Annotated in this window: 34 protein-coding genes and 4 pseudogenes (1 of these 38 running past the window's edge); 11 read left to right on the top strand and 27 right to left on the bottom strand. The window is 70.7% G+C overall.

From position 1 onward, the window contains the following. From ABZZ79_RS31995 to ABZZ79_RS31940, 12 genes and pseudogenes are all read right to left on the bottom strand, one after another. Positions 1 to 361 carry the beginning of a hypothetical protein gene (locus ABZZ79_RS31995; protein WP_356694761.1) on the bottom strand. Its footprint begins 773 nt before the window's first position, so only the first 361 of its 1134 coding nucleotides appear in the window; it begins with the start codon at positions 359 to 361; the stop codon falls past the left edge of the window. A 25-nt stretch (positions 362 to 386) separates the two neighbouring features. Next, positions 387 to 689 (bottom strand): annotated as a pseudogene (locus tag ABZZ79_RS31990) (Hsp20 family protein); the annotation flags it as partial. Between the two features lie 47 nt (positions 690 to 736). After that, positions 737 to 2518, bottom strand: a complete 1782-nt coding sequence (locus ABZZ79_RS31985; RefSeq protein WP_356694759.1) for an FAD-dependent oxidoreductase — start codon at positions 2516 to 2518, stop codon at positions 737 to 739. Then, the gene (locus ABZZ79_RS31980; RefSeq protein ID WP_356694757.1) at positions 2518 to 2778 is read right to left on the bottom strand and encodes a UBP-type zinc finger domain-containing protein; all 261 of its coding nucleotides are present in this window, start codon (positions 2776 to 2778) and stop codon (positions 2518 to 2520) included. Before ABZZ79_RS31980 ends, ABZZ79_RS31985 begins: the two co-directional genes overlap by 1 nt. Positions 2779 to 2784: 6 nt before the next feature. Next, complete coding sequence (trxA, locus tag ABZZ79_RS31975; RefSeq protein ID WP_356694755.1) at positions 2785 to 3243, bottom strand: thioredoxin; 459 nt, start codon at positions 3241 to 3243, stop codon at positions 2785 to 2787. Next, the gene (clpB, locus tag ABZZ79_RS31970; protein WP_356694753.1) at positions 3240 to 5879 is read right to left on the bottom strand and encodes an ATP-dependent chaperone ClpB; all 2640 of its coding nucleotides are present in this window, start codon (positions 5877 to 5879) and stop codon (positions 3240 to 3242) included. Before clpB ends, trxA begins: the two co-directional genes overlap by 4 nt. Continuing rightward, positions 5870 to 6238, bottom strand: a complete 369-nt coding sequence (locus tag ABZZ79_RS31965; protein ID WP_356694751.1) for a chaperone modulator CbpM — start codon at positions 6236 to 6238, stop codon at positions 5870 to 5872. Before ABZZ79_RS31965 ends, clpB begins: the two co-directional genes overlap by 10 nt. Then, a complete protein-coding gene (locus tag ABZZ79_RS31960) occupies positions 6238 to 7173 on the bottom strand; it encodes a J domain-containing protein (RefSeq protein WP_356694749.1) in 936 nt (311 codons plus the stop codon). Before ABZZ79_RS31960 ends, ABZZ79_RS31965 begins: the two co-directional genes overlap by 1 nt. A gap of 6 nt (positions 7174 to 7179) precedes the next feature. After that, positions 7180 to 7764: a nucleotide exchange factor GrpE gene (grpE, locus tag ABZZ79_RS31955; RefSeq protein WP_356694747.1), complete on the bottom strand. Its 585-nt coding sequence runs from the start codon at positions 7762 to 7764 to the stop codon at positions 7180 to 7182. A 10-nt stretch (positions 7765 to 7774) separates the two neighbouring features. Beyond that, positions 7775 to 9691 (bottom strand): molecular chaperone DnaK, encoded by a 1917-nt coding sequence (gene dnaK / locus ABZZ79_RS31950; protein WP_356694745.1) that lies wholly within the window; start codon positions 9689 to 9691, stop codon positions 7775 to 7777. A gap of 67 nt (positions 9692 to 9758) precedes the next feature. Further along, positions 9759 to 10007, bottom strand: a complete 249-nt coding sequence (locus tag ABZZ79_RS31945; protein ID WP_356694821.1) for a hypothetical protein — start codon at positions 10005 to 10007, stop codon at positions 9759 to 9761. A gap of 168 nt (positions 10008 to 10175) precedes the next feature. Further along, a pseudogene (locus tag ABZZ79_RS31940) lies at positions 10176 to 10387 on the bottom strand (general stress protein); the annotation flags it as partial. Between the two features lie 304 nt (positions 10388 to 10691). Between ABZZ79_RS31940 and ABZZ79_RS31935 the strand changes: the two are divergent. From ABZZ79_RS31935 to ABZZ79_RS31925, 3 genes are all read left to right on the top strand, one after another. Further along, on the top strand, positions 10692 to 12401 hold the full coding sequence (locus tag ABZZ79_RS31935) for a helix-turn-helix domain-containing protein (RefSeq protein WP_356694819.1): 1710 nt from the start codon (positions 10692 to 10694) through the stop codon (positions 12399 to 12401). Positions 12402 to 13178: 777 nt separating this feature from the next. Then, on the top strand, positions 13179 to 13907 hold the full coding sequence (locus ABZZ79_RS31930) for a transposase family protein (protein WP_356694817.1): 729 nt from the start codon (positions 13179 to 13181) through the stop codon (positions 13905 to 13907). Positions 13908 to 13956: 49 nt separating this feature from the next. Then, positions 13957 to 14736 (top strand): PIG-L family deacetylase, encoded by a 780-nt coding sequence (locus ABZZ79_RS31925; RefSeq protein WP_356694743.1) that lies wholly within the window; start codon positions 13957 to 13959, stop codon positions 14734 to 14736. A 392-nt stretch (positions 14737 to 15128) separates the two neighbouring features. Here the strand turns inward: ABZZ79_RS31925 and ABZZ79_RS31920 are convergent, their stop codons facing one another. The 5 genes and pseudogenes from ABZZ79_RS31920 to ABZZ79_RS31900 all read right to left on the bottom strand — a co-directional run. Beyond that, entirely contained in the window at positions 15129 to 16784 is a 1656-nt protein-coding gene (locus ABZZ79_RS31920) for a hypothetical protein (protein ID WP_356694741.1), read from the bottom strand. 23 nt (positions 16785 to 16807) lie between these two features. Then, positions 16808 to 21463, bottom strand: coding sequence for a hypothetical protein (locus ABZZ79_RS31915; protein ID WP_356694739.1), 4656 nt, complete (start codon positions 21461 to 21463; stop codon positions 16808 to 16810). Beyond that, entirely contained in the window at positions 21460 to 24279 is a 2820-nt protein-coding gene (locus ABZZ79_RS31910; RefSeq protein WP_356694737.1) for a hypothetical protein, read from the bottom strand. The genes ABZZ79_RS31915 and ABZZ79_RS31910 overlap by 4 nt, the downstream gene beginning before the upstream one ends. Beyond that, positions 24279 to 26216 carry a DUF6603 domain-containing protein gene (locus ABZZ79_RS31905; protein ID WP_356694735.1) on the bottom strand — a complete coding sequence of 646 codons (1938 nt, stop codon included), beginning with the start codon at positions 26214 to 26216 and terminating at the stop codon, positions 24279 to 24281. Before ABZZ79_RS31905 ends, ABZZ79_RS31910 begins: the two co-directional genes overlap by 1 nt. Before the next feature lie 591 nt (positions 26217 to 26807). Then, positions 26808 to 26900 (bottom strand): annotated as a pseudogene (locus tag ABZZ79_RS31900) (IS5/IS1182 family transposase); the annotation flags it as partial. 802 nt (positions 26901 to 27702) lie between these two features. On the opposite strand from ABZZ79_RS31900, the gene ABZZ79_RS31895 reads away from it, so the two are divergent. Then, positions 27703 to 29256: a M28 family peptidase gene (locus ABZZ79_RS31895; protein ID WP_356694733.1), complete on the top strand. Its 1554-nt coding sequence runs from the start codon at positions 27703 to 27705 to the stop codon at positions 29254 to 29256. 353 nt (positions 29257 to 29609) lie between these two features. Here ABZZ79_RS31895 and ABZZ79_RS31890 read toward each other — a convergent pair whose 3' ends face one another. The 5 genes from ABZZ79_RS31890 to ABZZ79_RS31870 all read right to left on the bottom strand — a co-directional run bounded on the left by ABZZ79_RS31890 (position 29610) and on the right by ABZZ79_RS31870 (position 34754). Then, positions 29610 to 29831, bottom strand: coding sequence for a helix-turn-helix transcriptional regulator (locus ABZZ79_RS31890; RefSeq protein WP_356694731.1), 222 nt, complete (start codon positions 29829 to 29831; stop codon positions 29610 to 29612). Further along, positions 29831 to 30316, bottom strand: a complete 486-nt coding sequence (locus ABZZ79_RS31885; RefSeq protein ID WP_356694729.1) for a DUF2975 domain-containing protein — start codon at positions 30314 to 30316, stop codon at positions 29831 to 29833. Before ABZZ79_RS31885 ends, ABZZ79_RS31890 begins: the two co-directional genes overlap by 1 nt. 853 nt (positions 30317 to 31169) lie before the next feature. Next, positions 31170 to 32372, bottom strand: a complete 1203-nt coding sequence (locus tag ABZZ79_RS31880) for a low temperature requirement protein A (RefSeq protein WP_356694727.1) — start codon at positions 32370 to 32372, stop codon at positions 31170 to 31172. Between the two features lie 337 nt (positions 32373 to 32709). Further along, a complete protein-coding gene (locus ABZZ79_RS31875) occupies positions 32710 to 34509 on the bottom strand; it encodes a hypothetical protein (protein WP_356694725.1) in 1800 nt (599 codons plus the stop codon). A gap of 35 nt (positions 34510 to 34544) precedes the next feature. Then, positions 34545 to 34754 (bottom strand): hypothetical protein, encoded by a 210-nt coding sequence (locus tag ABZZ79_RS31870; protein ID WP_356694723.1) that lies wholly within the window; start codon positions 34752 to 34754, stop codon positions 34545 to 34547. Positions 34755 to 35749: 995 nt separating this feature from the next. Here ABZZ79_RS31870 and ABZZ79_RS31865 point away from each other — a divergent pair. Both ABZZ79_RS31865 and ABZZ79_RS31860 read left to right on the top strand, forming a co-directional pair. Next, on the top strand, positions 35750 to 38668 hold the full coding sequence (locus ABZZ79_RS31865) for a hypothetical protein (RefSeq protein ID WP_356694721.1): 2919 nt from the start codon (positions 35750 to 35752) through the stop codon (positions 38666 to 38668). 18 nt (positions 38669 to 38686) lie between these two features. Continuing rightward, positions 38687 to 43078 carry a peptidoglycan-binding domain-containing protein gene (locus tag ABZZ79_RS31860; protein WP_356694719.1) on the top strand — a complete coding sequence of 1464 codons (4392 nt, stop codon included), beginning with the start codon at positions 38687 to 38689 and terminating at the stop codon, positions 43076 to 43078. A 499-nt stretch (positions 43079 to 43577) separates the two neighbouring features. Here ABZZ79_RS31860 and ABZZ79_RS31855 read toward each other — a convergent pair whose 3' ends face one another. Further along, on the bottom strand, positions 43578 to 44465 hold the full coding sequence (locus tag ABZZ79_RS31855; protein WP_356694717.1) for a prohibitin family protein: 888 nt from the start codon (positions 44463 to 44465) through the stop codon (positions 43578 to 43580). Positions 44466 to 44632: 167 nt separating this feature from the next. After that, positions 44633 to 48598 carry a CHAT domain-containing protein gene (locus tag ABZZ79_RS31850; RefSeq protein WP_356694715.1) on the bottom strand — a complete coding sequence of 1322 codons (3966 nt, stop codon included), beginning with the start codon at positions 48596 to 48598 and terminating at the stop codon, positions 44633 to 44635. A 314-nt stretch (positions 48599 to 48912) separates the two neighbouring features. On the opposite strand from ABZZ79_RS31850, the gene ABZZ79_RS31845 reads away from it, so the two are divergent. Continuing rightward, complete coding sequence (locus ABZZ79_RS31845) at positions 48913 to 49401, top strand: GNAT family N-acetyltransferase (protein WP_356694713.1); 489 nt, start codon at positions 48913 to 48915, stop codon at positions 49399 to 49401. A 160-nt stretch (positions 49402 to 49561) separates the two neighbouring features. Here the strand turns inward: ABZZ79_RS31845 and ABZZ79_RS31840 are convergent, their stop codons facing one another. Further along, positions 49562 to 49801 carry a hypothetical protein gene (locus ABZZ79_RS31840; protein WP_356694711.1) on the bottom strand — a complete coding sequence of 80 codons (240 nt, stop codon included), beginning with the start codon at positions 49799 to 49801 and terminating at the stop codon, positions 49562 to 49564. A gap of 374 nt (positions 49802 to 50175) precedes the next feature. Between ABZZ79_RS31840 and ABZZ79_RS31835 the strand changes: the two genes are divergently transcribed. The 3 genes from ABZZ79_RS31835 to ABZZ79_RS31825 all read left to right on the top strand — a co-directional run bounded on the left by ABZZ79_RS31835 (position 50176) and on the right by ABZZ79_RS31825 (position 54320). Beyond that, positions 50176 to 50538, top strand: coding sequence for a TMEM175 family protein (locus tag ABZZ79_RS31835; protein ID WP_356694709.1), 363 nt, complete (start codon positions 50176 to 50178; stop codon positions 50536 to 50538). After that, the gene (locus ABZZ79_RS31830) at positions 50535 to 51827 is read left to right on the top strand and encodes a cation:proton antiporter (RefSeq protein ID WP_356694707.1); all 1293 of its coding nucleotides are present in this window, start codon (positions 50535 to 50537) and stop codon (positions 51825 to 51827) included. The genes ABZZ79_RS31835 and ABZZ79_RS31830 overlap by 4 nt, the downstream gene beginning before the upstream one ends. Before the next feature lie 330 nt (positions 51828 to 52157). Then, a complete protein-coding gene (locus ABZZ79_RS31825; protein ID WP_356694705.1) occupies positions 52158 to 54320 on the top strand; it encodes a SpoIIE family protein phosphatase in 2163 nt (720 codons plus the stop codon). Between the two features lie 91 nt (positions 54321 to 54411). Here ABZZ79_RS31825 and ABZZ79_RS31820 read toward each other — a convergent pair whose 3' ends face one another. Beyond that, on the bottom strand, positions 54412 to 55596 hold the full coding sequence (locus ABZZ79_RS31820) for a type III polyketide synthase (RefSeq protein ID WP_356694703.1): 1185 nt from the start codon (positions 55594 to 55596) through the stop codon (positions 54412 to 54414). Between the two features lie 234 nt (positions 55597 to 55830). On the opposite strand from ABZZ79_RS31820, the pseudogene ABZZ79_RS31815 reads away from it, so the two are divergent. Continuing rightward, positions 55831 to 56023: pseudogene (locus ABZZ79_RS31815) on the top strand (hypothetical protein); the annotation flags it as partial. A gap of 850 nt (positions 56024 to 56873) precedes the next feature. Here ABZZ79_RS31815 and ABZZ79_RS31810 read toward each other — a convergent pair. Next, positions 56874 to 57671, bottom strand: a 798-nt coding sequence (locus ABZZ79_RS31810; RefSeq protein WP_356694701.1) for a family 20 glycosylhydrolase, incomplete at its 5' end; no start/stop codon positions are given.

Here is a 57671-nt window from a genome sequence, read left to right as displayed (position 1 = left end):
TCGTCTGCAGCCGCAAGCCCCCCAGCGAAGGAAGTGACAGCAGCGCCAAGCCGTGCTCGTGACTCAGATTCACAACGAGCTTGCGCCCGCGCGAGTGCAGCGGAAGGTCGGTGAGGGCCACGACGATGTCCCAATTCTCCGCACTTCCGCGATCCATGATCCGGCGCATCAAGGCGGCGGGGTCCTCGGTCCCTGAAGTGAAGGGCTCACTGATCACCTCGACGTCGAACCGTCGCCCCTGGCCGGACCTGTCGGCGAGCCGAGCAGGAAGTGTCTGGGCCATCCGCTGCGCGATCTCTGTCGGCACGTCCGGATCCGCCAGGAGAGCTATGACCGTCGCGCCCTGAGACGACACCCGCATGACTGGACCCTTCTCGTCAGCCGCGCAGGACGCCTTTGCGTTCCTTTTCCTTGATCTCTCCGGTGACCACCAGCTCCTGGCCGTTCGCTTCGACGCTGATGTCCTTGCTCTTGACGCCGGGGAGTTCGATCTCGACGTGGAAGGCGGCCTCCGTGACATCCGCCAGAGGTGTCCACGCGACTGCGGGCGCAGTGCCTCCCACCGTGGATTCGATCAGTCCGCTCATCTCGCTGAGCAGTTGGTCGAACTCCGTCAGCGGATTGCGTGCCCAGCCAACGGGGCTGCCCTGCATTGCGCCACCGCGGTGACGCCGGACGGGCGTGGTCATTCCCATCGCCTCCTTCTCCTTCTCGTGATCTCGTCGCCCGCTGGGTGTCATGCGAGCCAAGCGGACTCCTTCGGACGGGTGCGCGAGGAGCTGTCGGTGCCGCCGGGCGCGGCCGTGTGGTCCAGGTAGCGGTGCACGAAGTGGATGCTCATCGCGCCTTCGCCGACCGCGGACGCCACGCGCTTCACCGAGCCGCTGCGGACGTCGCCGGCGGCGAAGACGCCAGGCAGGCTGGTCTCCAATGTCAGGCAGTCGCGGCCCTGGCTCTGCCACAGTTCGGGAACGGAGCAGGCCTGCGCCTCCGCGCCGGTGAGCACGAAGCCGCGCGCATCGAGGGCGAGCGCGCCGGACAGCCACTCGGTGTGGGGGTCGGCGCCGGTGAAGACGAACAGGGCCCGCACCGCGAGGTGGCGGTGCTCGCCCGTACGGTGGTCGACCACGGTGACCGCCTCCAGCGCCTTGTCGCCGAGTGCCTCGGTCATCTCGGTGTGCAGCAGCACGCGCACCCTCGGGTGGCGCTCGACCTGATCGATCAGGTAGCGGGACATGTGCGCCGCGAGGCTCGGCCCACGGACGAGCAGATACACCTGCGGTGCGTACCCGGCCAGGAAGAGCACGGCCTGGCCCGCGGAGTTGCCGCCGCCGACCACCGCCACCGGGTCGGTACGGCACTGCTGGGCCTCGTAGACGGTCGCCGAATAGTGGACGCTCGCGCCCTCCAACAGCTCGATGCCGGGTACATGGAGGCGGCGGTAGTGAGCGCCGGTGGCCAGGACAACGGTACGGGCGGTGATCTCGCTGCCGTCGGCGAACCCGACGGCGTAGTGGCCGTCCCGCCGTTCGAGCCGGGCCGCCTCCGCCGGGACGCTGATCCGGGCGCCGAACTTGCCCGCCTGGAGCACAGCGCGCTCGGTGAGTTCGGCGCCGGATATGCCGGAGGGGAAGCCGAAGCAGTTGTCTATACGGGACGACGTCCCGGCCTGGCCGCCGGTGGCCATCGCCTCGACCACGGTCGTGCCGAGGCCCTCCGAGGCGGCGTTCACCGCGGCGGCGAGACCGGCCGGACCGGAGCCGACGATAAGGAGATCGCCGCGGCCGTTGCCCGATGGCAGGGGCGGCAAGCCGATCAACCGGGCCAGTTCGGCGTTGCTCGGATTGCGCAGCAGGGTCGTGTCCCGCCAGATCACCAGCGGCGTCTGCTCCGGGCCGACCGCGAAGCGGCGCAGCAGCGCCTCGGCCTCCTCGTCCGTCTCCAGATCGATCCAGCGGTGCGGCAGCCGGTTGCGGGCGGCGAACTCGCGCAGCCGCCGGGTGTCGGGTGAATAGCGCGAGCCGATGAGGCGGAAACCGGCGCCCTGCCCGACGAGCAGGGCACGGCGGCCCAGGCAGGCGCGCAGCACCACATCGCCAAAGGCAGAGTCCCGGGTCACCAGGTCACGCAGCTGATCCATGGACAGGGCGAGGAACTCGCCGGGGTCCCTGACCAGGGCGGTGTAGAAGGCCACCTGTCCGTTCAGGAGGCCGAGTTCGCCGATGAAGCGGCCGGGGCCGTGCACACGCAGCAGGCGTTCGTCGGGCGTGCCATAGCCCTCGACGATGGCGACCGAGCCACTGAGGACGACGTAAAAGGTCTCGCACCGCTCCCCCTCCCGGATCAGCACCTCACCGGCGTCAACCGCGCGCCGCCGGCCATGCTGCGCCAGGCGGGCCATCTGGTCGTCCGACAGACGGGGATAGGCGCCGTAGATGTCGGGAGTCTCGAAGGGGACGCTCTCCTCCGTCTCGTCCGGCACCGGCGCTGCGCTTGACCGCGTCTCGTCGCCGGGCATCACACGAACGCCTCGTGGACGAAGCACCACCGCCAGTCCTCGCCGGGCTCCAGCGAGGCCACGATCGGATGGCCGTCGGCGGCGGCGTGACGGCGGGCGTGCCGGTTCGGCGAGGAATCGCAGCAGCCGACGTGGCCGCAGGTCAGGCAGAGCCTGAGGTGGACCCAGGGGGAACGCGTGGCCAGGCATTCCTCGCACCCTGCGGCGCGCGGGGTGACGGGGCGTACGAGGGCGAGGTGGGGGTCGGTTCGTACGGTCATGGCTGATCAGCCTTTCCCGGCCGGTTCGTGGCCCGCGATCGAGTGCTCCACCCACTGCCGCAGGGCGGGGGCGGGTGCGGCACCCGTCTGTCGGGCGATGGTCTGTCCTTTGTCGAGGACCAGCAGCGTCGGTATCGCCTGGACCTCGAACCGCTGCGCCAGGCGCGGGTTCTTGTCGATGTCGACCTTGACCAGCTTGATCTTTCCCGCGAGATCGGCGGCGACCTTCTCCAGCGCGGGGCTCACCATGCGGCAGGGGCCGCACCAGGTGGCCCACAGGTCGACGACGACGGGCACGGTGGCTTGCTCGACGACCTCGGTGAAGTCGTCGTCGCCCGCGTCGGCCATCCACGGCAGTGGCTGCTTGCAGTTGCCGCACCTGGGGCGGCCCTCAGCGGCCACGGGTACCCGGTTGGTGCGCCCGCAGTGCGGGCAGGTGACGTTGGTGGCTTGCACGGTACTCATGCCGCCGTCGCTCCCTTCACGTCCTCGGGCTGGTCGTAGGTGACCACCAGCTCTCCGTGCTGGGCGTCGACGCGGACCGTGGCGCCGTCCTGGACGTCGCCGCGCAGCAGGGCGCGCCCGACGAAGGTTTCGACCTCGTGGGAGATGTAACGCCGCAGCGGCCGGGCCCCGTACACCGGGTCGTAGCCCTGGTGGGCGATCACCTCCCGGGCGGCGTCGGTGAGTTCGACGGTGATGCGGCGTTCGGTGAGGCGGCGGCGCAGTTCGTCGAACTGCAGCTCTACGATCCGCTCGATCTGGGACTCGCCGAGCGGCTTGAACAGCACGATGTCGTCGACGCGGTTGAGGAACTCCGGGCGGAAGTGCCCGCGCAGCTCGCCCATCACCAGGGCGCGGGCGTCCGGCTTGATCTCACCCTCGGCGGTGGCGCCGTCGAGGAGGTGCTCGGAGCCGATGTTGGACGTCATGATGATCACGGTGTTGCGGAAGTCGACCGTGCGGCCCTGAGCATCGGTGATGCGGCCGTCGTCGAGCATCTGCAGCAGGGTGTTGAACACATCGGTGTGCGCCTTCTCGATCTCGTCGAACAGGACGACCGAGTACGGCTTGCGGCGTACGGCCTCGGTGAGCTGGCCGCCCTCCTCGTAGCCGACGTATCCGGGCGGGGCCCCCATGAGCCGACTGACGGTGTGCCGCTCCTGGTACTCGCTCATGTCGAGGCGGACCATGTTCTCCTCGGAGTCGAACAGGGCGCGGGCGAGGGTCTTGGCGAGCTCGGTCTTCCCGACGCCGGTGGGGCCGAGGAAGATGAACGAGCCGATGGGGCGGCGAGGGTCGCGGATGCCGGAGCGGGCGCGGATGATGGCGTCGGCGACGAGTTTGACGGCTTCGTCCTGGCCGATGACGCGCTCGCGCAGGATCTCGTCGAGGCGCAGCAGTTTCTCGCGTTCGCCCTCCTGGAGGCGGGCGACGGGGATGCCGGTCCAGGCGGCGACGATCTCGGCGATCTCCTCCTCGGTGACGACCTCGCGCAGCAGCCGGTTCTGCCCTTGTTTGGCGGCCAGTTGGTCCTCCTCTGCGGCCAGTCGGCGCTCCAGGTCCTGGAGGCGGCCGTAGCGCAGTTCGGCGGCGCGGTTGAGGTCGTAGGCGCGTTCGGCCTCCTCCGCCTCGTGGCGGACCTGCTCCAGTTCCTTGCGCAGTTCCTGCACGCGGCGGATCGCCTGCCGTTCGGCCTCCCACTGGGCGTGTTTGGCGTCGGCCTCGCCGCGAAGGTCGGCCAGTTCCTTGCGCAGTTCCTCCAGGCGGGCCTTGCTGGCTGGGTCGGTCTCCTTGGACAGGGCGGCTTCCTCGATCTCCAGGCGGGTGACGCGGCGGGTGATCTCGTCGAGTTCGGCGGGCATGGAGTCGATCTCCGTACGCAGCCGGGCGCAGGCCTCGTCGACGAGGTCGATGGCTTTGTCGGGCAGGAACCGGTCAGTGATGTAGCGGTGGGAGAGCGTCGCCGCCGCGACCAGCGCTGTGTCCTGGATCTTGACACCGTGGAAGACCTCCAGGCGTTCACGCAGTCCGCGCAGGATAGAGATGGTGTCCTCCAGGCTTGGTTCGTCGACCAGTACCTGCTGGAAGCGGCGTTCGAGGGCGGCGTCCTTCTCGATGTGCTTGCGGTACTCGTCCAGGGTGGTCGCGCCGATCATGTGCAGTTCACCGCGTGCCAGCATGGGCTTGAGCATGTTGCCCGCGTCCATGGCGCCCTCGGCGGCGCCCGCGCCGACGACCGTGTGCAACTCGTCGACGAAGAGCAGGATCCACCCCTCGGCGGCTTTGACCTCGCTCAGTACGGCCTTGAGGCGTTCCTCGAACTCGCCGCGGTACTTGGCGCCTGCCACGAGCGAGCCCATGTCGAGGGCGAACACCGTCTTGTCGCGCAGTCCTTCGGGCACGTCACCGCGCACGATGCGCTGGGCCAGACCCTCCACGATGGCGGTCTTGCCGACGCCGGGGTCGCCGATCAGGACAGGGTTGTTCTTGCTCTTGCGGCTGAGGATCTGGGTGACACGGCGGATCTCGGCATCCCGGCCGATGACGGGGTCGAGCCGCCCGGACCTGGCCTCGGCGACCAGGTCACGGCCGTACTTCTCCAGGGCCTCGTAGGCCACCTCGGGGTTGGCGGAGGTCACGCGCTGGTTGCCGCGGACCCGGGTGAGCGCACCGAGGAAGGACTCCCGGGTCACGCCGTGCTCCTTCAGCAGGCGCCCGGCGGCGGTCGCCGAGCCCTCCTCGGCCAGGGCCAGCAGCAGGTGTTCCACGGACACGTACTCGTCCTTGAGGCGTTTGGCCTCCCGCTCCGCCGCGTCCAGCAGTCGGGCCAGGCGCTGGGTGACGAAGACCTGGCCCGGCGCCGCGCCCGGGCCGGTCACCTTGGGCCGGCGGGAGAGCTCCTCGCGAACGGCCGCGCGCAACTCCTCGGGCTCGGTGCCCGCCTGCTGCAGCAGCCGCGGGATCAGGCCCTCCTCTTGGTCGACAAGGGCAAGCAGCAGATGCTCGCCGTCGACCTCGGTGTGGCCCAGGCGGCCGGCGGCGCCCTGGGCCTCTTGCAGGGCTTCCTGAGACTTCTGGGTCAGGCGGTTCATGTCCATGGTGGTAGATCACTCCTCACGCCTGCACGCCGCAGCGCGGCTTCGAGCAAGCTGATGCGGTCGAGCAGGTCGAGCACCAGACCGACCGATGCGTAGTTCAGGCACAGCCCGGTGCGCAACCGCTGGACACGGGCCAGGGCGGCCGGGGCCGTGGGGTCGAACACCAGCCGTCCGGAGGCGTCACGGTCGGCGTCCACCAGTCCGAGGGCGACGAACCGACGGATCAGGTCGGGATGGAGGCCAGAGCGGCGGGCCACGGTCTCCAGAGAGAGCCTGGGCACGGGCACGATCGCGTACTGCACGGCCACCTCGTGCGTGCGTGCGTGGGACGGGCGGGCCTCGGCCGGTCGGTCGCTCATCAGGTCCTCCTGGGGTCGAACGAGGAGACAGCGGCAAGTTCCTCCAGCAGCTCGCGTTCCCGGTCGCTCAACCGGGGCGGCACCATGATCCGCAGCTCCGCGTACAGGTCTCCGTTCGCGCCGCGAGGGCCCGGCATGCCCTCGCCGCGCAGCCGCAGGCGCCGTCCGCTGGAGGACCCGGCGGGCACGGTCACCTTCGCCGTGGCACCGCTCGGCGTGGGCACCGGCACGGTCGCGCCCAGCGCCGCCTCCCACGGGGTGACCGGAAGCCGCACGTGGACGTCCCGGCCGTCCAGGCGGAACTCGGGGTGGGGCTGGATCCGCACCCTCAGGTACAGGTCCCCGGCGGGAGCGTCGCCGCCGCTCCCTCGCCCGCCTTCCCCGGCCAGCCGGATGCGCTGCCCGTCGGTGGTGCCGGGCGGCACGTCGACCTGGTAGCTCCGCTGCCCGGCCGGCCCGGCGAGGGTGACCGTACGGCGGCCGCCCCGATAGGCCTCCTCGACGGTGAGCGGTAGTTCGGCCTCCTGGTCGGCGCCGGGCACGCGCATCCGCCCGGCGCCGCCGAACAGCGAGCCGAAGAGATCCTCGACGTCGACCCCCTCGCCCCCGAAGCCTGTCGTGGAGTACCGCACCCGGGGACCGCCGCCGGCGGGCCCCCAGAAGCCGCTGCCGGCTCCGGCACCGGCGGCGACCCGCTCCTCCCAGTCCTCCGGGACCTTCCGGAAGTCCTCGCCGAAGCGGTCGTACCGGGCTCGCTGCTCCGGATCGGCCAGGACGCTGAAGGCCTCATTGATCTCCTTGAACCGCTCCTCCGCCTGGGGGTCCTTGTTGACGTCGGGGTGGTACCTGCGGGCCATGGTGCGGTAGGCCTGCTGGATCTCGTCCCGGTCGGCGGTGCGCGGAACACCGAGCACCTCGTAGAAGTCGCGTGCCATGGACGGTCACTCCCGCTTGGCGACGGTCACGGCGGCAGGCCGCAGCTGCCGCTCGGCCTCCCCGTAACCGGGTCGCAGCACCTGGACCACGGTGTTCGGATCGGCGTCGGGATCCTGGACCACGCCGACCACCTCGTGCCGGGCCGGGTCGAACGGCACGCCGGTCTCCGCGTGGCGCGGGTATCCCAGCCGCTCCAGGACGTTCACGGCCTGGTCACGCACAGCCCGGACACCTTCGACGATCGCACCGGGGTCGGCAGCCGCGTGGCTCAGGGCCAGTTCCAGGTTGTCGACGACGGGCAGGAAGGCCGCAGCCGTACGGGCGCGTTCGGCCGCGGCCTGTCCCTTCAGCTCCCTGGCATGGCGTTTGCGCAGGTTGTCGAGGTCGGCCAGGGCGCGGCGCCAGCGGTCCTCGGCCTCGCGCAGCGCGGCCGCGTACTCGTCGTCGGGTGCGGCGGTGCCGGTTGCGGCGTCGGGCCCCGGCTCGGCCTCTTCGGCCGGCGGTCCGGGCTGCGTAAGATCCCCGCGCGGCAGCTGTACGGCGCCTTCCGGCGGCGGGTCGGGCTCTTGGCCCCGGGGTGGGATGGGCATGGCGGGCACCTCAGCCCTTGTCGAACTCGGCGTCGATCACATCGTCGTCGCCCCCGGCGCCGCCTGGCGCGGCTCCGCCGGTACCGGATCCGTCCGGTGAGCCTGTGCCCGCCGGGCCACCCTCTGTGGCTCCCGTCTGGTGGGCCGCGAGCCCGGCGAAGACCTGCTGGAGTTCGGACGTCAGCGGCCGGGCCTTGTCCGCCCCGACCTCGTTCCTGACCGCCTCGCGGGCCTCTGTCACCAGCATCTCGGCGCGGGCCTTCTCGTGTGCGGGCGCGGCGTCGCCGAGTTCGCCGAGGCGCTTTTCGACCTGGTAGGCGATGGCGTCCAGTTCGTTGCGGGCGTCGACCGCCTCGCGCAGGGCCTGGTCCTCGCCGCGGTTGCGCTCGGCCTCCTGGACCATCCGCTCTACCTCGGTGCGGTCGAGGTTGGAGCTCTCGCTGATGGTGATGCCCTGCTCCTTGCCGGTGTCCTTGTCCCGCGCGGTGACGTTGAGGATGCCGTTGGCGTCGATGTCGAAGATGACCTCGATCTGCGGCTCGCCGCGCGGCGCGGGGCGGATGTCGGTGAGCTGGAAGCGACCCAGGACCCGGTTGTCGGCGGCCCTCTCACGCTCGCCCTGCAGGACGACGACGTCGACGGCGGGCTGGTTGTCCTCGGCGGTGGAGAAGGTCTCGGAGCGGCGCACCGGGATCGTGGTGTTCCGCTCGATGATCTTCGTCATCACGCCGCCGCGTGTCTCCACGCCCAGCGACAGCGGGGTGACATCGAGCAGCAGGACGTCCTTGACCTCGCCCTTGAGGACCCCGGCCTGGATCGCGGCGCCCATCGCCACGACCTCGTCGGGGTTGACGCTCATGTTGGGGTCCTTGCCGCCGGTCAGCCTCCGCACCAGGGCCTGGACGGCGGGGATGCGGGTGGAGCCGCCGACGAGGATGACCTCGTCGATGTCGCTGTCACTGACCTTGGCGTCGTCCATGGCCTGCCGCACCGGGCCCAGGCAGCGCTCCACAAGGTCGCCGGTGATCTGCTCGAACGTGGACCGCATGATCGTCGTGGTCAGATGCTTGGGCCCGGAGGCGTCGGCCGTGATGAACGGCAGGCTGACCTGTGTCTGGGTCACCGAGCTGAGCTCGGTCTTGGCCTTCTCGGCGGCCTCGAACAGGCGTTGCAGGGCCTGCGGATCCTTGCGCAGGTCGATGCCGTTCTCCTTCTGGAAGCCGTCGGCGAGCTGGTCGACCAGCCGTCGGTCGAAGTCGTCCCCGCCCAGATGGCTGTCACCCGCCGTGGACCGGACCTCCACCACGCCGTCGCCGACGTCGAGGATGCTGACGTCGAAGGTGCCACCGCCCAGGTCGAAGACGAGCACCGTCTCATGCTGCTTCTTGTCCATGCCGTAGGCGAGGGCGGCCGCGGTCGGCTCGTTGATGATCCGCAGCACTTCCAGGCCGGCGATCCGTCCGGCGTCCTTGGTAGCGGTGCGCTGGGCGTCGTTGAAGTAGGCGGGCACCGTGATGACCGCCTCCGTGACCCGCTCTCCCAGCTGCTTGGAGGCGTCGTCGGCGAGCTTGCGCAGCACCTGCGCGCTGATCTCCTCAGGAGCGTAGAGCTTGTCGCGCACCTTGAAGCGGGCGGCGCCGCCGTCTCCCTCGACCACGTCGTACGCGACGGCCTTGGCCTCTTCGGAGATCTCGTCGAAGTGCCGGCCGATGAACCGCTTGGCCGAGTAGATGGTGCCTTTGGGGTTGAGGATCGTCTGGCGGCGGGCCAGCTGGCCCACCAGGCGCTCGCCGGTGTCGGTGAAGGCCACCACGGACGGCGTCGTGCGGTTGCCCTCGCTGTTGGGAACGACCGCCGACTCGCCGCCCTCCCAGACGGCGATCACCGAGTTCGTGGTGCCCAGGTCGATGCCTACTGCCTTGGCCATGAGGAACTCCTTCCGCGACGGGCGGCCCCGTTCGCCCTCGGAGTCGCGCCCGGTCTTCCGCACTCGATCAGGTGACGGCGGGACCGCTCCGCGGGCGGCTGCTCTTCCAAGCCCCGCTGCCTGTGCCGGTACCGGTCCCGCTGGGCAACTCGGCCAGCTGCACCGCCTCGTCGGCGACCGCCTCGTCGGCGACGACGTCGTACCGGCTGGGCTGCATGAAGCTCACCGACGCGAAGTCCCGGCGGCCACGCTGGGCCGCGTGCACCAGCAGGCCGAGCAGAGCACCGACGAGTGCTCCGAAAACCAGCCCGTACAAGGCTAGTGCCCCGGCAGGCAGCGTTTGCCCGTCAAGGAGCGGCGTCCGGCGCGTGCTCTCGGTGTGCCGGGTGCAGGCCCTCGTACTGGATGTACTTGGGTCTGTGCCCGGTGCGGCGAGAGGGCGTGCCGGGCGTCGCGACGGGGCGAACGTTGCCTGTCGGGGCACTAGGAGCAGCCCCGACACGACCGGATCCAGCCAGTTCAGCAGCCCGAAGATCCACCCGATCAGCGCACCGGGCAGGGCACCGCTCGCCGCGCCCTGCAGGGCGGCCCCGCTATGCCCCATGCGGCCGGTCACCTGCTCGACCAGACGCACGTCCTGCCCGATGATGGCCACCCTCTCGACGGGGCGATGGTCCTGCGGACCTGCTCGTTCATCAGCCAGTCCTTCCTGCCACGGCCACCGGTGCGCCCGGCGATCCCTGACAAGCTCAGAGTGGCAAGAGAGCAGCGCGCTCCGCCTGCACCCGGCAGGTCAGAAATCGACGCAGTCGGTCGGCCCACGAGAACAAGGCTCGAATCCGGACAAGACGGATGACCTTGCCTAGGCTGGGTGCGCAGGGCTCGCCCAGGCGTGGATCCCACGACTCGCTCGATCGCCTCCGATGACCGGAGGGGAACGGAGTGATCTATGGCCTCCCATCCGTCACGGAGGCTGTCCCCTCACGTGTCCGACCAGAAAGTGACCCGCCATCCAAGCAACGCCGCGGGCACCGAACGGCATGACCCCGGTCCGCTCGCGGCGCTGGACTCACACGGGCTGCTGGTGCTGTCCCACACCCTGTTCACCTGCGTGGAGCAGAGTGAGATCGTGCGGTTGGCCATGGGGCACGTCAGTGTCCTTGGTCCCTACCACGCCGAGGCCGGATACCTCGCGACGGGCGACGGTCTGTCCCGCGTCCCCGGCCACGACGCGGGAGCGCCAACGGTCGACGACGCACGGATGAAGGAGTTGGGCGAGGCTGACGGCTCCGTATCCCTTCCAGAGCGGTCCTGGACCTGGGCGTTCGGTCTGCGCGGGGCCGGCGGTCTGCTCGGCTACATCCTGGTCTCCTCCCACTCCGGGCCCGACGAGCAGGGGCACTTCCTCCTCTCGACCCTCGTGGGGCTCACATCGGCGGCCCTGTCACTGGCGGCCACGCGCGCCGCGCAGGACGACAACGCCGGCGAACTGAGCCGACTGCGCACCGAACGGGACACCGCACTGCGGCAGCTGGACACCATGCGCTCCGAGCTGCACCTGCAGAAGACCGTGCACGAGACCCTCGCCGGTGTCGCTGCCCGGGGCGGCGGCGAGGACGCCATCACCCAAGCGCTGTACGAGCTCACCGGGCTGCCGTCGCTCATCGAGGACCGGTTCGGCAACCTGAGGTCCTGGGCCGGTCCCGACCGACCCGACCCCTATCCGGTGCGGTCCCCGACCTGCCAGGACGAGATGCTGCGGCAGGTCGCGCGCGAGGCGGGCCCGGTCAGAGTCAAGGACCGGCTGATCGCCCTGGTCTGCCCGCGCGGCGACGTCCTCGGCGTACTCGCCATCGAGGACCCTGAGGCGACGGCCAACGAGCACACCATGTTCGCCTTGGATCACGCCCAGCGGTCGCTCGCCCAGGAGCTCATGCATGTGCGCGAACTCACCGAGGTCGAACTGCGGCTGCGCCGCCAACTGATCGACGATCTGTTGGAGGGCACTGACGAGACGAGCGCCTACGCCCGGGCCGAAGCCGTCGGCCACGACCTGCAACGTACCCACTACGTGGTCGTGGTGCACTGGCCGGGCAACGCCGCAGACGACTCCTTCACCCGTGCCGTCGAGCAAGCGACGGCCACCACGGCGACCCGTCCGCTGATCACCCGTCGCGGCGACCGGATGGTCCTGCTGACCGAAGCGAGACCCGACGACGATGCCGTGTACGCGGCGCTGGCCCATGAGCTGGGGACGCCCGACGGAGCGATCGGGGTGAGCACCCGCTGCGACTCCCCGGACGGCATTCCCCGCTGCTATCAGGAGGCACTACGGGCCCTTGAGGTGCGGCAGAACTCCCGCCAGCGCAGCGGGACGACCTTCTTCGACGACCTCGGGCTGTACCGGATCCTGGGGCCCGGAAACGATCTCCGGGAGCTCGAAGGCTTCGTGCGAGAGTGGCTCGGCCAGCTGATCGACTACGACGCGAGGCACGACACGGAGTTGGTGGAGACGCTTTCGCGCTACTTCGACTGCGGAGGCAACTACGACGATGCGGCCGCCGCGCTGACCGTCCACCGCAGCACCCTGCGCTACCGGCTGCAGCGCATCCGTGAGATCAGCGACCGCGACCTGGCGGATGTGGACACCCGGCTCAATCTGCAGGTGGCAACACGCGTCTGGAAGATCATCCTGGGCGGGCGGCGCTGACCGCGGGCACCCGGAGGGCCAGCGCAGCGGGTCAGCCCGGCACCCGAACAGGTCGCCTGTGAGTCAAAGTCGATATTGCGGCCTGATCGCCCCCCGTCGGTTACCAGACCGTACGCACCATGAAGGTGGCCGAGGCACTCAGGCAGGGGCTGCCGCCCAGTCCCTCCGAGCTTGCTGAAACTGCCCGCACATGAGGTGTGCTGGTGCCGCCCCACGGGGCGCATCAGCACTGACGTGGGTGGTGAGCCCCGGCGTGCGCTCGCACGTCGGGCCTCACCGTTTTCCCACGGCCTCTCCGCACGTCGGCGCTGGCAGGCGGACGAGCTGACCACCGACCCCATCGGACCTGGGCAACAACCCTCGCAACGCAGCCCCCGCCGACCACCGAAGCCACATCACCGCCCGCCGCCAAGCGGATGCTCGCCGACGGTGTCAGCTGGTCTGATTCAGCTACCGGCTCCTGACCGTCGTTGCTGGGTGCCGTCCCGTTCACTCTGCCTGAACCGCCCCGAGGAAGGTGCCAAGCACCTTGCCGTCGGCGAGGGGCTGTTCGCTGGGGGCGGCAAGATTGGCGCGGAACTACGATTTCACTGAGCACTTTCAGCGTGCTCACTGATCGGGTGGCGGTGGCGGGTCGAGCGCGGGGTCCGTAACGCACGAGGCTCCCGCGCCGTCGAGGGGAGATGTTCGAAGTCTCAACCCACCGGCACAGGAGCCTCGTTGGTTCCCTACCCTGCCGCACTCGATCTCCCGCACGCCCTGGTCGAGTGGGTCACGATGCTCATCATCACCCGTGAGGGTGACCGCCGATGCAAACTCCCGCCGCACCAGCGTGCACTGGTCGCGCTGGTGTACCTGCACCGTCACGACACTCTCGCCCGAATCGCGACCGGATTCGGGATATCCGTCGGCACCGCCCACGCGTACGTCACGGGCGTCGCCGGTCTACTCGCCGACCGTGCTCCGGGCCTGCTGAAGACCCTGCGGGAGGAAGATCCTGACTTCGTCCTCTTGGACGGGACCCTCGTGGAGTGCGACCGGACCGGCGACGGCCGCGCCGACTACTCGACCAAGCACCGCCGACACGGTGTGAACGTCCAGGTCGTCACCAACCCCACCGGCAAGGTGCTGTGGATCTCGCCCGCGCTGCCGGGCCGCACCCATGACCTGACCGCGGCCCGCGGCCACCGGATCATCCGGATCTGCGAGCGACAGGGCGTCCCCATCCTGGCCGACCGTGCCTACCAGGGCGCCGGCCCCTGGGTAACCACCGGCCTCAAACGACCAGCCGACGCTCTCGCGAAGGCCAAGGCCCAGGCCCAGGGGTGTTGCGGTGTGCGCCGGGAACAGGCGGTCCGGCCGGAACCGTTGCACCGACAAGGAGACCGAACGTCGCGGGCGGAGAACGCAGAGACCAACAGGCCGACCCGACGCCGATTCGGGGCCCTCGGGCCGCCGATACGGCCGGTCATCCGACAACCGATATCGAGGGGCGAGGACCCATAGGTCCGCCGCGGCCTCGGACCGAGACCCTTTCCCATAGGAGGACTGCTTCATGAATGACCGGCCCTTGACGCTCATGGCCGTACACGCCCACCCCGACGACGAGGCCACCGGAACAGGAGGTGTCCTCGCGCGGTACGCGGCGGAGGGCATCCGCACGGTCCTCGTCACGTGTACCGACGGCGGTTGCGGTGACGGACCGGGCGGTGCCAAGCCGGGCGATCCCGGGCACGATCCGGCGGCCGTCGCCTCGATGCGGCGGCAGGAACTCGAGGCAAGCTGCGAAATCCTGAAGGTCAGTCATCTGGAGATGCTGGACTACGCCGACTCCGGGATGATGGGCTGGCCGACCAATGACGCCCCCGGATCCTTCTGGCAGACACCCGTCGAGGAGGGCGCTGCCCGACTCGCCGAACTCCTGCGGCGCTACCAGCCCGATGTGGTCGTCACCTACGACGAGAACGGCTTCTACGGCCACCCCGACCACATCCAGGCCAACCGCATCACCATGGCGGCACTGGCGATGACCACGCTGACCCCGAAGGTGTACTGGACGACGGCACCCCGGTCGATGATGCAGCGGTTCGGGGAGGTCATGCGCGAGTTCGGTGCGGACGCACAGGAGCCGGATCCCGCTGAGGCCGCCGCGCTGGCCGAGATCGGACTGCCCGACGACGAGATCACCACCTGGGTGGACACCGCCGCCTTCGGCCGCCAGAAGTTCGACGCGCTGGCCGCACACGCCAGCCAGGGCGAGAACATCTTCTTCCGTGTCCAGGACACCACCGGTGCGGCCGTGCCCGAGAACGACCTCTTCGCCGGACTGCGCTAACCCGCCCGTCCATCGGGAGCGGGAAAGAGCTCACGGTCCCTACGGCTCGATCGGGCATGCCCGCACACCCGAAGGCCTGTCCCCGTGGGTCCCTTCCGGCAGTCCTGGATCATCATGAGAGGGCACCGCCCGGTCGTCCTGTGGCAGTCACGAGGACGCCAGTACCCCACCCGGGCGGGCCCGTTGAGCGGAAGCGCTCGACTTCGGAGCCCTCAAACACACTGACCAGGCCGGTGACGACCCCTCCTCGGAAAGGCGGTCCCAGGACCGCGACAGCCTTGCCGTCCTCCCGTACCCCGCACGCAGCCGTGGGGCGCGGGCGGCCGGTAGCCGGTAGCCGGACCAGGGTCTGCACCGAGCGCGACACGGAGGCCGACACACCCGACGGGGTCCTACGGGGTCTCGTCCAGCACGTCGAACCGCAGTCCGCTCGAACAGCCCCCGGAGCCGCTCGCCTTGCGGCGCGTCGTCCAGGAGTGCGGCCTGCCGTCCTGCCACCGGGTGAACTGGCGGCTGCGCTCGACCCGGATGCCGGAACGCGGCAGTTCCTCCTCGAAGAGCCAGTCCGTCTCGCCCAGAAGGCGGCCCAGTGGCGACTGGGGCGAGGACTCGTCGCGGACGAGACCGGCGAGGCGGAAGCGGATCGACTCCATGTCGGTGAGCACCTGTGGCACCAACGGGTACCAGTGCGCGGGGACTTCCGTGGCCACCAGATAGCGCGGGGCGGCGCCGGGTTCGGGGGCCGGACGGGGCCGGGCCGCGGTCGTCCAGCGCTCGTGGCGGTCGATCCGCTCGTCGGCCCGGTCGGCGACGTACTCCTCGACGGCCCAGGCAAGGTTGGCCTGTTCGTCGCGCAGCAGCACCACCGACTCCACCGGAGGGCCCTCCAGCCCGCCCGGCAGCGAGGCCGGCCGGTACATCCAGGGCGAGGGCGGGGTGGACAGATCGGGGGTGCGCTCCGGGTAGGCCGTGTCACCCAGACCGTAGAGGTTCCAGGTGACGCTGTCGTCGGCGGTGGCGTGGAAGAGGGGGGTCCGGTGGCCGAACACATCGGTGACGGTGCAGTCCACGACACGGCTCAGGGATCCGACCGCGAGCGGCAGCGGGACGCAGAACCAGTCGCTGTTGTACACCGTGGCGAACGCGACGAGCATCAGCCGCCCCAGGTCGGCCGGGGAGGCATCGACGGAGCCGAAGTCGATGCGGGCGTCCTCCATCTCCCAGAAGCGGGACACCGGCATACCGCCGTACACCGCGGGCGTCGGGATGATCCTGCGCCCTTCCTGCTTGATCGCCGTCTCGTCGACCGGCAGTTGGGCGTCCGGAGCGTCCACGGCCCACCAGTCGAGGTGGCCGCCGTGGTATTCCTCGGCGCGCAGTTCGAGGCCCGGCAGGCTGGAGGCGGACACCTCGAAGGCGTACTCGAGCCGGTTGGCGTTCCAGGTCTCGGGCGGCACGGACGCCTCGGCCTGCTCGACCGTCGGCACGCGCGCCTGCCACCAGGACAGCCATGCCGTGGCCGCACCGGCCAGCGCGTCGAGGGCCGTGTCGGTCTCGGGGGCGTCGAACTCCTTGGCCGCCGTCTCGTCGCGCTCGGCGAGGCGTACGAGCCAGGGGGCGAGGGCGACCGGGTCGGGGAGATGGCCGCGGACGGCCGCGGACAGGCCCGTCGGGGTGAGCGGACCTTCGGTGCCGAAGGCGCAGACCCGGGCGAAGGCGGGGAACAGGGAAAGAAGTCCGGCGGCGGTCAGTGCCCGGCGCCAGTGCAGCGCGCCCGCCGTCAGCAGCCGGGCGTCGGGACCCTCCACGGGCTCCCGCTCGACCAGCGCCTCCAGCACCATGGTGGCCGGATCGTACGGCTGCCACTCGGTGTCGGGGCCGCTGCGCCACTGGTCCAGCCGGTGGGTCTCCTGGGCGATCGAGACCGACACCGGGGAGGCGGCGTCCTCCCCGCGGAACTCTCCGAACCCGTACTGGCGGGCGAGGAACCACGCGGCGTCGGCGGTCCGGGCGGCGAGTGCCTCCTCCATACCGCTGTCACGGGGCACGGGCTCATACCTGCACATGGTGCTCATAGCGGTCCCCAACCATGCTCCGGCCTGAGCCACTGCACGGGCAGCAGTCCGCGCAGATGGAACAGGTCGTTGAGGTCCATGCCGCGCAGCTGGGCGAGGGCGAAGGTCTCCTCGACGACGGCGTGGACGTCCTGCATGCGCCAGCCGCGCTCACAGTCGGGCGGCAGGGCCAGCAGCAGCGCCTGCGGAGCCCGGGCGTCGGGCTGGTTGTAGTGGAAGGCGAGCCCGCCCAGCTCCTCCTGGTCGCCCGGGTCGCCCGCGGCGGGCTCGGGCACGGTCTCGGTCCAGGCGTCCACGACCAGCCCGGCGATCTCTCCGGGATCGGCCGCGCTGTCGGCGCGCAGCACCGCGCAGTGATGCGGGGCGGGGCGACGGCGGGAGGGTACAGGTGCCGGGCCGCGCGCGATCCACGGTTGCCCGGCGGGCGTCTGTGCCACGACGGCGGTGCACGGTGCGGTGCCGGCCAGTGTCTCGGCGGCCGCCAGCGCGTCACCGAGGACGCGCGCCTGCGGCCTGACCCGTTCCATCTCCAGCAGCCAGTCCTCGACCGCTTCCTCGTCGGCGCCCTGCGGGGCGGGACCGGTCAGTGCGGTCGCCGCAGCGCTGCCGTTCAGGCGCAGCACGGGCAGGACGGGCAGCGCGCGGCCGAACACCGAGGAGACGGCCGTACGGAGCTGTGTCACCCACTCCAGCACCGCCGACGGCTCCTGCGGCGGCGGTCCCGGCAGCGGGGGCAGTGGCTCGGCCCGGAAACGGCTCAGTACCGCTCGCGCCTGCTCGCCCAGCGCGGCCGCCTGGTCGGCGTCCGCCGTCGGCCAGGCGCCGGCCACTCCGAGGCCGGCGAGAGTCTCCAGCCGGTGCGCCACCTCGTCCGCTGTGTCCGGCAACTCCTCGTATTCTTCGTCGAGTTCGGCTAGCGCGGTGGTGACCGCCTCATGCCAGGCGGTGATCCGGGCCGCGAGTTCCGGCAGGTCGGCGGCCGACCAGTCGGCGCCGGCCGCGGTGTCCAGGTCGGTGCCGAGCAGCGGCCGTCCGGCGGCCAGCACCTCGGCCAACGCCCGGCACAGCAGCTGAAGTTCGGCGAACCGCTGCACTCCGGCTTCCGTGATCTGCCCGTCCGCGGGTGCCTGTCGCAGGAGCCGCCGCGCCAGGGTGCCGTCCGGATCGCTCAGGGTGGTGGACCCCTGGTTCGCCCGGTTGCCGAACAGCCCCGCGCCCAGCACCGTCTCCAGCGCGCAGACTCCGAGTTCGGCGAGGCTGACCGAGGTGGGCGAATCCGGGTCGCCGAAGGCGAATTCCCAGCCCGCGGCAGGGCCGAGGCGGGACTGGCACCACCGCTCCAGGGCGGGTTCGAGTGCGGCCAGCGGCCGGTCCGCCGCCCAGCCTTCCGTGCCGCTCGCGGGCGCGAGCAGGCCGAGACGGTGGGTGACGTCGACGGCGGCGCGCGGGGTGCGCAGCACCTCGAAGTCCTGGGGGAGGTTGTCGCCGCGCGCGATGCCGTCGGCGGCCTGCCCGGCGCGCAGCGGGTTGCCCGCGACGAGGTGGTGCACGCTCTCGGCGAGCAGCAGGTCGCCGACGGCGTCGACGGTGGCCTCCAGGTCGTTCACGACTGGGAGGGCCTGGTCCAGTAGGGGCAGGAGGTCGGCGGAAAGCTGCGAGGTGAGGGAGTCCAGGTCCTGGAGCTGACGGTCGTGTGCCGTGAAGTCGGCGATCAGCGCCTGACCGTCGACGACGTCCCGCGCGGCCGTCGCCGTACGGGCTTCCTCGCTGTCCGGCGCCTCGGGGTCGGCGAGGCGCGGGGTGGGATAGCCGGTGCGGAACGCGTTGATCAGCTGGTCCAGGTGGGCGTCGTGCAGGGCGCGCTCCAGCCGGTAGCCGAGCAGCGCGCCGAGGGTCTGACCGGACCGGACGCCGTCCACCACGTCGAGCGCCTTGCGTACGCGACCCGCCCTGAGGTCGATGCAGAACGCCTGGTCGTCGGTGTGGCTGAGCCAGCCCGAGCGCAGGACGGCGGCGGTGGTGGCTTGGTGCATGGAGGGGGCCACGAGGTAGCCGTCGTTGTCCTGTGCGGCTGCCAAAGCCTCCTCGGAGTCGTCCCCCGAGTCGCCCCCCGAGTCGCCCCCGGAGCCGTCTGCGGAGTCGTCCTCGGAGAGGGGCGGAATTTCGTTCCCCAGCCAGGTCTCCTGACCCGCCTCGTCCTCCGGGTCCTGCTCCTCCCCGCCCTCAGGAGCCTCCGTCTCAGGGGCCTCCGCCTCAGGAGCCTCCGTCTCAGAGGCCTCCGTCTCACCGCCCTCCGCGGCACCCTCCCCGCCACCCTCGCTCCCGCCGTCGACCATCTCGTCGTCCTCCGGGTCGGTCGGTACGCTCGGCGGTTCCCAGCCCCGTGGACGCAGATCGGTGACCCAGCCGTACGCGCCGAGGTGGGTGCCGTCGGGGCGGTCGCCGCGCACCTGTTCGAGCCGGGTCGAGGCGACGGACGTGATCCAGGCGTCCAGGCGGTGGGACTGGGTGTCCAGCACCTCGCAGAGCAGCCGTTCCAGTCGCGGCAGGTCCCCGTAGGCCTGAACCTCGGCGACGGCGAGCCGGTCCATGGCCATGGCCGCCCAGTCGAAGATGCCGGGAACCGTGCCCTCCTCGACCGTCACCCGGCCGTCCAGCAGGCCGACGACGGATTCCACCGGGCTTCCGGACTGCAGTCGCTGGTCGAGCCGCGTGTAGTACATCCGCAGGACGGTGATGGCGAGGTCGTACCAGAGCCCCAGCCGCCCCTCGCGCAGTCCCTTGAAGGCGGGCGCCAGGTCGAATATCCGCTGGAGGACCTCCGGCGGGGCCTCGGCGTGCTGGGACTGCAACTGGCCGAACTCGTACAGGGCACCGAAAAGCGTGCCGAGCGGCGCGGCGTTCAGCAGTTCCTGGAGTTGCGGCGTGGCCTCGGTGGTGACGGAGAACTCCAGGGGGAAGGGTGGGATCGTCATGTCGGGTGGCTGGAGCCAGGCGAAGTTGTTCGAGGCCGGGACGGTGCCGATCGGGGAGTCGGGCACCGGCTGGAAGGGCGGGTCGACGGGCACCTGCTGCACGAAGCGCACCCGGCGGGAGGCGGGCAGCCGGTGGAGCAGATCGTTGATGACCTCGTCGGCGTCTCCGGAGCGGCCGACGCTCGGTGAGCGCCAGGACTGGAACTCGGCGAAGGTGCGGAAGGCCTGGACATGGTCGAGGATCCGCTGGTCGATGTCGGCGCCGCGCCACAGGTCGAGCGAGGTGACGGGCAGGATGCCGTACGGCTGCCGGCCGACGCGGAGCGTGGGCAACTGGCCCCGTGCGCGCACGTGATCGACGAAGTGCGAGACGAGGAAGGTCAGGTCGACCTGGGTATCCGCGTCGTAGTCCATCCATCGGGTGGACGCGGCGGCCATCGCCCCGATCGCCGCGTGCAGTTCGGTCAGCAGTTCGTGGTCGTCCCCGTCGAGCCCGTCGGGGGTCTCGGCCAGCACCTGTCCGGCGGCGGGGCCCAGGGCCAGGCTCGCCCGGGCGGCGGCAGGGGGCTCGCCGGGGGGAGAGTCGCCGAGGGCGGCACGCTGTGCGCCGGCCTCCTCCGGGGGCGGCGGGGCCATGCGGGTACGCCAGGCGGACCTGGTGGCTTCGGTGTTGTTGGTGGGCGTGCCGGTGGGCAGCACGGCCAGGCCGTCGGTGCAGCGGTGCGCGTCCAGCAGGGCGCTGATCAGGTCCGCGGTGTGCTCAGAGGTCCCGCCGCGCACTCCTGCGACAGTCACCAGCTCGTAGTCGGGCCGCATCTCGCCCTCGATCGCGATCCTCACGCCCATGCCCACGCGCACGGCCTCGTCGAAGTCGGTCAGCCAGGCGGGAGGCACGGGTGAGTCCGGGCCGGGGCCGACATCGAGCACCTCGGGAATGGGCTCGCCCTCCTCCCGCCAGGCCAGGACGAGTTGTCGGGTGTCGTCGTCGACCTCGTACCCGGAGAACACCAGCCGGTCGGGCAGCACGGAGCTGTTCGCTGGCCGGGTCCAGGCGCCGTCGCGCATCCTCGGCTCCGCCTCCCACGGCTCCGGTGACGGTCCGGTGACGCCGACCGGGGTTTCCGTGTCCGGCCACTGCGTCTGGCCGGGCCGCAGCGCCTTCGCCGCCCAGGCGGCGCGTCCGGGGCCGATCGCGGCGACGAGCCGCGACCAGGCGGTCCGGCGGCGCTCGTCGTGGGGACCCGCGGCCCACACCTCGCGCCAGTACGCCTCGGTCGCGGCGCGTTCGGCGGCGGTCAGGGTGGGGTCGTGGGAGTCGATGTGGATGTCGTCGGGGTAGACGCGGATCATCAGCTCCAGGCCGGCCTCTCCGTCGTTGCGGTACACCGTCTCCAGGCGCAGCGGCAGTAGCAGCAGTGGATCGGCGCCGTCGTCGTCCCCCCAGAGCTGCGGTTCCTCGGAGGCCAGTTCGTCGTAGTCGTCGCAAGCGGCGATGCAGCGACGCCCCAGTTCTTCTGTCTCCTCGATCTTGGCGAACACTTCTTCGTTCTGCACCTCGCCCTCTCCCGCCCGGTTGCGCTTCTCGAGCATGCGGAGGTCCGCGCGGGACACATGGAAGGCCCTGCGGGCGTCGCGGACCTCGTGGTGGGCCCGGGCCGGTTCCAGGTTGACGCTCACCGCGGTTCTCCGATCAGCTTGCGGGCCGACATGAGGACCCGGAAGGGCCGTTGCAGGGACACCATCGCCACCGTGGCGGCGTTCCACCGGTCCGGTGCGGTCTCCTGCGCGGGCACCCCGGGCATCACGGAGAGGTCGGCGAAGCCGCCTTCCGGGACCTGCTGCCAGGTGAGGTCGGACCAGTGCTGATAGCGGTCGGAGCCGGTGTCGAACCCGAACCGCATCCGGTAGCTGTTCTCGGCCAGCACGAACCACCAGTCATGGATGTCCCCGGGCAGCACGAAGGTGTAGGCGCAGGTCCGTTCGTCCAGGGTGAGCACCATCTGCGGGTGCTGCCACGTGTCCTCCGCCAGATTGTCGACGTCGCTCACCGATGAGGCGGGTACGGCGGCGACGATCAGGTTGGGGTAGCGGCGCACAAGGCGGCCCCGGATGAGCAGGACGTCGACCTCGCCCGCGTCCAGGGCGAGTTGGGCGCCGAGTCCGCCGTCGCGTGCCCAGCTGTGCACCGGAGGTATGTCGGGCGCGCCGTCGGGACGCGGCCAGAAGTGGGTGAAGGGGCTGCCGCGCAGGTCGGTGGGGTACTCGCGCCAGCGCATCTCACGGTTCATCTCGTCGTTCACGCCGACCATGAAGGAGGCGATGAAGGGTGCGTTGGCCTGGAGCAGCACGGCCCGGTCGTCGGGGATCGTCGCCGAGCCCGGCAGGAACCAGTCGGGGGCGTCCTTCTGCATGGCCAGGGCCATGGGCGCGGCGAAGTCGGGGGCGGCCATGAGTGGTTCGCCCGGGGCCTCGGGCAGGGTGAAGGCGTCCTCCGACAGGAAGGTGATCTGGCTGTCCAGCCTGTCCGAGAGCAGCGTGCCGGGGTCGAGGGCGTGGGCGAGGCGGCCGCACATCCCGTCGGCGTCTACGGGCACGCCGAACTCCAGGATGTGCGCGGCGGGATCGTCGGTCATCGACACGTCCGGTGCCAGCGCGGTGTCCGGCTCCGCCAGCGTCATGACCGTGTCCGGGGGCTGCTCGGCGAAGGCGGACGACACGTCACCGATCAGGTCGCTCACGTTCGCGACGGACACGGCCCGGAACATCCGCGCCGCCCCGGTGAGAGGCTCCTCGTCCGGCTCGGGGGCCGCGGCGAGGGTGGCGGCCGAGCGCTCCAGGAGCGCGGAGATCGCGCTCGCCTGGGTGTCGAAGCCGTTGGCCAGGGCCGAGGGGGCCAGGGCCGACAGCAGCCTGATCCGCTCGGCGTCGCGCGCCTCGCCGGTGGCACGCAGCGCGTTGCCCACCGTCGCGTTCAGCTCGTGTGTGTCCTCCCCTTCCATCGGCACCGGATCAGTCGGCCGGGTCACCATCGCCGCGGGCTGCGGCGGCAGCAGTTCGCCGCTGAGCGTACGCCGCGTGTACGACTCTCCGTCGAGGCCCGCGTGCCGGGCCAGGGGGCCACGGCGGCGCAGCAGCCGTCGCATCACGGGAGAGGCCAGTTCGTTCGGGGCGGGGCTGACCACGACCTCGGTCCTGAGCGGCAGCCCGCTGTCTGTACGCACGCGGTCGCGGATCGGGGCGGTGAACCCGAGCGTCTCGTCCGGTGCGAGCGTCTGCACGTTGCGCCGGTGCACGGACCCGGACACCTCGGCGCAGAACGCGGCGCGGCTGAGCAGCCGGTTGGCGTCGCGGACGGCTCCGATCTGGTCCCAGGCCCTGGCCATCAGCCACTCCTGGTTGTCCCGCACCCAGCCGCTGCCCAGGGAGGCCGCGATCCGGGTCTCCGGGTTGAGGTTGAGCTCGTTGAGCCACCCCTGCTCACCGTCCTCGACGCGGTCGCGCACGGCCGGGCGGCCGCCGTACAGGGGCGGGGCGACGACGTCCTCCCTGCCCCGGTCGATGTACTGGGCGACCCGTTCGGCGAAGTCCGCGAGGGCGGTCTCGGCGCCTTCCACGGGGGTGTCGACGAGTTGGAGCGCGCCTTGCACGGTGATGGTCTGCCGGGTGCCCGGTGGTCCGTCGGAGGCGAGCGGGGCGTCGTACAGCCAGGGCTCGGTGATGTCGACGGTGCGCCCCGCCAGCAGGGCGCTCTCCTCGGGCGTCAACGGGACGATGGCGGTGGCGAGTTGCTCGAAGTCGCCCGGGGCGCCGGTGTGGAACTGCCAGTTGTAGTAGACGGGCAGCGTGACGACGCCCTGCTGCGGCCACCAGGCGTCGCCGTGCGGCTCGGCCTCGGTGAGGCCGCCGGTGAGGCCCGCCACGACGCCGCCCTGGAAGGCCGGCACGACACAGGCCGTGTAGTCGGTGTCCGGCCTCAGGCGCAGCGGGCACAGCAGCCGGGAGATCAGCGGCTCCGACCGCCCCGCCGGGCGCTGGACATGGGCCCATTGCCAGGACTGTCCGAGCGACGGCAGGGCGGCGGTGTCCACGTCCACGAAGGGCAGGGCGCGACCGCTCTGCAGCGGGTGCCCGGCGGTCTCCAGGGCCACCAGGACCAGCCAGGGCCGCAGCCTGTCGCCGTCGGGGCGGGCGGGCGTGAACAGCCACGGCAGTTCGGGCGCGTCGAACTCGACGCAGGCCAGATAGTTCGGTTCGGCGTCCTGGATGCCGGCCGGCGGGTCGACCCGTACGACTCGCCGGGTGTCGATGCCGATGACGCCTTCCGGGCCGAGCATGCGCAGGTCTCCGAGCGGTGGCCGCACCGTCACCTCCTGGTCGGGCCCGAGGAGGGTGAGTTCGGGACTGATCAGGGCCGGCCCGTCGGGGACGGTGCTGTTGAGCGCCGCGCCGACGGAGCCCTGCATGAACGGGGCGAACTCCAGCTCCTCGGCCATCAGTTGCTCACCTCCCAGGCCTCGACGGCCCGTACGCCGGCCAGCCGGGAGCAGCTCCGAAGCAGCTCCGCGTCCGTGGACATCGGCGCGGCCGCCGTCTCGACGGGGGCCATCGACCAGGTGGACACCGCGGCGATCGGTGTCCGGTCGGTCACGAGCAGGGTGAGCTGCGTCTGCCACCAGCGCGGATGCCGTACGGAGGTCGTGACGGCCACGTCCTCGGCGTCCGCGAGGGCCGCGAGCCGCAGGAACCGCAGCAGGTCCGGGGGCCGCTGCGGACGGGGCTCCGGAACCACCCTCGTCTCCCAGTCCAGCGTGGCCCTGACGAACGCGTCGTTCTCCGGTTCCGAGATCTCGCCCGCGAAGCGCCTGCCCGAGCGGTAGGTCTCGTACGCGGGGCAGGTCAGCTGCTCGTCGTCGCTGAGCCTGCGGAACTGGCCGGGGGCGAAGGGGTCCATGGTCGGTCCGTCGTCGGCGTCCGTTCCGCCGAGGGTGGACGAGCCGATGTCCCACTTCTCGGCGGGGTCGACCACCGACGGCCCGTAGCGCTCGATGTCGACCCCGAAGGGCAGGACGCGCTGCCGGGCGACGATGGTGCCGTACGGATGGACGAGGCTGCCCTCACCGATCTTCCGGTTGGCGGCCGGGGACAGCAGCACCGGCAGGTACTCGCCCTTGCCGGGCGGCATCGCGCTCCACGCCTCCGGGCGGGCGAACGCCTTCTCCAGCCTGCCGCGCAGGTCCGCCGGCTCGGCCGGCAGGGCGGGTGGAGGGTTGCCCCAGCGCTCGTCGAAGTCGAAGGACGCGCTGAACAGGAACAGGTCGATGCTGCCGTGGCCGACCGCGTGCCAGGGCGCGGGCCCTTCCAGGGTGAGCGCGAAGGCGATGCCGAGCAGCGTCTCGCCGAACACCTCGACGGACAGCGAGCCGCGCATGTCGGCGGTGAACGACAGGGTGGGTTCCCGGCGGATCAGTACGTCGAGCCCGAACTGGCCGCGCAGCCCGCAGTCGGCGATCTCGGCCACCAGCGAGATCCGGGCCCCGAACTGCAGGGTGTTGCTGGTGATCGCGAAGTACGCCTGGCAGCGCAGCTGGATCCACGGCACCGGCGAGAGGTTCATGGCCAGCCGGTGCAACGCGGGCACGCCGCGTGGGACGGGGTACGCCGGGTGGAAGCCGCCCGCGCTCAGGACGAACACCGGGTCGGGGCCGCCCCGGCTGAGCAGCAGGACGTCCCCTTCCAGCGGCACCCCCGCCATGTGCGAGCCGGTGAGGCTCGCCATCAGCAGCGCGCTGGGCTCGGCGCTGTCGTACTGCCCGGCGAAGGTGGCCTTCAGGTGGATCAGCGGCACCGCCGGGTCGGGTACCGCGACCCGCAGCACGCCGAGCAGGGACAGCCGTACCGGGTCGGGCAGCTCGGCCACGATGGCCGCCGACAGCGAGACCATCCGTCCGCCCCAGGAGACCTGGAACATCGGCCCGACGACGGCGCGTCCGGGCGCGGTGGGGAACAGCGCCGGCAGCCGGGGCACGACACGCCGGGCCGCGGCCACGGGGTCGGGGGGAAACAGCAGTTCACCGGCCGTGCCGTCGGCGATGGCGGCGATCAGGGCGTCCTGGTTCACCGCCTTGTTGATGCCCACCACGCCGCCGACGCCGCTGAGCGAGAAGCCGAGGCCGAGTTGGAGGCCGGGCGGCGGGAAGGCGGCGCCGATCAGCGCGACGAACGCCGGGCCGCCCGGGGCCGCGAGGTCCAGTTGACCGAAGGCGGTCACCGTCGTGGCCGGCACGGCCGCGCTCAGCACACCGGAGTACGAGTCGGGCTGCCGGCGTTCCAGCCGGCCCCGCAGCCGCACCGGCGGCAGGGTCGTGTCGACGTCCAGTTTCGTCGGGTCGGCGGCCAGCTGTGCCAGATCGAGTCCGAAGATGCCGCCCATGTCACACCTCGCCGTAGCGGTTCCCGGGCAGTCGGCAGCCCGGGGCAGTGCCTTGTCCGAAGGTACGGAAGGGGTGTCAGCGCGGCGTCATTCCCTTGTCATCGGCGGGCTCGCCCGACCGCACCGTCCGCCGGGCTGTCGCCGCCACGAAGGCGTCCTATCGGGCCGGCCATCGAGGAGTGTTCCGTCCGTGGATTCCCGAGCCGGGCCTGTGGGTCCGGTGGGACCGGCGTGATGGGCGGAAAAACGCAGGTCGCAGGGCCTGGCCGTGGTGCGCCTGACCGGCCTGGTCCCGGTTCCTCGTCGTCATCCTGGTGATCGACAGGACGCTGCGGACGATCGCGGCCTGCCCGGACGCGACGCCGCGGAGCGTCGGCGGGGCCCCGACCACGCACTCACCGACAGCGAGCGCACGGTCACGACGGACCACATCGCCGGCATGTCCAAGCGTGACCCGCAGATCATCGAGATCGGCTCCCGAACTGGCGCCGCTCACCTTGAGCGCCGATTCCTCCCGCGTAGAGGTGCAGGGCCGGGACCATCGCGACAGGCTCGGGGCCGACAGGCGCCTCAGGCACGCTCGTCTCGCGGTCAGCCGGTGAGGGCGAGGTTGTGGAGGCGGGCGATGCCGGGCATCGCGTGGTGGACACCGGCGCCTTTCAGGCGGCAGTCGCGCAAAGTCTTCCCACCCTGGAAGAGGGGCATCTGTGGAGGAACCGAGCACCTGACCACGGCTGCGGCTGTCCGCAACCACGGTTGCCGGACAGCCCTTAGCGGCGGTTATTTCGAACGCCGCGCCGGAAGCTCTCGAAGTCAGCGAGCAGGGCTGATGCACTCGAAGGCGAGCACGACACCGCGAGAACCCCACTGCACGGCCTTCACCAGAACCTCGTCCACGACGTCCTTCTTTCTACGACCTGCTTTCCCCTTCAGACCCGGCTACGGCCCAGAAGGGTGCGCGGTAGCCGCAGGGCAGGTCGCACCCCCAGTGCACTCTCTCCGAACGACTTGCCGCTCTGCGACAGGAGCCGTGGATTTCCCAACAGGCCCTGGACATCCCATCCGGCGCATCGATCCGAGGGTCGGCCAGGTAGAACGCTCGTGCTCCAGACCGATGTTCGGTGAAGGGCTGGCGATGTCGGCTGGGGAACAGACATCTGTGTGTCCTCCTTCTTCGACGCGTGATCGAAGAAGGGTGACCTCTCACCGCCCCGAAGAGTTGCAATCGGGCCGGTGGGATTTCCCAGCCGCGGCCGAGGCGGCGTACGACGGCGAACAGCGCGTGCGCTCAGAGCACTCCCTTGTGCCCGCCCCAGCCGGTGCTGTTTCTTGACGGCTCCTCAGCCGAGAATTCGGGCACCCCAATTAGTTCGGGTCTTCTCCTTGGCAGCGAGCCATCACAGGGTTAACGTGCCTCAACCTCATCCCGTTGAGCGCGTTCTTCCGACTGTCGATCGATCCATCGACCTGCAGTGAGAGGACCTCTATGCCCGCACGTCGTAGCGCGGCGGCGACCGCCACCCTGGCCGCCGCCGCACTCGTCTCCCCTCTGCTCCTCGCCGGGCCCGCCACCGCGGAAGCCGACAACCCGAGCTGGGCCAACCGGGGCGACGCACTGGCCAGGAAACTCGTCAAGGAGTCCACGGCCAAGGACGCCTTCCGCCACCTCAAGGTCTTCCAGGCCATAGCCGACCACAACAGCAGCACCCGGGTGGCCGGTTCGAAGGGCCACGAGCAGTCGGCCGCCTACATCGAGGCGGTACTCAAGGCCGCCGGTTACCAGCTCTCCCGCCATGAGTTCGACTTCGTCTACACCGACGAGATCGCCGAGTCCCTCGCCGTGGTCTCGCCCGCGCCGCGCGACATCCCCATCCAGCTGATGACGTACACCGCCAGCGGTCCCGAGGGCGGGGTAACCGCGGACGTGGCAGTCGCCCCCGTGGACGCCGACAACACCCACGGCTGCGAGCCCGCCGACTTCGCGGCCGGTGCCTTCACCGGCAGGATCGCCCTGATCAAGCGCGGTGGCTGCACTTTCGCCGTCAAGCAGGCCAACGCCCACGCGGCGGGCGCGGTCGGCGCCGTCGTCTACAACAACACCGCGGGCCAGCTCAACGGCACCATCGGCGATGCCACCGCCGGAAAGATCCCCACCGGCGGCATCACCCAGGCGGACGGCGAGGCCCTGGCCGCCGAGGCCGCGAAGGGCCCGGTGAAGGTCACCCTCGACATCCGCGAACTGCGCGAGAACCGCAGGACCTTCAACGTCGTTGCGGAGACCCGCGGCGGCGACGCGGCCGACACCGTCTTCCTCGGAGCTCACCTGGACTCGGTCTCCGAAGGCCCGGGCATCAACGACAACGGCTCCGGCTCGGCCGGCATCCTCCAGGTCGCGCTGAAGCTGGCCAAGTCTCAGGACAAGGTCAGGAACAAGGTGAAGTTCGCCTGGTGGTCGGCCGAGGAGTTCGGACTGCTGGGCTCGGAGGCGTACGTCGCCTCGCTGACGGAAGAGCAGAAGAAGCAGATCAAGCTCTACCTGAACTTCGACATGATCGCCTCGCCGAACGCCGCCTACTTCGTCTACGACGGCGACGACTCGGACAGCACCGGCGCCGGCCCCGGCCCCGAGGGCTCGGCCCAGCTGGAGAAGGGCATCAACGACTTCCTCGACTCGAAGAACATCCCGCACGAAGGCACCGACTTCAGCGGCCGCTCCGACTACGGCCCGTTCATCGAGGTCGGCATCCCCTCCGGCGGCACCTTCACCGGCGCGGAGGGCATCAAGACCGAGGCGCAGGCCGTGAAGTTCGGCGGCCAGGCGGGTGTGGCGTACGACGTGAACTACCACGCCCCCGGTGACGACATCGACAACATCAACATGCGGGCGTTCGACGTCAACGTCGACGTCATCGCCGACGCGGTCGGCCACTACGCGTACGACCTCGCCCCGCTCACCAGGCCGGTGGACTCCGTCCCGACGGACGGTGACTCCGGCAGCGGCGGCGGCCTGCACGACGGCCACGAGCACGTGACCGAGTAACAATCCCCCGGCCCGCACGGTGCGGCCCCCGCCAGGGGCCGCACTGCGGGCCAGGGAGCCCGTGGGCGCTGCTGAGCCAGTCCGCGTTCGCTTCGATGAACGCCCCGCAGGACGATCATGCCTGCCATCGACACCCGGCCCGGGCCCCGGCCGCGCACACGGACCACCGGGGTGCAGCCCCTGCGACCCCAGGACCTGGCTCGCGGCGGCGTCAGCGGCTGACCGGCCTCATCCTCGCCGCCGCCCAGCCCTGGCCGGCCTCTGAGCATCCCACCCGGCCGGGAAGCAGGGCGCCCCGGTCTCCCTGCGCCGGCGGCGGGGAGCGGGCACCTTCACGCCCGCCCTGAGTCCCTTCATCCGTCCGCGGTGGCCTGGGCCTCCCAGCGCAGCAGGTCGCCCGGCTGGCATTCGAGGACCTCGCAGAGTGCGGCGAGCGTGGTGAAGCGCACCGCCTTGGCACGGCCGTTCTTGAGCACGGCGAGGTTGGCGGGGGTGATCCCGATGCGGTCCGCGAGTTCGCCCACGGACATCTTCCGCCTGGCCAGCATCACGTCGATGTCGACGGTGATCGGCATCAGATCACCTCGGACAGCTCGGCCTGCATGTGCGTCGCCTCGACGTCGCGCGCCACGGCCTGGGCCAGCAGCATCCGCAGCACGAGGACGATGAGCGCCACGCCCAGGGCCGTCACGCCGAGCCCGCCGATGAAGAGGATCCCGGGCGGCTCCATCTCCGGGCCCTGTGCCATGAAGGCCGCGAGCGCGAACACCAGGAGGCCGGCCGCCACAATCGCGCCGATCGCGACGTCCACGTACCGGAAGGCGGCGTGCGAGAACACGGTTCCGCGCCGCACCATCGTCACCAGCCGCCATACGCAGACCAGGACGACCTGGACCGTCCCACCGCCCAGGATCACGATCACGCGGATCGGGGTCAGTGGAAGCGTCCCGTCCTCCGGGTCGGTGGCCAACGCCCATACCATCAACGCCTGTACGAACACCGTGCCGGCGAGCCCCACCACGAGCACAGCGCGAAGCGCGTGCACTACCAACTTTCCCATGGCTCCTTCTTCTATCGAGTTGCAATGTAAATCTATTGATTCTCGATAGATGTGACAAGAGTTAGGGCGTCAAGTGGGCGGCGTGCGCGCGTAGGCGACCCGGCTCGGGGTCTCACAGCGCGGCCGTGCGGCGATGGCGTACCGCTGACGCACCCCGACTCGGCGACCTCGATACGCCACCCTCTGCGGGTTCTTGTTTCCACTGCCGGGACGCGGGCCGTTCCCGGAAACGCCCGATTGCGGACCCGCCGGGGGCCGTCCCGCACGGAGGTGACAGCGACTCTTCCGCATTGATCGACTTGGAGATGGAAATGCCATGATTCAGGCATCAAGGAGATTGAATCGGCCGAATGAGGTCACGAGGAGTGCAATGAGCTCCTCAGCCCGGTGACGATGGATTCGACACGGGACACCTCGACCGGACCGGGAGGACGAATGGGTAAGCAGGTCAAGTGCGGGTCGACCGAAACCAAGACCGGCAAACGGTGCCAGAAGCCGGCGATGATCGGCTACTCCCGCTGCCAGCTGCACCGAGGCGACTGGACTCCCCCGCAACTGAAGAAGACCAAGAAACGCTGACCCTGCCGTCCGCTTGCCGGGCGGACCTCTTCTCGTCCGATCCGCTCGCCCGGCAGCGTGTCGTAGCACCCGCGTGGACGACCGGGCTTGCTCACGGAGCGTGCTGGACAGATGAGGTGTACGCCCGTCGGCGGGACCTCAAGGGGGTGCGCCGATGTCTGATCATCGCACCGGCTGAGTACGATCACCCATGCCGGTCTGCGTACGCGCCGGACCCTCTCAGCCGGTCCGGGCCGAGCGGGGACACGCCACTGTGGGCCGGCCCGTCCGGGCCTCAGCCGGTAGCGGTCACACGGGGCCGAGCCCCGGAATCCTGGACGAGGACCAGGGCCGTCACCAGCGCGGCCAGGAAGGCCAGGGCGACGAGGGACGGGACGAGGGTGACAGCGGGTCCGGCGACGAGACAGACGCCCGCGCCGACGAGAAGGACCGGGGAACGGTGGTTCGCGGTGCGCAGCAGCAGGGCGGCCGAGGCGAGGAGGAACACACCGACGCCTCCGGGCAGGGCCCAGGCGACGACCCCGTGCAGAGGTTCGGCCAGGTCGTAGTGGTGGGTGTCGGCGACCTGTTGCAGGGCCTTCTTCATACCAAGGGCCGTGATGACGACTCCGGCCACCAGCGGAAGGTGGAGGAAGGTGTAGGCGTCACGGGCCAGCCGGGTGCGGTCGTCGCCGGTCAGGGCGGTCAGCCTGTGCTCGGCCGGCTCGGCGACCTGACGGAAGTACAGGCGCCACAAGCCTGCCGAGACGAGCAGTCCCAGCGCGGCGGCGCCTACGACGGGAGTGCTCAGCGGGAAGCCGGACACGCCGACGCCGATGGCGACGATCGACTCGCCGAGGGCGATGATGACGATCAGGCCGTGGCGTTCGGCGAAGTGGCCGGGGGAAGCGACCCGCCAGCCCGACTTTCCGGTGAGGAAGATGCCCAGGTAGTCGATGGCCACCGCGGCGAGCCAGATCAGGGTCTGGGTCATGCCGGTGAAGGCCGCCCCCACGAGGAGCAGGGCGAAGGGCGGAGCCACCGAGAACAGGGCCGTGCGGCGCAGGACATGGCGGAGGGCCTGATCGGTGGGGTCGGACAGCCAGTACGTAACCAGATGAAGGACGCGGACGGCGCCGTAGCAGACGACGAAGACCAGCGGGGCGGGCAGCCCGCCGGGCGCATCGGCATAGAGCTCGGGCACCGTCAGCGACACGATCAGGACGACAGCCATGACGGACACCAGCACGGTGAACATCGCGCCGGAGTCGGCCCGCACCACGTTCCCGAGCCAGGCGAAACAGCACCAGCACCACCACAGCAGCGCCATCGCGACCATCCCGCCGAGCAGCCGAAGCCCGCTCGGGTCGGCCGCCATCAACGCCGTGACCTGCGTGATCGCATACACGAACACCAGATCGAAAAAGAGCTCGGCCGGTGTCACCCGATGGCCGCCCTCGGTCGCGACCAGCCGCGACCCCTCACTGCTCGTCCCCACAGCTCCCCCTCCAGAGCGGCCCACCGCCCACGTACGGAACAATACCCACACCGGACAGGGCAGTTGACGACTGACGGTCCGCCACCGTTACGGCGGGCCCCGCAGGGGATCTGCGGACGCAGGAGCGGGGCGAAGGGTCGGCCAGGCAGGACGGTCGCGGTCGGCCGCGTGAGGACATGGCTCAGGGCTCGACTGATCGAGCCGCCACCGCACTCGTCGACTTCCATCCGCTCTGCGCACGTCGAGGCGCACTTCCAGCCCCACAGCGGCTGTCTGATCTCCCCAGCACGCCTGGTCAACAGGGGCGTTGGTGAACAGTTGCCTCAGCCACGATCCCCTACGCCACACGACGGCACGCCATCTGTCCGAGCGGGCGCGGGGTGATCAGCTCGGCCAGGGCGATGACACAACTCTGGGTCCAGGCCCGCTGAGCCCTGGCCCGATCGTTGCCGCCGTCGCGGGCCGGATAGCCGACAGCGCCTGTCGGGGTCTGCTGAGACAGGAGGAAGGCAGCGGCGTCCCGTGTGAGCCGGTGCTCGCCCCAGCCGAGGATTGTCAAAGCACGCACAAGGGCTGCCATCTCCCCGAGCTGATAGTTCCGGTAGGCAGCCGGGAGCGCAGCCGCGAGACGCTCGGCCACAGGGCGCCAGGATGCGCCGTCAGCGGCACGGGGGTGGGGGACCTGGTCGGCACGCTGTGCGATCCGCAGGGCGACCAGCCCCGCGGCGACGCCATCAGTGTCCGGCGGCGCATGGGTGACCGAGGCCAGCAGTGCGGCTCCGTGGTCGGCGGCCAACACGCCCAGGTCGACAAGGCAGCGAATGCCCGCACTGGCGTCCGCAGGCACGACGCATACCTCGCGCAGCGCCGCGGCCGTGCTCGTGAGGAACCGCTCCAGCGAGTCACAGGCGAGGCCAAGCCCGTCCAGGCCCCGCGCGAACTCGGCGACAACCTCCACTCCGTGACGCACCCACAGCTGATCGGGTGCGGCGTCGAAGTGCCCTGCCAGAGCGGAAAGCGCCGGTTCGACGAGGTCGAGTCGGCCCAGCGCCCTGGCGCCACGCGCCGCCGCCGCGGCTTGAGGCAGTCCTGAGTCGGCCGCGTCGGTCAGGGACGCCTCGGAGAGCCAGACCACCGAGCGGCGCAGAGCTTCCTCAAGCCCGTTCGTGTCGGCGGGTAGGGGCGCCGTCGGCCGGGGGCGTTGCGTGAGGACCGGGCTTCGGGCGAGCAGACAGGCCAGGGCCGTTACGATCGTGGTGTGGTAACCGGTGGCCCATTTCTGGTACTCGACGTCTCCTTCTCCCAGCTTGGGATGAACCACCCCGTCGGGCCCGTCCACTCGGCCGTCAGCTTCCTGTACATCGACCAGAAACGTCCATGCACGGTCAGCCTCGGCGGAGTCACGCACTCCTAGACAGAACAAGGAGCACACCAGCTCCGCGACCAGGTCCGCGTTGCCCCGGCGGCGGCAGAGCACGAGCAGGGCTTCGAGCAGTCCCACAGCGCGAGCCGAATCGAACCCGTTCGGCCAATTCGGCGTCCGCAGACCGAAGTCGGTGGCGTAGAACACGGTGTGCGTGATCGCGTAGATGTCACGGTCAGCCAGCTTGAACGCCGAAGGGTCCGCGCACAGCAGCGTGTGGGGAAGGACCGCATCCACCGTCGGCAGCGTATGGTCGACGCCGGCCAGTTCCAGGGTGTGGAGCAGATCCAGCTGCCGATAGGGGATGCGTTCGAAGCACGTGGCGTACCTACCGGAAACCGCCTGCTCGATGGCCCGGCGGAACTCGGGATCCTCGCGCCCGCAGAGCCGCAGCGCGGCGTACGTCCCGGCGTAGAGGAGCAGAGCTCCCTCGTCGCGTACCACGAGCTCGCGGTACGAGGCCCGGCCTGCCACGTCTGCGACCTGGTCCAGCAGGAGGCCGAAGTCCGGGTCCAGCGGGCTGGGGTCCAGCCGCGCTCGCAGGCCGACCAGCAAGGCGAGCTCGACGAGAGCTTTGCGGGCGAACAGCACTCCCGCTTCCTCGGCCCGCTCGGGATCGAACCGGGTCCGGCGCGCGGCCAGCCAGGCGATCGCCCTGGCTTCCACCGCGCACCGCACCTCGGGCGGATCGACTTCGGCGGGCGTTGCCGCCACACCACTCCAGGCACCCATCGGCTCACTCGGGAAAGTCAGCCGCGTGCGATGGGATCAGAAAGCTGGTCGAGTTCGTTCGAGACGACGAGGACGTACCTCTCCCAGGCGAGCACGTACCCGGCTACCTCCTCGAGTTTGCTCGCGTTGGACACCACCGTTTCGAGCGGCGTCTTCAGATCTACCAGGCCGCTCGACTGCAGGAAGTCGAGGGCCTTGCGTGCGTCGACGGATCGCTTGTCGGCCATTGGCGTACTCCTCCACCGGAACGTGGTGCGACTGAACGTGCACCTCACGCCACTGTCAGTGCCCTTGTCCGGGATTGCCCGCGCGGGGCGTTCCCGGGCTGCAGGTACCGTCCGGACCATTCCATTCGTTCGGTTCGAAGGTACTGCCGTGGCGTCAGCACGGCGTTACTCCACTGGCACCGTCCAGCAGCCATGGCGGCAGGCCAGAAGCGGTGACGGCCACGAACCCGACCAGGGCCCGCCGCTGCGTGGCGCAGCAGTTTGCCACTGCCGTCGAGGCCCGCCCACGGCCAGGGACGAGCCCGTGCCGATGACGACGTAATGACGTCGCGCTGACAACGGTCTCGTACCGTCAGAGCACGGCAGTCGAGTCGGCACCGGCCGTCTCCGGCAGTCCGGTCACCAGCCACTGAACGGCAGACGCAGCCTCGGCGCTCGGCGCTGGTGGGCGAACTGGTGGCCATCGACGCAGTACCGCCGGAGCGGGCGGCTGCGGCCCCCGTACCGGGCCGAGCGGGAGCGGTGGCCCGAGGATCTGTTCGGCGTCGCGCCGCCCTTCCAGAACGTCCCGGCCGGCAATTGACGCGCCCAGTGGTGATGTTCGTCCGTTCGCGTCAGCATGAAGAGAGAGGCGATTCCGTGCGGACCGTCTGATCCCGGCGCCTTCACTTCCCTCTGATGAGGGGTTCGTCATGACTACTCTCCACAATCCGCCTGTCTCGCACAGACACCGGCAGCAGTTGCGGCGCCGACACGGCAACGGCCATGGCGGCCCCGGGCACAGCTTCGGCGGGGGTCCCGGGCATGGATTTGGCGGACGACCCGACCATTCCTCGCGTCCGGACGGCGGCCGTGAGCACGGACCGGACGGCGGCCAGGAGCACGGACCTGACGGTGGCTCACATTCCGGGGGCTCGGACCATCACCCGCGCCCCGGCCGCCCCGAGGATCCCCGTCCCGTTCCCGACGACGGTGACCTCGGTCCGTTCCGCGTCGTGCGCCCGGCGGACATGCTCGTCCTCGACATCAGTCTGGTCAACCTCCGCTTCGACGGCCACCGCCTGGTGCGGCGGGTGCCGGCCGACCCGACGTTGATCCTGGTGGGACTGCCTCCCCAGCACGTAATGGAAGAAGTCCCTTTGAAGATGGGACCGACGACGCCCGCACGGCCCTCCGTGAAGTCGTTCGCCGCCGGCGCGTCCCAGCTCGTCTTCTCGGTACCCGCCGACATCGAGAGCCTGGACCTGTCTCTGGCCGCTCTGCTCGACTGGGAACGTCTGGTGCCGATCACCGTGCCGGTCGACCGCCCGAGCCCCGACCAGCCGGGCACCACCGTCTTCGACGGCCTTCCCCGAAGCGTCCTCGAATTCCCCACCCGCCTGCTGCTCACCTACGACGAGCCCGTGGACTGGGCCTGCCGGCCGGCCCCCCACAGCTCGGACGGCCGCACCGCGCTGTGGCACGCCCTGCTGCATGGCACACAGAACGGCGACACACTGCTGCGAGCCTTCGCACGGGCCGAGGGCAGGACCCCGGTCCCGGCGGACGTCCCGCTGTCCGAGGCGAACCGGGAGGACCTGGTCACCCTCACCAGCCGGACCGAGCTCATCGACACGGCGGGCGCGCCCGTCGACATCCCCAGTGCGCCGCTGCACGCCGAACAGTTCATCGTCACGCCTCTGGGCGCCTCGACCCACCTGCACGGCGCCTGGGCGGACCTGGCCCCGGCCGCCGGCGCCCAGCTCAAAGAAATCGGCAGGCACAGCGCGGATCTGGTGGCGTACGACCACATCAGCGGCCTGGGGCGGGACCAGTTCGTCCGGGTCGTCACCCGCGGCTTCCTGTGCCCCGGGCAGCCGGCCCTGCTGGTACACGAGATCAAGCGGCTGTTCGTCGCCCGCCCGGACGACGGCATCGTGGCCTACTTGCAGGTTGAGGACCGCATCGTCGTCCGGGAACCGGAGGTCCAGTACGGGGCGAGTACCGGCTTCCCGCACGACGGACGAGAGCTGCCCTTCCGCTCTCTGCGCATCACCGACCGGGTCACCCCGCCGATCAAGCGCATCGAGCAGCGCGACAGCAGGGGGCAGCCGAAGGCCGACGAACCGTTCTGGGTGGAGTTGGAGGACTCCCAGGGCGACTACGAGTTCACGTTGATCGGCATCGACCATGAGGGGCGCGCGGTCACGTTCACCGCGCCGCTGGTGTTCGTCCCCGCCTCGCGGGCCGATGACGCCACGGCGCTGCAGGCGCTGTACACACAGGAGGCTCAGGACAGCAAGCGCCTCAACCCGTCGCTGCACGGCCAGGTGTTGGCCATGGCGCAGCCGCCGGCCGACGCTCCCGGCAGCACCGCCCACGCGGTCGGCACACTGACCTTCGGCATGAGCACCAGGACCGCCGGAGGTCAGCATCCTCTGGCCGGCCTGCTCACCGTGTCCGGAGCGAAGGTGCGGGTGCCCGCCGTCGACCAGTTCACGCCCACGCCGGGAGACGTGCCCGTCGTCTTCAACGACACCTATCTCGACCGGACCATGGCCGGACACCCGGCAGGTGCCTACCTCGACCTCAAGACCCCTGTCGACCTCGCCTTCGGGGCGGACAAGGCGGGCGGGCTCGCCCGGCCCAACGCCGCCCTCAAGGTGATCACCACCCAGGCGGGCGTCGTCCCCGACACCTTCCGTACCGAAGCCGGAACCGGAAAGATCATCGCTGCGCCCATGGACGACATCAGGAAGGCGTTCGGAGCCGCGAAACTGCTCGGCTTCGTCGACCTGGGCAAACTGATAGCGGACATTGCCACCCCGGACCTCGACCGGCTGAAGCAACTGGGTGACAGCGAGATCCAGGGCATCCTGGACGACGCCGAGGGCCTGCTTCCGGTGCCCGTGCTGCGCCTGCGCGACCTGGCGGACGGAGCGGGCAAGGAACTGCGCTACGTGTGGAAGACCAGACTGGCGAATCCCGGCCCGGGCCAACCGCCCGAGGAGGTCCTGGACGTTTCCCGCTCGGTGCTGACGCTGGACGCCCGGACGGTCACCGCCAAGGACGCCGGCCAGCGTTCCTACGTGGAGGGCCGACTGCGCGACGTCGCCCTGGAACTCGCCGGAGTCGCCCGGGTTCAGATCGCCGACCTGCGCTTCAGGGCCGCGCCCGGCAACAAGCCGGACGTATCGGCGTCCGGGCTGGAACTGGCGTTCCTGGGCGACCTCAGGTTCATCAACACGCTGCGCAGCGCCCTGCCCGCCGACGCCTTCGGCTCCGGTGCGTTCGTGGACGTGCGGAGCACCGGTATCCGTACCGGTTACACACTCGCCCTGCCGGCCATCGGGGCGGGCGTCTTCACGCTGTCGAACGTGTCGTTGTCGGCAGAACTGAACATTCCCTTCGACGACACCGGCAGGGTCTCCTTCCGTTTCTCGGTCTCCGAACGGCAGCGCCCCTTCAACGTGACCGTTTCCCTGTTCGGCGGCGGCGGCTACTTCTCGATGCTGGTCGACTCCGACGGCATCAAGGAGGCCGAGGGAGCCATCGAGTTCGGCGGCAGCGCGGCCCTCAACCTCGGCGTGGCCAGCGGCGGAGTGTCGATCATGGCCGGCATCCGTTTCGTCCTCAAGGGCGACAGCGTCACCGTCGGCGGATATCTGCGGTGCAACGGCTTCCTGACGGTCCTGGGCATCATCACCGTCTCCGTCGAGTTCTACCTGGAGCTCACCTATCAGAACGACGGCGGCAACTCGGTGGTGCGGGGCAGAGGCACCCTCACGGTGAGCGTGAAGATCGCGTTCTTCAGCAAGTCGGTCTCGCTCACTCTGGAACGGAGCTTCTCCGGCGGGTCGGGCGACCCCACCTTCGTGGACTGCTTCGACAAGGACACGCACTGGGAGGACCACTGCCTGGCGTTCGCCCAGTAGTCCTCTCGGGAGGCGATCATGATAGTGCAGCAGCAAGTGCAGTGGACGGTGCTCCCGGGCGGGCTGACGGCTGACGGCACCGAGGCCCGGATCTCCGTCTTCGTCGCTCCCCGGCTGGGAGTTCCCGACTCGGACCCGGCGCCGGGGATCCAGGACCAGGCCGAACGCGGCACCTTGGAGCCGTTCGGCGATTTCCTGTCCTGGCCGCTCAAGGTCGCCGCAGCCACCTTCGAGTTCGGTCCCGGTGACGGCGTGTCCCCCGCCTTCGCCGGTCCCCTCCCCCCGACCGGCCCGGCCCCCGACAACGCGCTCTGGCAGAGCCTCTTCAACGCGGACACCCCGCTTCAGCCCTACGTCTTCGAGGGCATGGTCCGTCCCAGCGAATCGGTCCACACCTACCCGGCCAGGCTCGTCAGTGAGGCAACCCGGAAGGCCTACGCGGACGCGGCCCGGCAATCACCCGAGGATCCCCCCGCCATGGGATCAGTCATGCAGCGGGTGCTGGGCCCGCGGACCTTGGCCGCGGTGGGCGGCGGGTCAGAGCAGGGCGCCGCCATGCGCGGTGCCCTCGACCAGTTGGGCGACTTCCACAAGCCTGCGAGCGCGACCCCGCGCACCCTCACCGGCGAAGCCCCTCCCCCGCCGCCACCACCGGAGCGACCGCATCCCGACTTCCACCAGATGCTCACCTCATTGGGCGACCACCCGGCACTGCTCCGACGGCTGGGACTGATCCTGGACTTCCTCGTGCCGCTCGAACGACTCCCGGCCTCGTCGGGCGAACGCTTCCTGAGTGTGATCCCGCACTGGGCGTCCGAGCTCGGTGAGAACTCACGCGATCTGCCCCCGCGCACGCGGTATGTCCTGCTGCCCGAACGGAAGATGTTCGTGGCCGGTCCCCGCGACTTCGCGGCCGACCCCCTGGCCTCACCGGCCCGCGGTCTGGTGGCACTGCCCGAGGAGAAGTTCTCCCTCGAGCAGGCCGACGTCGATGCCGCCGCGCTGAAGCTCCTGACCCAACCCGAGGACGGCACAGGGCTCTCCCCGGTGCGTACCCAGGGTCTGTCCCTGGTCAGGGACGGACGCAAGGACGTCCTTGACGCCGACTTCACCAAGGCCGCCGCGGCCAACAGTGAGGCCGTCGAGGCGATGAAGGAGCAGAGTGCGGACCGGCCCGACTCGCAGAAGATGCCCTCCCTCGACGCCGAGGACCTCGTCCGCGGTCACCGCATGGACATCTGGGACAGCACCCGAGAGCGGTGGTTCTCTCTGCACGAGCGCACGGTGGAGTACCAGTCGCCGAACGGCGCGGCGCCGTTCCTCACGGCGGCCGACGAAGGCTTCTTCCAGGTCAACCTGGTCTCCCCGCCGGACGACCCCGGCGGCCAGGAACTGTTCGTGCCCGAGACCATCATCACGTGGGACGGCTGGTCGCACTCCGCCCCTCGTCCCGGCCGGGTCCTGGGCATCGCGGACGAGGCGCCGGATCAGGTCATCGAGCCCACCAGCCGGGCAGAGGCGGACCTGCCGCTGGAGATCGCCGTCAAGGTCAGGAAGGGATCACTGCCCCGGCTGCGGTTCGGTCACGGATACCGCATACGGCTGCGTACCGTCGACCTGGCGGGCAATGGCCTCACCCTGGACGAGGCCGACGCTCTGACGGACCCGCAGAGCGGCAACGAGTTCACCCTGCCCGGGGACGGCCCCGTCGTGTTCCAGAGGTTCGAAGCCGCCCCGCCACCCGCCCTGTTGCCCCGGCTGCCCCTCGGTGAGGGCGCCTCGGTGAACCGGCTAGTGATCCGGAGTTCCCCGGGAAGCAGGCCGGGACCGGCCGGCGCCCCCGGCGCGGGGACACGGGTCGTCACGCTGGCCAACGTACAGGTCGGCAGCACCCACGACGACGTACGCGTCGTGCAGCAGGCCTTGATCGACGCCAACCACGCCATCCCGAAGGGACCGACGGGCTTCTTCGGTGACCAGACCCGGGCCGCCTACGCCGCCGAACAGCGCGATCAGGGCTTCCGGGGCCAGGACGCCGACGGCGTGCCCGGCTGCCAGTCACTGACCGAACTCGGCCGCAGGAGCGGCTTCGCGGTCGACTGCGGCGGCGCGGAGGCGGCCCTCCTCCCGGGCCAGGAACCGGCCCGCAGCGCGGAGCAGTACGCCGCGGAGTTCAACAGCTCGCCGCTGGTCACCGACGAGGGCCACGCTCCGTACAGCGGGGTCGACGAGCGGCATCTCGTCGCGCCGAAGGCATCACTGCAGTGCGTCGAACGGCACGCTCTGCTCGACGGGGCCATCGGTTCTCAGGACCACGCGGCCAGAGAAGCCGGCTACGCCCTCGCGTCCCGCGAGAGCGGATCGCTCAACGACCCGGCACAGCCCGGCGTGGAGGTGGAGCCGGTCAAGTCGCCTTCCGCGGACCCGGACCACCCCGTGACCACCGCACGGCACACCGGAGAGCAGGTCGAACTGCCCTACCTGCCCGACCCCTTGGTCAGCGGAGCGGTCCTGCTGGATCTGCCGGGCATGGAACAGGGCCGGCCGTTCGAGGTGCCCTGGGGCGGAGATGTCTGGCACCGGCCCCGCTCCTTCCGGCTTCGGCTCGCCGAGGGCGCGGCGCCACCCCGCTTCGACGAGGCGTCCCGCGTACTGACGGTGTCCCTGCCGAAGGCCCGGACCGCCACCGTACGGGTGTGCTCCGCGATCCACTTCGACGAGAAGCTGATGGGCCTGGCCTCCTGGTGCTGGGAGCTGCCCGAGCCGTCCCCGCAGCAACCGCCGGAGGAGGAGAGCAGACAGGCGGAGGAACGGCGCCGAGCCGACGCCGCCATGGAACTGGCCGCCGGCGGTCGGCACTGGATGTTCACCCCCTGGCAGGAACTCACGCTCGTGCACGCGGTTCAGCGTCCGCTGAAACAGCCCGTGCTGAACCTGACGGAGCCGACGGCAGACCGCGCCGCGGGCGCGACGGCCGAGCACCTCACCGGGACGGTCACCCTGGAGGAGAGCAGCACCGGCAGGGTGGAACTCGTCGCGGAATGGAACGACGTGGTCGACCAAGGCGAGACCGGCCGCCTGGAACTCCCCAGGATCGCCCCCGTCTTCGACCTGCTGACGGCACGGGTGCCCGCGGGGAGTGTCCCCGGCGACGGGCCGGCCGCCCTCAAGGACGGCATCCTGGCCTTCAGCACCGAGGCGGCGGAGAACCTGGCCAGGACGGATCCGGTCAGACACCCGCCGACCCCCGAGAAGCACGAGTTCGGCGACACCAAGCACCGCAGGGTCCGGTACCGCCCGGTCGCAGGCACGAAGTTCGGCGACCACTTCCCCGCCCGCCTCGCCGAGACGGACCCCACCGCCCTGACCGTGGAAGGCACCGCCGTCGAGTACTCCGTACTCAGCAGCGCCCCGCCAGCGGCACCCCGGCTGCTGTACTGCATGCCGACCCTGTCGTTCGAGAGCCTCGACGGCCCGCCGGGCACAGTGGTCCGGCTCCGCCGCGGCGGCGGCATCCGGGTGTTCATGGACCGTACGTGGTTCTCCTCCGGCGACGGCGAACTCCTCGGGGTGGTCGTCGGACAGGCACCCGGCGGCACCACCGCCGCCGACCCTCCCTGGGTCACCGTGATGGGCCGCGACCCCATCCACCGCTCCGCCGAGGTCGTCGCCCCGACGGTGTCCACGTTCACCAACGCGGTCCGGCAGGACGACACCCTCAGTGTCCCAACACCCGCAGGGCCGCTCCCCGTCACCGTCATGGGCTTCTCCCCGCAGCTCGACCCGGACGGCGACCGCTGGTTCTGCGACCTGGAAATGGACACCGGGGACACCTTCCTGCCCTTCATCCGCCTTGCCCTGGTCCGCTACCAGCCGGACTCCATCCGCGGAGCCGAGATCTCGGCAGTCGTCCGCACCGATCTGCTGCGGATCCTGCCCGACCGGGAACTGCGGGTGCAGCTGGACGACCCGCCGACGGTCAGCGTCACAGGTCCTTCGTACGACCCGACCGACTCCACGCCGCCGCGCATCACAGCGGTCGTGCAACGCCGACGGGAGGGTGTCGCCGACGACGACCTCGCCTGGGTGACTCTGGACGACACCGGCGTCGAGCTGACCTCGGTCGACGCGGACTCCTCCCACCGTGCCTTCTACACGGGGCAGGTACCGATGGCGCCCGACGAGGACCGGGCCCGGCTCCGGCTCCTGATCCTTGAGACCGACGGCATGCCCTCCGACGCCGCGACCCCGCCGACCACGCCGGGACCCGTCGTCTACTGCGACACCGTGCCGCTGGGCCCGGGCGGCGGACCGGACCACGATCACATCCACGACGAGCGCCGTGACCGGCGCCGTTTCGACCACGACGACCGTCATGACGACCAACGTCACGGCCCTCGTCACCGCTGACGTCACCGTCCCGCCCCGGCTCATCCCGCCCTTGCCGCTGCTGTGCCAGACGCCCTGCGTGGGTCACTGACAGGCCATCACCGACGACAGCCAGGCCCTGCCCGGCATCCACACCCGTCTGGTTCCCCGAGGGCCGGTCAGCCAAGACCGGAACGACCCCTGTCCGGCTCGTCGCCCACCGCGACACCCCTGGTCGTGGCGCGGTTCGCCAAGTGCCAGTGCCAGCCGTGTCCGGACCGCCCTCGGTGCACCACCTCCCGCGAGAGCGCCCGAAGCGTCGGCTCTCCTCCCCGAGGCGGGTTGCGGAGAGCTCAGGTGGGCGCGTCGATGACGGCTAGTGCCCCGGCAGGCAGCGTTTGCCCGTCAAGGAGCGGCGTCCGGCGCGTGCTCTCGGTGTGCCGGGTGCAGGCCCTCGTACTGGATGTACTTGGGTCTGTGCCCGGTGCGGCGAGAGGGCGTGCCGGGCGTCGCGACGGGGCGAACGTTGCCTGTCGGGGCACTAGTTCTTGCCGTTGTCGACGATGACGGGGGTGCCGTTCGCGTCCGTGCCGCACGGCACCGCGTACACCGGGTGAGCCTTGGCGGCCTCCCTGTACGCCTCCAGGCACTGGTTGTACAGCACCTTGTCGCTCAGCGACTGCTCGATGATCTTGTTGGCGCGGGCGGTGCCCTCGGCCTCGATGCGCTTGCGCTCGGCCTGCGCCTTGGCGGTGCGCGCCGCCTCGACGGCCCTCTCGGTGGCCTGCTCCTGCTGGATCTTCTTGTCGATCTGCTCCTGGAGCTTCTTCGACGGCCTCACGTTGCGCAGGTTGACGGCGGTGACGTCGATCCCGCGCGGGGCCAGGCGCTCCTTGATGAGGGACTCGATCTCCGCGCCGATCCGCTCACGGCCGGAGGCGTAGCCCTCCTCACTGGTGTGCTTGGCGAAGACGTTGCGGACGACCTCACGGCTGTCGGCCAGCACGAGGCGTTCCTGGATCGCCTCCTCGCTACCCGCCAGCCGGTACAACGCGACGGCCTTGCCGGGCACCACGGACCACTTGATGGTGACGTCCGCGTAGAGCACGCCGCCCTGGGAGGAGCGGACCTCGACGACGTCCTCGTCGTTGAGGTTGAGGTCCACCGGACGGGTGGAGAACGATGTGACGTCGGTGAACGGTGACGTGAAGTGGATGCCGGAGGTCAGCGGCGAGCCGATCTTCCCGAACGTCACCGGCACGCCGACTTCGTAGGCGCTCACGACATGGACGCAGGCGAAGACGCCGGCGAGCACACCGGCCAGGGCGCTGAGCACCGCCCCGATCCGCCAGCCCCCGGCGCTGCCACCGCGTCCGACGAAAAAGAGCACGACCGCCGCGACGAGCAGCAATATGGACAGTACGAACACGCTGTTTCTCCCCCTCGAAAACATACCTCGCACCGCCCTCGGGGCAGCGCGCAGCGCATAGTAACCGGCCCCGGTGTACGGACCGTACGCAGGAGGGGAATACCGAACGGCGGGCCACCTCGGTGGCTGTCCTGGTGCCGATGCGGCCGCCGCGTCAGCGGACCCGGTCACGCTCCGGCATGGATGTGGGCCGCCCACAAGGACGGGGTGCGGGGCAGACGGCTGCGGGCCGCTCGTAGCGCGTCGTGAAGAGCCCGGGCGGCGCGGCCGGTGTCCAGTTCGGCGTCGTCGGTGTACAGGCCCGTGTAGAACCTCTCAGCGATGTCGACGGCGACGGCGTCGTTGATCTTCCACAGGGTTCCGATGACATGGGGAAATCCGGCCAGTTGGAAAGCCGAGGTCAGGTGGATGGCCTCGTCGGCCAGTTCTGCCGCCGCCGTCGACGCCGTACCGCAGGCGGACAGGTAGGCGAGTCGGGCGTGGTCGAGGCGCACCGGGGCCAGGCTGGCCACGGTCAGCGGCGCGGTGGCATGGTCATGGAGCAGGAGCAGGCTCTTGGAGGGATCGCCGGGGTGACTGGCGCCGTGACAGGCGAAATGGCTGATCGAGCAGTCCGGCAACTGCGCGAGGACGTTGGCCCGGGTCGGGAGCCGGTGAGTGGACGGCTCGCCGTTGTCCGGGGCCGTGAGCAGAGTCGGCACGGGCAGCAGGGCGCACAGCGCCTCTGCCTCGGTGGGAACATGTGCCAGGCGTCCCGCGATCCCGGGTGTGGTGGGCATGGCGACGATCAGTGATCGGTGAGCTGAAACGGTGGCGGCCGCCTTCCGCCTGGCATGGTGCAGGGCCCGGACGGTCGGGACGTAGGAGGAGACGACCCGGTCGAGTACGGTGCGCGGGACGTCGCCGGGCGGATCGGTACGGTGGCCGGCCGCGTGGAGAGGCAGCATGGCCAGCTGTCCTCCGGGGACCCACCACACGCGGGGCCAGGCGGAATTTGCGGACGGGTGCGCTCCGGTGATGCCCAGTGTGTCGAGCACCGGTCCGGTTGCCGCGTCCCACAACCACTCCAGGACGCCGTTCAAGCGTGCCTGGGCCGCCTGTCGTTCGGCGAAGGTCACGGCAGGGTCGGCAGCGGTGCCCAGGGCCTGCTGGAACAGGGTGGTCTGCTCGGACACGGATGCCGGTGCGAGTGACGGCAGTTCGAGGGGCACCACCCCGTCCGCCGTGACGAGCAGGGCGTGACTGCCGTAGGTGCTCACGTTGAAGACGGCCACCGGCCCCGCGTGGGCTTCCCGGAGGAGATCCTCCCCCTTGGGTGGCAGGGCGAAGGACGCGAAGCCGTCCAAGGCGCGGATCTCCTCCAGGAGTTCCGTGAACTCGTCGGCCAGGCGACCCCGGTCCGCGTCGGCCTGGGGCGCGATGTCGTGGGCCGGCGGGTCGAGCATGTCCCGCAGGTGGGTGAACCTGCTCGCCAGGCCGGGGTGCCGCTCGTTCAGGTCGCTGAGGTCGCTGCGCGTGTCCAGGGCCTGGCTGAGCAGCACCGCGCGACCGGCCTCCAGCAGCCCCAGCGCCCGCTCCGCCCGCTCGCCGGGGCCGGCGCCGGGGGCGGACAGCGCCAGGGCGGCGGCGTCCGCGGCGAGCCCGGCGAGGCCGCCGATACCGTACTGCTGGTCCGCACGGCTGAGCTGACGGGGCGCCACACGCGGCATCAGACGGACCGCGGCCTCCAGCAGGTCGGCCGCTTCCGCCGGACGCGGCGAGGCCAGCAGGTCCGCGGCCGCGCGGGCGGCCTCGATGCGTACACTCGGCGGCGCGGATTCGATACCCACGGCCTCCACGTGGACGGTGACCGCTTCGTCCAGGTCCGCCTGGTCGCCTCCGACGCGATGCCGGGTGAGCAGGTTGTGGCCCAGGATGAAGAGGTACAGGGCCCGGCGTGTGTGCGAGACGGGAGTCGTCCGTACGGCGGTCCTGGCCGCATCAACGGCTGCGTCGAGATCCGCGGTGCGCGCTGTGCGGGAGAACTGCTCCTGGAGCGCGACCGCTAGGTTGGAGGAGAACATCGCCAGGTCGGTGTGCCCGGCGGGTGCCCTGCGTACGGCAGCGCCGAGGGCGGAGATCGCGGCGTCCAGATCCGTCTGTTCGCCGTCCAGGGTGAAGCGTGTGTGCAGGACCCCGCCCAGGTTGGAGAAGTACATGGCCATCGCGGAGTGGCCGTCCGGGGACTTCCGCACGGCGGTCTGAAGCACGTCGACGGCCTCGTCCAGGTCCGCCCGGTCGAAGGTGCGCGCGTACCTGGCCTGCAGGGCTCCGCCGAGATTGGACAATTCCGAGGCCAGTTCGGGCAGTTCCTCGGGGGTGTCCCGTACCGCGGCTCTCAGCACCTCGACCGCCTCATCCAGGTCCGCGGAGCTGCCGGTCTGGTGGTACCGGGAACGCAGTGCACCGCCCAGGGCGGACAAGACCACCCGGCGCTCGGTGTGGGAGCCGGTGCAGGCTTCGAGTGCCCCGCGGCCGGCGGCGATCGCGGCGTCGAGATCGGCTCGGTCCCCGGTACGCTCGAAGCGCGCTCGCAGTGTGATCCCGAGGTTGGAGAGCCACCGGTAACGTTCCTGGTCGTCCGGGGACGCGGCCTCGACCGCAGCCCGTGTGTGCGCGACGGCCGCGTCCAGGTCCGCCACGTCGCCGGATCGTATGTAGCCGGCCAGCAGGACGACCCCCAGGACGGAGAGGTTTCCGGCCCGCTCCGGATGACCGGGCGGAGTCGCCGTGAGCACGGCTCGGCCGAGGTCGGCCGCACGTGCCAGATCCTCCGCCCGGCCCGTGCGGTCGTAGCGGACCCGCAACACCCCGACCAGGCTGGACGCGTAGCCGGCCCATTCCGGCCGGTCAGGCGGTGTGCTCACCAGCGCCTGCTCGAAGGCGGCGACGGCACCATCCGCATCGGCCGAATCACCGAGCCGGTCGTAGCGGTCGTCCAGCGTCTGCCCCAGAAAGGACAGGTGGGCGGCCCGCGTCGCGTCGTCCCCGGGTGGCAGCGCGAGTGCGGCTCGGAGGGTGGCCACCGCCGCGTCCAGATCCTGCCGTTCGCCGAAGTGCCGGTACGCGGAGTGCAGCGCGAGTCCCTGGCCGATCAGGGCGTCGCGCCGCCCGGCGAGTTCCGGGCCGGATGCCGTGACGGCCTCCTCGTACGCGGCGACGGCCGCACGCAGGTCGGCCGGGTCCCGGGTCCAATCGAATCGTGACCGCAGGGCGTTGCCGAGATTGGAGAGCATGGTCGGCCGGTCGGGGTGACGGTCGGGAGCCAGCTCCACCGCGGTCGCCGTGGCCTCGACGGCACGGTCCACGTCGGCAGGGTCATGGCCGGCCTCGAAGCGCCTGCGCAGTGTGCTGCCGAGGTTGGTGAGATACATCGGCCGGTCGGGATCCCCCACCGGCGTCATGTCCACCGCGGCGGCGCTCGCCCGGACGGCGGCGTCGAGGTCACCGCGGACACCGGTCCTTTCGAATCGGGCCTCGAGCACCGCTCCGAGGTTGGAGAAGTATCCGGGCCGCTCCGGACGGTCGAGCGGAGAGGTCCGGGTCGCCTCCTCGGCGGCGTCGATGGCACGGTCCAGGTCTGCTTCGGCTTCCGTGTAGTCGTAGCGGAACCGCAGGAGGAGCCCGAGGTTGTTGAGTACTCGGGAGCTGTCCTCGTGATCGGACGGCAAGGCCCGCAGCATCCGTTCCCACAAACGCAGGGCCGGCTCCACCGTCTCGGGACTGCGATCCCGGGCGGCCTCCCGCAGCAAGGCGACGGCGATCGGGCCGGCCCGCTGGGCGAGATGGGGCAGCAGAACTTCCGGCAGGCCGTCGATGTGGGCGACGAAGCAATCCGTGAACCAGTCCAGCGCGGCCAGCGCTTCCTGGCTGCCCTCGGCATCGGGAAGAGCCCAGTAGCGGTACATGTGCAGCCAGCCGAGAACGTAGCGGCTCTCAAGGTCGCCATCGTCATCCCGCAGGATGCCGGCCAACTGCCGGGCCTCTTTCAGGGCGTCCGGCTCCAGGACGGGGGCGAGCCCCTGTTCGGTGTCGATGTCGACCCGGTCGAGCCGGGCCTCGATCGCCTCGACCCACAAGTCCCGCTTCCCCACCCGGGCCTCCCCCACGGTGCGCGCAAGGTGTGACAGATCCTACACTCAGGGTCGCCGGGAGGTCAGGGTCGTGCCGGGGGCAACAGCGCCGCCGAAGCGTTGGGATGGTCGGCCAGGACGTCCGCACCCGGTTCAGCCAGCCAGGAACAGTCGTCCCGCGCCCACTCACGCGCTGCCGGCGGCGGCCGATTCGGAGGCGGTGACGTGGCCGATCGAGGCCTGGGCGAGTGGTTCCCGGGAGCAGTGCGGGAACGTCTGCGCGGAGCAGCCGACCCGCCGCACGAAGGCACTCCCCGGTGCGAAATACTCTCCCGATGAGTTCACGCACTTCCCCGATCAGCCAGCCGATCACGATACGGAGGGCCGTCGCGCGGGATGCCAAACGGCTCACGCGGCTCGTGCGTGGCTCAGGTGCCTACGAGGGTAAGTACGCAGCCGCAGTCGCGGGCTACCGGGTCGGTCCTGATTACATCGAGGCCCACCGCGCCTTTGTGGCCGTCGGCGCCGCCGAGCACGGAGGCCGGGTCCTCGGGTTCTACTCGCTCGTCCTCGCGCCACCGGAGCTCGACCTGCTGTTCGTCGCCGACGAGGCGCAAGGACGGGGTATTGGACGGCTGCTCGTGGCGCACATGCAGTCCGAGGCCCGTGCCGCCGGGATCGACCGTCTCAAGGTCGTGTCGCATCCTTCCGCCGAGGACTTCTACCACCGCGTTGGTGCGGTGCGGACCGGGACCGCGTTCGCGAACCCGCCCGCCGTGCCGTGGGACCGCCCCGAACTCGAGTTTCGCATTCCTTCGGAATGACGCGGTGTGCCGGGTGGCGGGGCACCGGCTTCGCAGGTCGACGCATCGACGCAGCGTCCGATTAGGTCTTCGGACGGCAGCAGCGGGCTGCGGATTCGTATTGGTTCGTCGCCTGCAACCTGACGCGAGTCGTTGACCTGGGCTTGGGACTCATAGACAGTCACTCGGAGTGCTCGCCCCTCGCGACCACCTCGTGCGTCTTCAGCGTGATCACTCCGACGCTCGCTGTCCCGCTGATCTGTCTCGGCCTGACCCTGCGCGCTGTGGTCCACCCGATCAGCCAGGCCCGTCGCCGTCGCTGGGAGGTGCGGCCAGAACGGCCACTGAGGTGAACGGCTCGTTCGCGGTCGGGCTCGGCCCGGATGCCGATGTAGATGAACACCGCGTCGGGCTTCGCCATTTGTCCGGCCCCTCTGTCCTCACCGCGTCCGGAGGAGCACGGTGATCGGGGTCTGCAACCGCAACTCGAAGCCCGCGGGCAGCACAGAACTGGTGCACTCCTCGGGCACGCAGTCTTCTCCAGCAGTCCCGGGATGAGCTTCGCCAGTCGGCCCGGCACCCTGGGAACGGGTGCACCACGGCGACGTGGCCCCCTGCGAAGCGACTCAAGGCGGCCTGCCGAGGACTGCCCGCTGGGAGGCCCCGCGCACCGACAGCTGCCAGCCATCTCCCGCCACCGAGGCGCAGCGCGCCACCGTCGACAGGGCGCGACACGTCGCCATAGTGGCTGTTCGCCTGCGGCCCGCCCTGCGGCACGGCTGTCAGACTGCCGCCATGGCAGAGGAAGGGACGGAGCAGGACCGGACCCGCCGTCAGCTTCCCACCGCCCGGCTGGAGGCGTCCAGCGACGGGATCTTCACGATCGCCGGCACACTGCTCGTCATCGAGATCGCCGTTCCCCCCGGTTCGACGCACCTGTGGCACGCGATCGTCGAACAGTGGCCCTCCTACCTCGGCCACCTCGTCAGCTTCGTCACCATCGGGGCGATCTGGCTCGCCCACGGCAGGCGCGAGGCGACACGCGAGCCCGCCCCCGCGCGCCGCCGTTCGCGCACCGCGCGTCCGGCGACCCGTGCCGGGCGCGCGTCCGGTCCGGTCGGACATGGCACCAACCGCGGATCCGAGGCGACACGATGACCGCCGCGGATCTGGCGATCGTCACCGGTCTGGTCTTCGTCTGGGGCATGCTCTCGGCGCGACTCGAGCGCTTCGAGATGACCGCGCCCATCGTGTTCACCGCAGCAGGTGTCCTGCTGGCCCACGGCCCGCTGGCACCGCTCGGGATCACCCCCAGCCCGGAAGTGGTGAAGGTCCTGGCCGAGGCGACGCTGGCTCTGGTGCTGTTCTCGGACGCGTCCCGGGTCGGGCTGCGCCGGCTGCGCCCGGATCTGGGACTGTGCCTGCGGCTGCTGCTCCTCGGGCTGCCGCTGTCCATCGGCCTGGGTACGCTGGCCGCCTTCATCCTGCCCGGGGTGGGGACCGGCTGGCTCGCCCTGCTCGTCGGCGCGGCGCTGGCTCCCACCGATGCGGCGCTGGGCGCGGCCGTCATGGTCAACCCGGCTGTCCCGGACAGGATCAGACGGCTGCTCAACGTCGAGAGCGGACTCAACGACGGGATCGCGACTCCCGTCGTGCTGGTCGCCATCGCGGGGGCGTCCACCGTCGAACACATCGGCGACACCGGGCCGGGGAAGGCCGTGGCCGAACTCGCGCTGGGCCTGCTGATCGGCGCTGTGGTCGGCGGTGGCGGTGGCCGGCTGATCAAGCTGGGCCGCGACCGCGGCTGGGTCGCCGAGGGCTTCGCCGCCGCCGCGGTCCTGGGCCTGGCACTGTGCTGCTACGCCACCTCGGTGGCACTGGACGGCAACGGGTTCATCGCGGCGTTCACCGGCGGCCTGGCCTTCACCGCGGCGGGCGGCCCGGCCGCCAGACTGGTCCCCTTCGTCGAGGAGACCGGCGCCCTGCTCTCGCTGCTGGTCTGGCTGATGTTCGGAGTGATCGCGGTGGTACCGGCCATGGAGGCCCTGACCTGGCAGACGGCGCTGTACGCGGTGCTCAGCCTGACGGTGGTCCGGATACTGCCGGTGGCGCTCGCACTGGCGGGGACCCGTCTCGGCCGGCCCGCCGTACTGTTCGTGGGCTGGTTCGGACCACGCGGCCTGGCATCCGTCGTCTTCGGACTGCTCGCCCTGGAGGACCTCGCCGAGCCCGCGGTCCGGCCGGCCGTCACGGCGATCGCCTTCACCGTGCTGCTCAGCGTCCTGGGCCACGGCGTCAGCGCGGACCCGCTGGCCAAGCGCTACGGCCCCCGCCTCGCCTCGTCACAAGGACCACCCGCCGCACCAACCACTTCAGCCGCGCCGGCCGAAATCCCCGAACGACGCCTGATCCGCCGCACCCCGGCTGACAGCCGACTCAAAGAGTAGGCAACACCGAGGCTCGGCGCATGCGTTCACCGAGGCGGCGAAGGCCTCCGCACAACGTCGCTCTCCTCTGACCCCGCCCGGAGATCATGTGTTCTGACTGGACCATCCGGCGACGCTGCGGGCGCAGGGCGCGCTGCGCCACGCCCGCCACCCATCACCGAACGTTGCCTTCGGTCACTGTCCGCGCTCAGCGTGATCCGCTGGTGTGGGCGAAGCGGGCCGGGGTGTTATTGAATGAAGTGTGCGGTCAGGAATCTCGGGACCTGTCGCCCGGGTTCTGGTACGGCCCCGGCGCTGTGCCGGGGCTGGCGAGCGAGCTGAGGGAGCCGCATGAACTCCACCCCCTCCCCCTCCTCTGCGTCGCCGTTCGACATGGTCAGCAGCGCTTTGGGGAAGTACATCCCGCGCGGCCCAGCGGCAGCGGCCGCCGGTTCTGCCGACCCGCAGGGCGACAGCACCGCCCGCCAGCACGTACACGCCGCTCCGGCGCCCGGCCGTCAGGAGCAGATCCTCGGCGCGGTCAACCTGGACCGGGATCTGCGAATCACCCGCTGCAATCTGGACGCCCCCGTCTTCGCGGGGGTGGAGGCCGTGACCGGGAGCGCCTTCGTCGATCTTCTGCCTCCGTGGGACGTGCCGACGGTCACCCGGCGGCTGCGGCAGGTCCTGGAGACCGGTGAGCCGCACGTCGCCCGGGTCCAGCGCCTGCGGCGCGGCGACGGGTCGGAGCTGGTGGTCTCGATGAGCATCCTGGCCGCCGCGGCGCCTCAGGAGGGCCTGACCGTCTCTCTGATCGCCATGGCCAGGAGGCTGCACCTGTACGCCGCTGAGACCGCGATCGGCACCTCGTTGGACATCGGCGAGACCGCGCAGTCGCTGGCGGAGTCATTGCTGGCCTGGGGAGACGTGGCCGCCATCGACCTCGACTTCGCCGTGTGGACGGGCGAGGTGGTCACCGAGCAGCCGCAGGGGCGCATCCACCTGCGGCGGGCGGCCCTGGTGCCGGACCGGGCGTGGCCCGACGGCTACGTGACTCCGGGCGACGATCTTCCCGGCGACGCGAGTCGCCTGCTGTCGCAGGCGATACGGCGTGACGATGCCGCGCAGGCCATCGTCATACCCGACCGGGAGGCGATCGAGCGGGTACTCGACAGTCCGCGGCTGGTACATGCCCTGGTACCCGGCGACCGGGCGGCGGGTGTGGCGTGCATACCGCTCGTCCTGGACGGCACGCCGCCTGTCGTTCTGGGTGTGGCGGAGGTCTGGCGACGGACGGAGCGCCCCTTCGACGACAGCGAGCTGCTCGACCTGCAGGAGCTGGTGGCCAGGACCTCCCATCACGTGGACCTGGCCCGTCAGCACCAGCGCGAGCACACTCAGGTGCTGGCGCTGCAGCGCCGACTGCTGCCACGGTCCAGCGGCGACACCATCGAGACCGCCAGCATCTACCAGCCCGCCACCCCCGACAGCGCGGGTGTCGGCGGTGACTGGGTGAACAGCTTTCCGCTGCCGGACGGCCGTACCGCGCTGATGGTCGGTGATGTCGTGGGGCACGGCCTGGGAGCCGCGGCGACCATGGGACAGCTGAGTATGGAGGCCCGCGCGCTGCTGTCCGCGGGGCTGGCACCCGACGAGGTGCTGGAGCACCTGGACGAGACCGTGGCACTGCTGGACGACGCGGAGTCCGGGCTGGCGGCCGGTTACAGCGCCCTCGGATCGACCTGCTGCATCGCCGTCTACGATCCGGTGAGCAACCACGTGGCGCTGGCCAGCGCCGGCCACCTCCCCCCGATCCTGGTGCCCCCCGACGGGCCCGCGAGCCCGGTCGCAGTACGCCCCCACCCTGGGCTGGGTGCCGAGTTCGCGCTGCGGGAACCGTTCGACGTGCACGCGTTCGCCGCACCCCCGGGCTCGTTGCTCGCCCTCTACACCGACGGCCTGGTGGAGGACCCCGCCCTGTCGATCGACGAGGGCATCGGCAGGCTGGCGGACGCCGTGTCCACGGTGCATCCCTGGGATGCCCTGCAGCCCGCGGCGCGGCGCGTGGTCTCCGCGCTGGCGCCTGTGAGCCGGCGCGACGACGTGACCCTGCTGCTCGCGCGCATGATCGGCTACCGCAAGGGGGACACCGCGACCTGGCGTCTGCCCGCCCGCGGCGACGCGGCCGCCCGGGCCCGCACGCTGGTCTTCGCGCTGCTGGGCCAATGGCACATCAGAGATGACATCCGGGACAGCGTGCTGCTGGTGGTCAGCGAACTGGTCGCCAACGCGGTCCGCTTCGCCGCCGGACCCCTCACGGTACGGCTGATCAGGTCCGGTCACGAGCTGCTGTGCGAGGTGGGCGACACCGGCAACGGCAGGCCGCGGCTGGGTCGCAACGAGCCCCTCGACGACGGTGGTCGTGGCTTGTACGTCGTGCACGGACTCACCACCCGGTGGGGGGTGCGGTGGACGGACACCGGCAAGGTGGTCTGGGCATCGGTCGCGAGGTGACACGGCCGCGGGTGGGCCGGGCGGCGTGCGCTCGCCGGACGGTGCCACCGACGGTACGGGCGACGACCGGTACGGGTGGCGCGAGTCCGCGCTACAGCCACTCCCCCTCCAGGGCGGTGGCCGTGAGGCCCGGGGCCGCCGCGTACAGGACGGCACGACTGCCCGCTTCCTGCCCGGCGTCGTGCGCTCTGCGCAGGATGTCGAACACGGCGGCGCCTCCGCGGTTGCCGCTGGTGTAGCTGTCCCGGCTGTAGTCCAGCAGCCCCGACGGCCACCCGTCGGGCATCGTCTGCTCCATGTACTCCAGTACTCGCGTCCCGCCGGGGTGCGCGAGCAGAACGTCGGGGTGCCAGGAGTCGGGGTCGTCCCGGTAGCGGGCCTGCAGCCACTCCCACATCGCGGTGACCGTCTCCTGTACGGCGCGCGGCCCGCGCCGGTCCATCACGAAGTGGGTGCCGTCCTCCCGTGTCTCCAGTCGGTGCAGGTCCTGGGTGTCGGGCACGGTGTGGTGCCAGGCGGCGCCCAGCCGCAGTATCGACTCGGGCCTCGGGCGGCCCGTGACCACCGCGGCGACCGCGGTGTCCGCGAACAGCAACCGGACGATCAAGGACTCGAGCGTGTCGTCGGCGGGCTGGTAGGTCGTGCTCAGTGCCTCCGCTATCACGACCAGGACCACCCGGTCCGGGTCCGCGGCCACGAGATCCGCTGCCAGTGCCAGGGAGCGGGTCCCGGCGATGCAGGCCCACTGCGTGGCCGGCAACAGCATCACGTCGTTGCGGAGCGGGAGCTTGTTGGCCAGAGCGACGTCCAGCCCCGGCAGCGCCGGGGTGGTGGAGTTACTGGTGATCAAGCAGTCGACGTCCGAGGCGTCCAGGCCGGCGATCTGCAGGGCACCGCGCGCCGCACGTTCCCCGTAGGACTGCACGGCCGCCCAGGCCGGGGCGGTGCGCTCCTGGACGGTCTGCGGCGCGGGTATCGCCTCAAGGGCGGCGATCACCCGATTCACGTCCTGTTCGCTGAACCCGTCGGCGGTCAGCGCCTCTCGGGCCGGCCCGATACCGGCAGCCGGCAGACCGCTCCCCTTGCCGGGCGCGACGGCGGTCTCCAGCGGCAGCATCCACCCGCGGCTTTCGATGCCCGTACTGGCCGCGATGCCGTCGACGCGTGGCGCCCACGCCGCATGCGGGTGACGGCCGCGTACTTCCGCCACGATCTCGCTGGTCTTCACGGTGTTCTCGCCGTGTATCACGGCAGGCGGGCACAGGTAAGCGGCCATGGTGGGCACCTTTCCAGGGGGAACGAGGCAGGACGTCACGAACGCTGTGGCATGGGTCACTTCAGTGCGATGCGTCCAAGTCGATGCCGATGCGCTCGACTTCAGGCTTCTTTGTCCGTTTCGAGCATGGACGCTGAATGACCATTTGCGCTGTGATCTGGGTAACTTGGGCACCTTTTGCGACGCGTGACGCGGAGCACACTGCTGCATCGGGCCCGGTGAGGGAGAGGTGCCTTGGAGAACACGGTTCAGCGGGTCAGGACGTCCTGGACACAGCAGTCCCGGGGTGGTCAGGCCGCTTGCCCGCGGGAACGTGGCGCCGGCCGGCCTCGCGCTGCCCCGACCGCTGTTCGGGCTGCCGCCCCGGCCAAGCGGGCCGCCGGCAGTCCGACTGCTCCCCGGACAGTGGGTCCGGTGGCGGGCGAGCTGATTCGCCGTGCCGTGCACGGACACGCGCACCCGGATCCCTCCGCGTCGACAGGCCCGCACACAGAGGGGTTTGCGCTCCGCCGGGGCCCCAAGGCATACCCGCCCGCTGAGTTCGATGAGCGGTGCAGGGCTCGCGAGGTCAGTCGCCCGGGCGCCACGTCGTGCGTCGTGACGGCACAGGAAGCGGATCTGCTGACCTTGTTGCGCCGGCTCGACGACCCCACGTGGCTCAAGTGGCCCGCGGCTACGACCGCAGCCGGGGCGGCACGCTGCTCGACCGCCTGGCGGCACGACGTGAAGACGACTTCACCACGCGCCGCGCATCGGGCGGGGGGACACTCGGGACTCCGGTGAATGCGGGCGTGTCACCGTGTGGGCGCAGGCAATCGCGTGAGAACGCGAGTCGTCGTCCGCGTCAGAGATTCCGGGTGTCATTGGCCCTGATCTGCGCCGACAACGCCGGGGCCTTCCTCGGCACCGGGGAAGCACAGGCCACGGCGAGTTGCCCCCTGGAGGTCGGCGACCCGCATGACCGAGTTCGCCGACCCCTCCCCAGCTCACCACGGGGCAGCCCCGGGGTGCGCAGGGAGGGGTCGGCGGGTTGCTCAACGGCCGTACGAGACGGGCCGGTTACTCGGGGACCACGACCTGAAGCGCCTTGTCCTCAGGTGGGCCTCTTCAATGTTCGGTTTCACCTTCGTAGCTGCAGTCACGCTGCAGCGGCCAACTCTGGGGAGGGAGCACCGCGGCTGCCGAACCGCGGTGCCCTCATCAACTTTTCGCCCGACCGTGCTGCTGTCCAGCGCCTGGCCGCCGAGGGTGGCGGTGCGGACGCCTTCGAGGCCGGTTTACGCGCTGGGCCAGGGGACGTCGGAGGCGCGGTAGTAGCCGATGCCGGCGGCGGTCCAGCGCGGCCCCTGCTCGGCCAGGCGGACGCGGAACTTCTTCCAGTCGTGGGTGGACTGCGGGGACCAGCCGATCTCCGCGATGGCGGGCAGCCGCGGGAAGCTCATGAGGTCGGCGTAGACGGAGGGCTCGGGGAACTGGCTGGTGGAGGTGGGCAGGCTGGTGCTGGGCGAGTAGGCCCGGTCGGCCCACAGCGCCGCCTCGACGCCGGCGATCTTGTCGGCCGGGACGACCGACGCACTGCCGTTCGGCTTGGCGGTGGTGGTGGTCGGGTCCCAGTCGTAGGCCTTCTGCACCGGGACGTAGCCGACCCAGCTGAGCCCGTAGGGGGTGCTCGAGTCGTACTTCATGTCCAGGTAGGCGTGATCGGCCGGGGACATGACGAACTTGGCACCCTGCGCGACCGCGTTGCGGGCGAACTGGATGTCCTCGCTCTCACTCTTGCTGCCGACACTCTGACGGTCGGAGGTGTCGCCCCAGAACTGCATGATGCTGCCCGAGGGGATGGGCGCCTGGCCGAGCTGGCTCCAGCCCATCACGGTCTTGCCGCGGGCGGTGGCCGCCGAGGTGGCGGCGGAGACGTACGCGGCGTACTGGGACGAGGTGGCCTGGGGGGTCTCGTCACCGCCGAGGTGGATGTAGGGGCCGGGGGTGAGCGTCGCCACGGCGTTGATCACCGTGCTGAGGAAGCTGCTGACGTTGTTGATGTGCTGCTGGTCGCTGAGACAGTACAGGCTGAT

The sequence above is a fragment of the Streptomyces sp. NPDC006458 genome (assembly GCF_040612135.1).
Taxonomy (GTDB): Bacteria; Actinomycetota; Actinomycetes; order Streptomycetales; family Streptomycetaceae; genus Streptomyces.
This window is presented reverse-complemented; position numbering and strand designations above follow the sequence as displayed.

Bases quoted from the DNA above. Each gene is read 5' to 3' on its own strand.
- ABZZ79_RS31985 (WP_356694759.1), bottom strand. From the start codon at position 2,518: ATGCCCGGCGACGAGACGCGGTCAAGCGCAGCGCCGGTGCCGGACGAG.
- ABZZ79_RS31980 (WP_356694757.1), bottom strand. From the start codon at position 2,778: ATGACCGTACGAACCGACCCCCACCTCGCCCTCGTACGCCCCGTCACC.
- trxA (WP_356694755.1), bottom strand. From the start codon at position 3,243: ATGAGTACCGTGCAAGCCACCAACGTCACCTGCCCGCACTGCGGGCGC.
- clpB (WP_356694753.1), bottom strand. From the start codon at position 5,879: ATGGACATGAACCGCCTGACCCAGAAGTCTCAGGAAGCCCTGCAAGAG.
- ABZZ79_RS31965 (WP_356694751.1), bottom strand. From the start codon at position 6,238: ATGAGCGACCGACCGGCCGAGGCCCGCCCGTCCCACGCACGCACGCAC.
- ABZZ79_RS31960 (WP_356694749.1), bottom strand. From the start codon at position 7,173: ATGGCACGCGACTTCTACGAGGTGCTCGGTGTTCCGCGCACCGCCGAC.
- grpE (WP_356694747.1), bottom strand. From the start codon at position 7,764: ATGCCCATCCCACCCCGGGGCCAAGAGCCCGACCCGCCGCCGGAAGGC.
- dnaK (WP_356694745.1), bottom strand. From the start codon at position 9,691: ATGGCCAAGGCAGTAGGCATCGACCTGGGCACCACGAACTCGGTGATC.
- ABZZ79_RS31930 (WP_356694817.1), top strand. From the start codon at position 13,179: ATGCTCATCATCACCCGTGAGGGTGACCGCCGATGCAAACTCCCGCCG.
- ABZZ79_RS31925 (WP_356694743.1), top strand. From the start codon at position 13,957: ATGAATGACCGGCCCTTGACGCTCATGGCCGTACACGCCCACCCCGAC.
- ABZZ79_RS31910 (WP_356694737.1), bottom strand. From the start codon at position 24,279: ATGGCCGAGGAGCTGGAGTTCGCCCCGTTCATGCAGGGCTCCGTCGGC.
- ABZZ79_RS31905 (WP_356694735.1), bottom strand. From the start codon at position 26,216: ATGGGCGGCATCTTCGGACTCGATCTGGCACAGCTGGCCGCCGACCCG.
- ABZZ79_RS31895 (WP_356694733.1), top strand. From the start codon at position 27,703: ATGCCCGCACGTCGTAGCGCGGCGGCGACCGCCACCCTGGCCGCCGCC.
- ABZZ79_RS31890 (WP_356694731.1), bottom strand. From the start codon at position 29,831: ATGCCGATCACCGTCGACATCGACGTGATGCTGGCCAGGCGGAAGATG.
- ABZZ79_RS31885 (WP_356694729.1), bottom strand. From the start codon at position 30,316: ATGGGAAAGTTGGTAGTGCACGCGCTTCGCGCTGTGCTCGTGGTGGGG.
- ABZZ79_RS31870 (WP_356694723.1), bottom strand. From the start codon at position 34,754: ATGGCCGACAAGCGATCCGTCGACGCACGCAAGGCCCTCGACTTCCTG.
- ABZZ79_RS31860 (WP_356694719.1), top strand. From the start codon at position 38,687: ATGATAGTGCAGCAGCAAGTGCAGTGGACGGTGCTCCCGGGCGGGCTG.
- ABZZ79_RS31845 (WP_356694713.1), top strand. From the start codon at position 48,913: ATGAGTTCACGCACTTCCCCGATCAGCCAGCCGATCACGATACGGAGG.
- ABZZ79_RS31840 (WP_356694711.1), bottom strand. From the start codon at position 49,801: ATGGCGAAGCCCGACGCGGTGTTCATCTACATCGGCATCCGGGCCGAG.
- ABZZ79_RS31835 (WP_356694709.1), top strand. From the start codon at position 50,176: ATGGCAGAGGAAGGGACGGAGCAGGACCGGACCCGCCGTCAGCTTCCC.
- ABZZ79_RS31830 (WP_356694707.1), top strand. From the start codon at position 50,535: ATGACCGCCGCGGATCTGGCGATCGTCACCGGTCTGGTCTTCGTCTGG.
- ABZZ79_RS31825 (WP_356694705.1), top strand. From the start codon at position 52,158: ATGAACTCCACCCCCTCCCCCTCCTCTGCGTCGCCGTTCGACATGGTC.
- ABZZ79_RS31820 (WP_356694703.1), bottom strand. From the start codon at position 55,596: ATGGCCGCTTACCTGTGCCCGCCTGCCGTGATACACGGCGAGAACACC.